Origin of the sequence: Janthinobacterium sp. LS2A, from assembly GCF_036543145.1 — a bacterium.
GTDB classification, from domain to species: Bacteria; Pseudomonadota; Gammaproteobacteria; order Burkholderiales; family Burkholderiaceae_D; genus Janthinobacterium; species Janthinobacterium aestuarii.
In genome coordinates this window covers 228,994-284,372 of sequence record NZ_JAZHPB010000005.1, presented here as the reverse complement: position 1 = coordinate 284,372, position 55,379 = coordinate 228,994, and the positions used below count along the sequence as shown (strand labels likewise).

61 protein-coding genes and 1 tRNA gene (1 of these 62 running past the window's edge) are annotated in these 55,379 nt (G+C 60.9%); 55 read left to right on the top strand and 7 right to left on the bottom strand.

Features of this window, described 5'->3' with window-relative positions:
* The 3 genes in view from V3C40_RS16650 to maiA are tightly spaced (at most 57 nt apart) and all read left to right on the top strand, a layout consistent with a single transcriptional unit that may run on beyond the window.
* Positions 1-288 carry the 3' portion of a VOC family protein gene (locus tag V3C40_RS16650; protein WP_092710160.1) on the top strand. 246 nt of this gene lie to the left of the window's left edge, so only the last 288 of its 534 coding nucleotides appear in the window; its start codon lies beyond the left edge, outside the window; it ends in the stop codon at positions 286-288.
* 57 nt (positions 289-345) lie between these two features.
* A complete protein-coding gene (locus tag V3C40_RS16645; RefSeq protein ID WP_331778003.1) occupies positions 346-1,368 on the top strand; it encodes a fumarylacetoacetate hydrolase family protein in 1,023 nt (340 codons plus the stop codon).
* Positions 1,369-1,378: 10 nt separating this feature from the next.
* Complete coding sequence (gene maiA, locus V3C40_RS16640) at positions 1,379-2,029, top strand: maleylacetoacetate isomerase (protein ID WP_034750094.1); 651 nt, start codon at positions 1,379-1,381, stop codon at positions 2,027-2,029.
* A gap of 26 nt (positions 2,030-2,055) precedes the next feature.
* On the opposite strand, the gene V3C40_RS16635 is transcribed toward maiA, so the two are convergent.
* Entirely contained in the window at positions 2,056-3,795 is a 1,740-nt protein-coding gene (locus V3C40_RS16635) for a diguanylate cyclase (RefSeq protein WP_331778002.1), read from the bottom strand.
* Between the two features lie 263 nt (positions 3,796-4,058).
* On the opposite strand from V3C40_RS16635, the gene V3C40_RS16630 reads away from it, so the two are divergent.
* The 12 genes from V3C40_RS16630 (at position 4,059) to V3C40_RS16575 (ending at position 13,329) form a co-directional block, all read left to right on the top strand.
* The gene (locus V3C40_RS16630) at positions 4,059-4,838 is read left to right on the top strand and encodes a uracil-DNA glycosylase (protein ID WP_034750091.1); all 780 of its coding nucleotides are present in this window, start codon (positions 4,059-4,061) and stop codon (positions 4,836-4,838) included.
* Between the two features lie 37 nt (positions 4,839-4,875).
* Positions 4,876-5,427 (top strand): NADAR family protein, encoded by a 552-nt coding sequence (locus V3C40_RS16625; RefSeq protein WP_034750088.1) that lies wholly within the window; start codon positions 4,876-4,878, stop codon positions 5,425-5,427.
* A 189-nt stretch (positions 5,428-5,616) separates the two neighbouring features.
* A complete protein-coding gene (iscR, locus tag V3C40_RS16620) occupies positions 5,617-6,093 on the top strand; it encodes a Fe-S cluster assembly transcriptional regulator IscR (RefSeq protein ID WP_034750086.1) in 477 nt (158 codons plus the stop codon).
* A gap of 40 nt (positions 6,094-6,133) precedes the next feature.
* Positions 6,134-7,390, top strand: coding sequence for an IscS subfamily cysteine desulfurase (locus V3C40_RS16615; protein ID WP_070302224.1), 1,257 nt, complete (start codon positions 6,134-6,136; stop codon positions 7,388-7,390).
* 55 nt (positions 7,391-7,445) lie between these two features.
* Positions 7,446-7,832: a Fe-S cluster assembly scaffold IscU gene (gene iscU, locus V3C40_RS16610; RefSeq protein WP_034750082.1), complete on the top strand. Its 387-nt coding sequence runs from the start codon at positions 7,446-7,448 to the stop codon at positions 7,830-7,832.
* A 158-nt stretch (positions 7,833-7,990) separates the two neighbouring features.
* Positions 7,991-8,311 carry an iron-sulfur cluster assembly protein IscA gene (gene iscA / locus V3C40_RS16605; protein WP_034750079.1) on the top strand — a complete coding sequence of 107 codons (321 nt, stop codon included), beginning with the start codon at positions 7,991-7,993 and terminating at the stop codon, positions 8,309-8,311.
* Positions 8,312-8,377: 66 nt separating this feature from the next.
* Complete coding sequence (hscB, locus tag V3C40_RS16600) at positions 8,378-8,893, top strand: Fe-S protein assembly co-chaperone HscB (RefSeq protein WP_035820574.1); 516 nt, start codon at positions 8,378-8,380, stop codon at positions 8,891-8,893.
* A 108-nt stretch (positions 8,894-9,001) separates the two neighbouring features.
* Positions 9,002-10,888 carry a Fe-S protein assembly chaperone HscA gene (gene hscA, locus V3C40_RS16595; protein WP_319992893.1) on the top strand — a complete coding sequence of 629 codons (1,887 nt, stop codon included), beginning with the start codon at positions 9,002-9,004 and terminating at the stop codon, positions 10,886-10,888.
* A 61-nt stretch (positions 10,889-10,949) separates the two neighbouring features.
* A complete protein-coding gene (gene fdx / locus V3C40_RS16590) occupies positions 10,950-11,291 on the top strand; it encodes an ISC system 2Fe-2S type ferredoxin (protein WP_034750070.1) in 342 nt (113 codons plus the stop codon).
* 1 nt (position 11,292) lies between these two features.
* Entirely contained in the window at positions 11,293-11,487 is a 195-nt protein-coding gene (iscX, locus tag V3C40_RS16585; protein ID WP_034750067.1) for a Fe-S cluster assembly protein IscX, read from the top strand.
* Positions 11,474-12,391 (top strand): class I SAM-dependent methyltransferase, encoded by a 918-nt coding sequence (locus V3C40_RS16580; protein WP_072452701.1) that lies wholly within the window; start codon positions 11,474-11,476, stop codon positions 12,389-12,391. Before iscX ends, V3C40_RS16580 begins: the two co-directional genes overlap by 14 nt.
* Positions 12,392-12,570: 179 nt before the next feature.
* Positions 12,571-13,329 (top strand): rRNA pseudouridine synthase, encoded by a 759-nt coding sequence (locus V3C40_RS16575; protein ID WP_331778001.1) that lies wholly within the window; start codon positions 12,571-12,573, stop codon positions 13,327-13,329.
* On the opposite strand, the gene V3C40_RS16570 is transcribed toward V3C40_RS16575, so the two are convergent.
* The 5 genes from V3C40_RS16570 to V3C40_RS16550 form a co-directional block, all read right to left on the bottom strand.
* Positions 13,326-13,754, bottom strand: coding sequence for a group III truncated hemoglobin (locus tag V3C40_RS16570; RefSeq protein ID WP_051991043.1), 429 nt, complete (start codon positions 13,752-13,754; stop codon positions 13,326-13,328). The genes V3C40_RS16575 and V3C40_RS16570 overlap by 4 nt on opposite strands.
* Before the next feature lie 64 nt (positions 13,755-13,818).
* A complete protein-coding gene (locus V3C40_RS16565; RefSeq protein ID WP_070302216.1) occupies positions 13,819-14,355 on the bottom strand; it encodes an RDD family protein in 537 nt (178 codons plus the stop codon).
* Positions 14,345-15,106 carry a DUF3106 domain-containing protein gene (locus V3C40_RS16560; RefSeq protein ID WP_219327406.1) on the bottom strand — a complete coding sequence of 254 codons (762 nt, stop codon included), beginning with the start codon at positions 15,104-15,106 and terminating at the stop codon, positions 14,345-14,347. The genes V3C40_RS16565 and V3C40_RS16560 overlap by 11 nt, the downstream gene beginning before the upstream one ends.
* Positions 15,107-15,511 (bottom strand): DUF3619 family protein, encoded by a 405-nt coding sequence (locus tag V3C40_RS16555; RefSeq protein WP_046683840.1) that lies wholly within the window; start codon positions 15,509-15,511, stop codon positions 15,107-15,109. It abuts the gene before it with no gap.
* The gene (locus V3C40_RS16550) at positions 15,508-16,077 is read right to left on the bottom strand and encodes an RNA polymerase sigma factor (protein WP_034750048.1); all 570 of its coding nucleotides are present in this window, start codon (positions 16,075-16,077) and stop codon (positions 15,508-15,510) included. The genes V3C40_RS16555 and V3C40_RS16550 overlap by 4 nt, the downstream gene beginning before the upstream one ends.
* Positions 16,078-16,574: 497 nt before the next feature.
* Between V3C40_RS16550 and V3C40_RS16545 the strand changes: the two genes are divergently transcribed.
* The 9 genes from V3C40_RS16545 (at position 16,575) to V3C40_RS16505 (ending at position 26,473) form a co-directional block, all read left to right on the top strand.
* Complete coding sequence (locus tag V3C40_RS16545; protein WP_051991041.1) at positions 16,575-18,305, top strand: acetolactate synthase 3 catalytic subunit; 1,731 nt, start codon at positions 16,575-16,577, stop codon at positions 18,303-18,305.
* 2 nt (positions 18,306-18,307) lie between these two features.
* Positions 18,308-18,799 (top strand): acetolactate synthase small subunit, encoded by a 492-nt coding sequence (gene ilvN / locus V3C40_RS16540; RefSeq protein ID WP_010399754.1) that lies wholly within the window; start codon positions 18,308-18,310, stop codon positions 18,797-18,799.
* A gap of 75 nt (positions 18,800-18,874) precedes the next feature.
* A complete protein-coding gene (gene ilvC / locus V3C40_RS16535; protein WP_034750044.1) occupies positions 18,875-19,891 on the top strand; it encodes a ketol-acid reductoisomerase in 1,017 nt (338 codons plus the stop codon).
* Positions 19,892-20,200: 309 nt separating this feature from the next.
* Positions 20,201-20,611, top strand: a complete 411-nt coding sequence (locus V3C40_RS16530) for a hypothetical protein (RefSeq protein ID WP_219327404.1) — start codon at positions 20,201-20,203, stop codon at positions 20,609-20,611.
* Positions 20,612-20,803: 192 nt separating this feature from the next.
* Entirely contained in the window at positions 20,804-22,042 is a 1,239-nt protein-coding gene (locus V3C40_RS16525; RefSeq protein ID WP_331778000.1) for an MFS transporter, read from the top strand.
* Positions 22,043-22,259: 217 nt separating this feature from the next.
* A complete protein-coding gene (locus tag V3C40_RS16520) occupies positions 22,260-23,015 on the top strand; it encodes an SIMPL domain-containing protein (protein ID WP_034750034.1) in 756 nt (251 codons plus the stop codon).
* 100 nt (positions 23,016-23,115) lie between these two features.
* Positions 23,116-23,871, top strand: coding sequence for an SIMPL domain-containing protein (locus V3C40_RS16515; RefSeq protein ID WP_331777999.1), 756 nt, complete (start codon positions 23,116-23,118; stop codon positions 23,869-23,871).
* A gap of 157 nt (positions 23,872-24,028) precedes the next feature.
* Positions 24,029-24,880, top strand: coding sequence for a CDP-diacylglycerol--serine O-phosphatidyltransferase (gene pssA / locus V3C40_RS16510; protein WP_034750030.1), 852 nt, complete (start codon positions 24,029-24,031; stop codon positions 24,878-24,880).
* A gap of 48 nt (positions 24,881-24,928) precedes the next feature.
* Entirely contained in the window at positions 24,929-26,473 is a 1,545-nt protein-coding gene (locus tag V3C40_RS16505) for a 2-isopropylmalate synthase (RefSeq protein WP_319992883.1), read from the top strand.
* Between the two features lie 11 nt (positions 26,474-26,484).
* Here the strand turns inward: V3C40_RS16505 and bamE are convergent, their stop codons facing one another.
* The gene (gene bamE / locus V3C40_RS16500) at positions 26,485-26,982 is read right to left on the bottom strand and encodes an outer membrane protein assembly factor BamE domain-containing protein (RefSeq protein ID WP_331777998.1); all 498 of its coding nucleotides are present in this window, start codon (positions 26,980-26,982) and stop codon (positions 26,485-26,487) included.
* 185 nt (positions 26,983-27,167) lie between these two features.
* Between bamE and rpsO the strand changes: the two genes are divergently transcribed.
* From rpsO to ispF, 31 genes are all read left to right on the top strand, one after another.
* Positions 27,168-27,437: a 30S ribosomal protein S15 gene (rpsO, locus tag V3C40_RS16495; RefSeq protein WP_010399743.1), complete on the top strand. Its 270-nt coding sequence runs from the start codon at positions 27,168-27,170 to the stop codon at positions 27,435-27,437.
* Between the two features lie 220 nt (positions 27,438-27,657).
* A complete protein-coding gene (pnp, locus tag V3C40_RS16490; RefSeq protein ID WP_072452715.1) occupies positions 27,658-29,775 on the top strand; it encodes a polyribonucleotide nucleotidyltransferase in 2,118 nt (705 codons plus the stop codon).
* Between the two features lie 216 nt (positions 29,776-29,991).
* Entirely contained in the window at positions 29,992-30,684 is a 693-nt protein-coding gene (locus V3C40_RS16485; protein ID WP_331777997.1) for a hypothetical protein, read from the top strand.
* An 8-nt stretch (positions 30,685-30,692) separates the two neighbouring features.
* Positions 30,693-30,989 carry a hypothetical protein gene (locus tag V3C40_RS16480; RefSeq protein WP_181878049.1) on the top strand — a complete coding sequence of 99 codons (297 nt, stop codon included), beginning with the start codon at positions 30,693-30,695 and terminating at the stop codon, positions 30,987-30,989.
* A gap of 120 nt (positions 30,990-31,109) precedes the next feature.
* Positions 31,110-33,056 carry a methyl-accepting chemotaxis protein gene (locus V3C40_RS16475; RefSeq protein WP_331777996.1) on the top strand — a complete coding sequence of 649 codons (1,947 nt, stop codon included), beginning with the start codon at positions 31,110-31,112 and terminating at the stop codon, positions 33,054-33,056.
* 153 nt (positions 33,057-33,209) lie between these two features.
* Positions 33,210-33,419 (top strand): hypothetical protein, encoded by a 210-nt coding sequence (locus V3C40_RS16470; protein ID WP_034750006.1) that lies wholly within the window; start codon positions 33,210-33,212, stop codon positions 33,417-33,419.
* Positions 33,420-33,527: 108 nt separating this feature from the next.
* Positions 33,528-34,289 (top strand): GIN domain-containing protein, encoded by a 762-nt coding sequence (locus V3C40_RS16465; RefSeq protein ID WP_072452723.1) that lies wholly within the window; start codon positions 33,528-33,530, stop codon positions 34,287-34,289.
* 64 nt (positions 34,290-34,353) lie between these two features.
* Complete coding sequence (locus tag V3C40_RS16460; RefSeq protein WP_034750002.1) at positions 34,354-34,962, top strand: tetratricopeptide repeat protein; 609 nt, start codon at positions 34,354-34,356, stop codon at positions 34,960-34,962.
* Positions 34,963-35,033: 71 nt separating this feature from the next.
* Positions 35,034-36,014 (top strand): NAD(P)H-quinone oxidoreductase, encoded by a 981-nt coding sequence (locus V3C40_RS16455; protein WP_331777995.1) that lies wholly within the window; start codon positions 35,034-35,036, stop codon positions 36,012-36,014.
* A gap of 72 nt (positions 36,015-36,086) precedes the next feature.
* Positions 36,087-36,836 carry a triose-phosphate isomerase gene (gene tpiA, locus V3C40_RS16450; protein WP_331777994.1) on the top strand — a complete coding sequence of 250 codons (750 nt, stop codon included), beginning with the start codon at positions 36,087-36,089 and terminating at the stop codon, positions 36,834-36,836.
* 28 nt (positions 36,837-36,864) lie between these two features.
* Positions 36,865-37,269: a preprotein translocase subunit SecG gene (secG, locus tag V3C40_RS16445; RefSeq protein WP_034749996.1), complete on the top strand. Its 405-nt coding sequence runs from the start codon at positions 36,865-36,867 to the stop codon at positions 37,267-37,269.
* Positions 37,270-37,461: 192 nt separating this feature from the next.
* Positions 37,462-37,546, top strand: a tRNA-Leu gene (locus V3C40_RS16440).
* 177 nt (positions 37,547-37,723) lie between these two features.
* Positions 37,724-38,083 carry an NADH-quinone oxidoreductase subunit A gene (locus tag V3C40_RS16435; RefSeq protein ID WP_010399734.1) on the top strand — a complete coding sequence of 120 codons (360 nt, stop codon included), beginning with the start codon at positions 37,724-37,726 and terminating at the stop codon, positions 38,081-38,083.
* A gap of 3 nt (positions 38,084-38,086) precedes the next feature.
* A complete protein-coding gene (locus tag V3C40_RS16430; RefSeq protein WP_010399733.1) occupies positions 38,087-38,563 on the top strand; it encodes a NuoB/complex I 20 kDa subunit family protein in 477 nt (158 codons plus the stop codon).
* Positions 38,564-38,580: 17 nt separating this feature from the next.
* Positions 38,581-39,174 (top strand): NADH-quinone oxidoreductase subunit C, encoded by a 594-nt coding sequence (locus tag V3C40_RS16425; RefSeq protein WP_034749994.1) that lies wholly within the window; start codon positions 38,581-38,583, stop codon positions 39,172-39,174.
* A complete protein-coding gene (locus tag V3C40_RS16420; protein WP_034749992.1) occupies positions 39,174-40,427 on the top strand; it encodes an NADH-quinone oxidoreductase subunit D in 1,254 nt (417 codons plus the stop codon). The genes V3C40_RS16425 and V3C40_RS16420 overlap by 1 nt, the downstream gene beginning before the upstream one ends.
* A gap of 12 nt (positions 40,428-40,439) precedes the next feature.
* Positions 40,440-40,919 (top strand): NADH-quinone oxidoreductase subunit NuoE, encoded by a 480-nt coding sequence (gene nuoE / locus V3C40_RS16415; RefSeq protein WP_331777993.1) that lies wholly within the window; start codon positions 40,440-40,442, stop codon positions 40,917-40,919.
* Entirely contained in the window at positions 40,916-42,211 is a 1,296-nt protein-coding gene (nuoF, locus tag V3C40_RS16410) for an NADH-quinone oxidoreductase subunit NuoF (RefSeq protein WP_010399729.1), read from the top strand. Before nuoE ends, nuoF begins: the two co-directional genes overlap by 4 nt.
* A 22-nt stretch (positions 42,212-42,233) precedes the next feature.
* On the top strand, positions 42,234-44,567 hold the full coding sequence (nuoG, locus tag V3C40_RS16405; RefSeq protein ID WP_331777992.1) for an NADH-quinone oxidoreductase subunit NuoG: 2,334 nt from the start codon (positions 42,234-42,236) through the stop codon (positions 44,565-44,567).
* Positions 44,567-45,649 carry an NADH-quinone oxidoreductase subunit NuoH gene (nuoH, locus tag V3C40_RS16400; RefSeq protein WP_034749983.1) on the top strand — a complete coding sequence of 361 codons (1,083 nt, stop codon included), beginning with the start codon at positions 44,567-44,569 and terminating at the stop codon, positions 45,647-45,649. Before nuoG ends, nuoH begins: the two co-directional genes overlap by 1 nt.
* 14 nt (positions 45,650-45,663) lie before the next feature.
* Positions 45,664-46,152: an NADH-quinone oxidoreductase subunit NuoI gene (nuoI, locus tag V3C40_RS16395; RefSeq protein ID WP_010399726.1), complete on the top strand. Its 489-nt coding sequence runs from the start codon at positions 45,664-45,666 to the stop codon at positions 46,150-46,152.
* Between the two features lie 65 nt (positions 46,153-46,217).
* Positions 46,218-46,850 carry an NADH-quinone oxidoreductase subunit J gene (locus V3C40_RS16390; RefSeq protein ID WP_034749981.1) on the top strand — a complete coding sequence of 211 codons (633 nt, stop codon included), beginning with the start codon at positions 46,218-46,220 and terminating at the stop codon, positions 46,848-46,850.
* Positions 46,847-47,155, top strand: coding sequence for an NADH-quinone oxidoreductase subunit NuoK (gene nuoK, locus V3C40_RS16385; RefSeq protein WP_010399724.1), 309 nt, complete (start codon positions 46,847-46,849; stop codon positions 47,153-47,155). Before V3C40_RS16390 ends, nuoK begins: the two co-directional genes overlap by 4 nt.
* A gap of 46 nt (positions 47,156-47,201) precedes the next feature.
* Positions 47,202-49,301, top strand: coding sequence for an NADH-quinone oxidoreductase subunit L (nuoL, locus tag V3C40_RS16380; protein WP_034749978.1), 2,100 nt, complete (start codon positions 47,202-47,204; stop codon positions 49,299-49,301).
* A gap of 29 nt (positions 49,302-49,330) precedes the next feature.
* Positions 49,331-50,830: an NADH-quinone oxidoreductase subunit M gene (locus V3C40_RS16375; RefSeq protein WP_034749975.1), complete on the top strand. Its 1,500-nt coding sequence runs from the start codon at positions 49,331-49,333 to the stop codon at positions 50,828-50,830.
* A gap of 16 nt (positions 50,831-50,846) precedes the next feature.
* Positions 50,847-52,349 carry an NADH-quinone oxidoreductase subunit NuoN gene (nuoN, locus tag V3C40_RS16370; protein WP_034749973.1) on the top strand — a complete coding sequence of 501 codons (1,503 nt, stop codon included), beginning with the start codon at positions 50,847-50,849 and terminating at the stop codon, positions 52,347-52,349.
* 3 nt (positions 52,350-52,352) lie between these two features.
* The gene (locus tag V3C40_RS16365; RefSeq protein ID WP_034749970.1) at positions 52,353-52,676 is read left to right on the top strand and encodes a DUF2818 family protein; all 324 of its coding nucleotides are present in this window, start codon (positions 52,353-52,355) and stop codon (positions 52,674-52,676) included.
* Between the two features lie 57 nt (positions 52,677-52,733).
* Complete coding sequence (locus tag V3C40_RS16360) at positions 52,734-53,306, top strand: NUDIX domain-containing protein (protein WP_034749968.1); 573 nt, start codon at positions 52,734-52,736, stop codon at positions 53,304-53,306.
* Between the two features lie 8 nt (positions 53,307-53,314).
* Positions 53,315-54,010, top strand: a complete 696-nt coding sequence (locus tag V3C40_RS16355; protein WP_034750291.1) for a membrane protein — start codon at positions 53,315-53,317, stop codon at positions 54,008-54,010.
* A 12-nt stretch (positions 54,011-54,022) separates the two neighbouring features.
* Positions 54,023-54,724 (top strand): 2-C-methyl-D-erythritol 4-phosphate cytidylyltransferase, encoded by a 702-nt coding sequence (gene ispD, locus V3C40_RS16350; protein WP_331777991.1) that lies wholly within the window; start codon positions 54,023-54,025, stop codon positions 54,722-54,724.
* A 17-nt stretch (positions 54,725-54,741) separates the two neighbouring features.
* Positions 54,742-55,242 (top strand): 2-C-methyl-D-erythritol 2,4-cyclodiphosphate synthase, encoded by a 501-nt coding sequence (ispF, locus tag V3C40_RS16345; RefSeq protein WP_331777990.1) that lies wholly within the window; start codon positions 54,742-54,744, stop codon positions 55,240-55,242.
* Positions 55,243-55,379: the final 137 nt, after the last annotated feature.

Here is a 55,379-nt window from a genome sequence, read left to right as displayed (position 1 = left end):
GTGCAGCACCTGGCGCTGGAAGTGGGCAGCATGGAGGAGCTGCTGGCCGCCAAGGAACGCCTGGTCGCCGGCGGCATCGAGGTGCTCGGTCCCGTCAATCACGCGATCTTCCAGTCGATCTATTTCTTCGACCCGAACGGCCACCGCCTGGAGCTGGCGGCCAACGTGGGCACACCGGAGATGATGGCCAAACTGGACGCCGTCAAATGGGAAATGCTGGAAGAATGGTCGCAGACGCGCCGCGCGCCCAAGCACGCCGCCTGGATGCACGCGCCAGCCGACGCCTGAGCGCACCGGACCGACACTCTCTGACTAATTACACCGAAACACCGAACAAGGAACATCATGAAATTCGCAACCCTGAAAAACGGCAGCCGCGACGGCGCCCTGATCCTCGTCAGCCGCGACCTGCGCCAGTACCAGCGCGTGGCCGCCATTGCGCCCACCTTGCAGGCCGCGCTCGATAACTGGGACGCCGTCGCACCGAAACTGGAGCAGGCCTACGCCGACCTGAACGCGGGCCAGGCGCCGGACGCCCAGCCGTTTGATGCGGCGCTGTGCCACTCGCCGTTGCCGCGCGCCTACCAGTGGGCCGACGGTTCCGCCTACATCAACCACGTGGAACTGGTGCGCAAGGCGCGCCACGCGGAAGTGCCGGCCTCGTTCTACACGGACCCGCTGATGTACCAGGGCGGCTCCGACAGCTTTATCGGCCCGCGCGACCCGATCTTCGCCCTGTCCGAAGAGTGGGGCATCGACCTAGAAGCGGAAGTGGCGGTGATTACGGGCGACGTCGCCATGGGCGCCAGCGTGGACGACGCGGCGAAAGCGATCCGCCTCGTCATGCTGGTCAACGACGTCTCCTTGCGCAATCTGATCCCGGGCGAATTGGCCAAGGGTTTCGGTTTCTTCCAGTCGAAGGCGGCCAGCGCGTTTTCGCCCGTCGCCGTCACGCCGGACGAACTGGGTGCCGACTGGGCGGACAGCAAGCTGCATTTGCCGTTGCTGGTGGACTTGAACGACAAACCGTTCGGCAAGCCGAATGCGGGCGAAGACATGACCTTCAATTTTGCCCAGCTGGTCGCCCATGCGGCGAAGACGCGCGAACTGGGCGCCGGCAGCATCGTCGGTTCCGGTACCGTGTCGAACAAGCAGGGCAACCTGTTTGGATCGAGCATCGAGAACGGCGGCGTCGGCTACTGCTGCCTGGCCGAGGTGCGCATGTATGAAACCATCGAGCACGGCGCGCCGAAAACGGCGTATCTGAAGTTCGGCGACACGGTGCGCATCGAGATGCGCGACGCGGCCGGTGCCAGCATCTTCGGCAGCATCGAGCAGACCGTGGCCCTGTACGCCGGCCGCGCCTGAGGGGAGGCCCATGAAGCTGTACACCTATTTCCGCAGTTCGGCCGCCTACCGGGTGCGCATTGCCTTGAATCTCAAAGGCATCGCCTACGACAGCATCCCCGTGCATTTGCTGCAGGATGGCGGCCAGCAGCTGCTGCCAGCCTACCGCGCCGTCAACCCGTCGGCCCTGGTGCCGGCGCTCGACGACGACGGCGCCATCCTGACGCAGTCGCTGGCGATGCTCGAGTATCTCGACGAGACTCGCCCAGCCGTGCCGCTGCTGCCGGCAGACGCGCTGGGACGCGCCAGGGTGCGCGCGCTGGCGCTGGCGATCGCCTGCGATGCCCATCCGCTGACGAATCTGCGCGTGCTGAAATACCTGAAAAACACCCTGGGGCTGTCGGACGAGGCCAAGCAGGAGTGGTACCGCCACTGGATGGCCGAGGGGCTGGCGGCCGTGGAGGCGCTGCTGGCGCAGGGCGACCCTGCCGGCACGGGCCTGTTCTGCCATGGCGACAGTCCGACGATGGCCGACTGCTGCCTGGTGCCGCAGGTATTCAATGCGCAGCGCTTCGCCATCGACCTGGCGCCATACCCGCGCGTGGCGCGCATCCATGCGCATTGCGCCGGCCTGCCCGCGTTTGCGGCCGCCCATCCGTCGCAGCAGCCTGACGCAGAATAGGGCATCAGGTCAATAAGGGAGCAGGTTCAGCTCCACTCAACCCTGTCCCGTCCGCCACGCTTGGCGCGGTACAGGGCCTGGTCGGCGCGGATCAGCAGATCGGTCAAGTGGTCCGCTTCCCGTCTGGCTGGTGCGGTCGGTTGCGGCATATTGGATGTCACGCCGATGCTGATGGTCAGGCTGACCAGTTGGCCATCATCGCATTCCACGCGCAAGCCGGCTGCCGCCAGGCGCAGGCGCTCTGCCGCTTCCAGCGCCACCGGCAGCGGCGTCTCCGGCATCAGCAGCACGAATTCCTCGCCCCCGAAGCGCACCGCCGTATCCATGCCCCGCGTGACGCTGCGCAGCACTTGCGCGATGGCAGCGATGGCGCGGTCGCCCGCGTCGTGGCCATGGCCATCATTGATGCGTTTGAAGTGGTCGATATCGATCATCAGCAGCGACAGCGTGTGGCCGAAGCGCTGGGCGCGCTCAAGCTCCTCCGTCAGCCGCAGGGTCATCATGCGGCGGTTCCCCAGGCCCGTCAGCGGGTCGGTCGTGGCTTGCTGCTCCAGCCGGGAGTTGGCCACCAGCAGTTCCAGGGTACGCTGCAAGACCCGTTCCTCGAGCATGTCGCGCTCCGCATGCAGGGCCGCCACGCTGGCGCGGCGGCTGCGCTGTGCCAGCAGCAGGGCCGTGATCAGCGCCGCTTGCAGCGCGATCAGCGACAGTCCGGCGATGATCTGCCAGTGATATTGCGCCCATACGCCCTGTGGCCGGTTCAGGATGCGCGCCTCGCCGGGCAGGTTGCGCAAGCCGAAGCGCTGTACCGCGGCATCGTCAAAGATATACGCCTGCATGCCATCCGGGTCGGGCGTTCTGCCCAGCAGGATGCGCGCAATGGTGCGTCCCACTTTCTCTCCGCTGATGACATAGCCGCCCACCACGCCGGGCAGTATCAGCGACTCCACGCTGGTGAAAATGGGCACGGCGCTGCGCGAGGCCAGGTCGCGCGCCATGACGGGCGGCGTCGTGTGCTGTCCCAGTTCGTCGCGGTAGACGGGCAGCAGGTAGATGGCGCTGCCCTCGCCCAGCGTGCCGGTGCGGCGCCACAACTCTTCCTGGCTCAGGTGATCCCAGAACTCGACCTTGAGCCTGTCCTGGTAGGGCGCGATGGCGGCGCGGATGGCGGCGATCCACGCCTGGCCGCGTGCGCTGCCGTCGCCGACGACGGCGATATGGCGCAGCCTTGGCGTCACTTGCAGCATGACGCCGATGGCCTTGCCAAAATCGTGGCGCACATCGAGATTGATGCCGTCGGCAGGTACCCAGTCCTGCCGTCCCTGATTCACATAGTAGCGGGGCACGCCGGGAAACAGCGTTGGATGCTGGCTCAGGAACTGGGCCGCCAGGTAGTTTTCCGTGATGATGGCGTCGAACCGCACCATCCTGTACTTGGTTTGCAGATAGGTTTCCAGCCCGGCTATGGCAGGTTGCTCGCCCACGCGCACGGAATCGAGCCGCTCCTCATAGATGCCGGGCGCGAGGCGCCAGTTCTCGTTGGCCAGTTCGGCGCTCATGCCCTTGTGGATCAGCGTTTGCCACTGCGAGGAGGCGTCGCTGCCCAGCGAATATAGTACCAGCACTTGCCTTGGCGCAAAACGCGGTGCGCTGACCTCCGCCAGGTCTTGCGCATGGACGGCGGCGTTGCAGCATAGCCATAGCAGAAAGCTCAGGCAGGGCAAGCGTATCGCGGCGCGCAATCGTGTGAGGTAGGGACAGGGCATGGACAGGGCAGTGTGTTGAGAACTTGCCCAGGCGCAATGAGCGTTAGTGGATGGAAGAATCCGGTAAGCACTATTTCTTGATGTGGCTCAAGTTCCAAGGAAACCAGTCTAGCATTGCCGGCCTCGATTGGCGCAGATGGAGTGCAATTTTTGATACTGTTGTTGCTATATTGGTATTGCTGTGAGATGTGGGGGGTGCGCATTCAACAATGCAGGCGTACCGGTGCGCTACAATTTGCGTTTGCCCAAATATTTCACGCGCCATGACTGCAACAACCGTTCCTGCCAGCATCACCGATGCCCTGTCCCTGGCGCATGCTTCCTGGCGTCCCATCCTGCTGCGCGGCTTGGACGCCGTGATGGCGGCCGATCCCGCCTACCTGCCGGCGCTGGCTGCCGACGATTACCTGCCCACGCAAGGCCGGCTGTTCGCCGCCTTTGCCCTGCCGCTGGCGCAGGTGCGCTACGTGCTGGTGGGCGAGGGGCCGTATCCGCGCGCCGACAGTGCCACGGGCGTGTGCTTCATGGATGGCGCCGTCGGCAGTCTGTGGTCGGCCACGGGGCTGTCGAAGCCCGTCAACCGCGCCACGTCCCTGCGCAACTTCATGAAGATGCTGCTGGTGGCCGATGGCCAGCTGCAGGGCGGCGACACGTCCGGCGTAGCCATGGCGCCCGTGGCGGCTGCCGCGCAATTGCCGGGCAGCGGCGTGATCCAGACCTTGCCCGACCTGCAGCGCAAGATGACGGAGCAGGGCTTTTTGCTGCTCAACGCGGCGCTGGTGTTCCGTTCCCACGTGCCGCCCGTGCAGGATGCGCGCGGCTGGCTGCCTTTCCTGCAGGTGGTGCTCGAAGCGCTGGCGCGGCAGGGCGGGGCGGCCTTGCCGCAACTGGTGTTGTGGGGCAAGATTGCCGAGCTCATCAAACGCCTGCCGGTGGCGGCATCGTTGCCGCAGGTGACGGCGGAACATCCGTATAATCTGTCGTTTATCGGCAATCGTGACATGCAGGCCTTGTTTGGCCCGATGCAACTATTGCGTGCTTGAGATTGAATTGACGCCATCTGGCGGAAGTGCGGGGAATATGCAAATCAGTAACGTGGAAGAATTGAAGGCGTGGATTGCGGCGGGCGGCGTGCCCGACTATCTGTATTTCTGGGGCCACACGCCGGCGCAGCCGCAGGTGCCCGACAAAAGCTGCTTCAGCCAGTGGTTCCCGTCGCCCTTCAGTCTGGCCGGCGTCACGTATGCGACGGCCGAGCACTACATGATGGCGCAAAAGGCAGCGCTGTTTGGCGACACGGCCGTGCAGGCGCGCATCGTGGCGGCCGCACGGCCGTCGGAAGTGAAGAAGCTGGGACGCGAAGTGGCGAACTTTGACGCCAAGGTGTGGGAAGCGGCGCGCGCCGGTATCGTCTTCGATGGCAACTTTGCCAAGTTCTCGCAAAAGGCCGCGCTGCGCAAGTTCTTGCTGGGCACGGGAGAGCGCGTCATCGTCGAGGCCAGTCCCGTCGACCGCATCTGGGGCGTAGGCCTGGCTTCGGACAATCCGCGCATCGACGATCCCGCCAGCTGGGACGGCTTGAACTTGCTCGGTTTCGAGTTGATGAAAGTGCGCAGCGCTTTACGTGCTTGAGCGGTACTGTTGTTTTCCTGATGCCGCCGCGCCCGGCGCGGCCGGCCATGCCCCTGCCAGCCCTGTGGTCATCGAGGGGCGCTCTGACAAACCCCGCCGAATTTGTTATACTTGACTAAATCATTCAACTACTCAGGGTTTGAGAAGTTGAAAAGCCGCAATATTTTAAACTAGTTGAACCGAGGATGTATGCGTCTGACTACAAAAGGCCGTTTTGCCGTGACTGCGATGATCGATCTTGCCCTGCGCCAGGGTAAAGGTCCGGTCACCTTGTCCGGTATCAGCCAGCGCCAGTCGATTTCCCTGTCCTACCTGGAACAGCTGTTCGGCAAGCTGCGCCGCCATGAGATCGTCGAATCGATCCGCGGTCCCGGCGGGGGCTACAGCCTGGCCCGTCGTGCGGACAAGGTGACGGTGGCCGACATCATCATCGCCGTCGATGAACCGCTGGACGCCACGCAGTGCGGCGGCAAGGAACATTGCCACGGCGCCGACGCGGCTACGGGTGCGCGCTGCATGACACATGAATTGTGGTCCACGCTCAACGAAAAAATGGTCGATTATCTGGATTCTGTGTCCTTGCAGGACCTGGTCGACCAGCAGAGACAAAAGATTGCCGAACAAAGCGTGATGGTGATGCATCGTAACCACGCCGCCATCGGTTGAATATTACAAAATACTAAGTTGCTGATTGCAGGAGTTATTGATGAACGCCCCAGAAAAAAACGTAGGCCAAGTGCACTTTGAAACCGCACCGCATTTCCCGATCTACATGGATTACTCGGCCACCACGCCGATCGATCCCCGCGTCGCCGACCAGATGATTCCCTACCTGCGCGAGCAGTTCGGCAATCCGGCATCGCGCAGCCACATGTATGGCTGGACGGCGGAAAAAGCCGTGGAAGAGGCACGCGGCCACGTGGCGGCCCTGGTGAACGCCGATCCGCGCGAAATCATCTGGACTTCCGGCGCGACGGAAAGCAACAACCTGGCCATCAAGGGCGCGGCACAGTTCTACAAGACCAAGGGCAAGCACATCATCACCGTCAAGACCGAGCACAAGTCGGTACTCGACACCGTGCGCGAACTGGAACGCATCGGCTTTGAAGCGACGTATCTGGAACCACAGGACAACGGCCTGATCACCGTCGAGCAGCTGGCCGCGGCCGTGCGCCCGGACACCATCCTCGTGTCGGTCATGCTGGTGAACAACGAAATCGGCGTGATCCAGCCGATCGACGAGATCGGCGTGTTCTGCCGCTCGAAAGGCATCATCTTCCATTGCGACGCCGCGCAAGCGACGGGCAAGGTCGTCATCGACCTGCAAAAGACCAAGGTCGACCTGATGACCTTCACAGCGCACAAAACCTACGGCCCGAAAGGCGTGGGCGCCCTGTACGTGTGCCGCAAGCCGCGCGTGCGCCTGGAAGCGCAGATGCACGGTGGCGGCCATGAGCGCGGCCTGCGTTCGGGCACCCTGCCGACGCACCAGATCGTCGGCATGGGCGAAGCGTTCCGCATCGCCAAGGAAGAAATGGACAGCGAAATCGGCCGCATCAAGGCCTTGCGCGACCGTCTGGCCAAGGGCCTGCAAGAGATCGAAGAAGTCTACATCAACGGCGACATGGATCACCGCGTGCCGCACAACCTGAACGTGAGCTTCAACTACGTCGAAGGCGAGTCGCTGATCATGGCGATCAAGGATATTGCCGTGTCGTCCGGTTCGGCCTGCACCTCGGCCAGCCTGGAACCATCGTACGTGCTGCGCGCCCTGGGCCGCAGCGACGAACTGGCGCACAGCTCGATCCGCTTCACCATCGGCCGTTTCTCGACCGAGGAAGACATCGACTTCGCCGTGAACCTGCTGAAATCGAAAGTACACAAGCTGCGCGAACTGTCGCCGCTGTGGGACATGTTCAAGGACGGAATCGACATCAATTCGATTCAATGGGCAGCCCACTAACCAACACCGTGGCCCCTGTTGACGGGGCCGGCAAGAATATTAAAGGAGCATCAAAATGGCTTACTCGGACAAAGTACTCGATCACTACGAAAACCCGCGCAACGTGGGCGCTTTCGACAAGGGTGATGAAACCATCGGCACCGGCATGGTAGGCGCGCCTGCTTGCGGCGACGTGATGAAACTGCAGATCAAGGTCGGCGCCGATGGCCTGATCGAAGATGCGAAATTCAAGACCTACGGCTGCGGTTCGGCCATCGCGTCGAGCTCGCTGGTAACGGAATGGGTCAAGGGCAAGACCCTGGACCAGGCACTGGCCATCAAGAACACGCAGATCGCCGAAGAACTGGCCCTGCCGCCAGTGAAGATCCACTGCTCCATCCTGGCGGAAGATGCCATCAAGGCGGCCGTACTGGACTACCAGACCCGTCATCCGGCAGCGTAAGAGCACCTGAGAAAACGCCCATGGCTGCGTTGCATTGCCTTGTCGTACTAGTCGTACTGCCTGCGGCAATGCGCCTTGCCCTGAACGTTTTTCAGGCACTCTAGAATTTGTTGGATTTTGATACCTGTTCCCATGAGGGAACAGGAGCGGAGAAATACATGATCACACTGACCGAAAAAGCGGCGAAACACATCAACCGTTATATCGAACGGCGCGGCAAGGGCATGGGTTTGCGCTTCGGCGTGCGGACCACGGGCTGCTCGGGCCTGGCTTACAAGCTCGAATATGTCGATGAAGCGGCGGCCGAAGACAGCGTCTTCGAATCGCACGGCGTGAAAGTCTTCGTCGATCCGAAAAGCTTGCCTTACATCGACGGCACGGAACTCGATTTCGCGCGCGAAGGCTTGAACGAAGGTTTCAAGTTCCACAATCCGAACGAAAAAGACGCCTGCGGCTGCGGCGAGTCCTTCAGGATTTAAACAGCTGGCAAGACCCCGGTCGGTGCGCTGTACCCATCGATTGAGGTACAGCGACCACTGACCATTATGCAAAACCACTTCGAATTATTCCAGTTGCCGGCGCAGTTCTCGCTCGACATGAGCGCGCTCGACGCAGCCTACCGCGACGTGCAGGGCAAGGTCCACCCGGACCGCTTCATCAACGCCAGCAGCGCTGAAAAGCGCGTGGCGATGCAATGGGCCACGCGCGCCAATGAAGCCTACCAAACCCTGAAAAGCCCGCAAAAACGCGCGCAATACCTGTGCGAACTCAATGGTGTCGATTTGCAGACGGAATCGAACACGGCCATGCCCGTCAGTTTCCTGATGCAGCAGATGGAATGGCGCGAAGAACTGGGCGATGCGCGCGCCGGCAAGGATGCCGACGCGCTCGACGCCCTGGACCGCCAGTTGCGCGGCGAACGCAAGGCTTTGCTGGCCCAGGTGGCGGCCCAGCTCGACGCGGCCGACTATGTGAATGCCGCGCAAAGCGTGCGCGCCCTGATGTTCCTCGATAAATTCGGCGAGGAAGTCCGTTTTGCCTATGAGGCGATTGAAGTCTGATCTCCGGATAGCTTGACCGGCGTGCCAAGCGCCAGTCTGGCGCGCGTCTTATAATGCGCGACAGGCATCAACCGCATCACGCAAAAAATTAATCGAGGCACGAATACAATGGCACTTCTGCAAATTTCCGAACCAGGCATGTCGACCGCGCCGCACCAGCACCGCCTGGCTGTCGGCATCGATCTGGGCACCACCAATTCCCTGGTCGCCACCGTCCGCAACAGCATTCCCGAGGTGCTCAACGACGAGGAAGGGCACTCCCTGCTGCCGTCCGTCGTGCGCTACCTGCCGAATGGCCACGCGAACATCGGCTACAAGGCCCTGTCCGCGCAAACGACCGACCCGAAGAACACCATCGTGTCCGTGAAACGCTTCATGGGCCGCGGCCTGGCCGATATCGCCTACGCGGAAAACCTGCCCTACGACTTCCAGGATACGCCTGGCATGGTGCAGCTGAAAACCGTGGCCGGCGTGAAAAGCCCCGTCGAAGTGTCGGCGCAAATCCTCGCCACCTTGCGCCAGCGCGCGGAAGATTCGCTGGGCGACGACCTGGTCGGCGCCGTGATCACCGTGCCCGCCTATTTTGACGACGCGCAGCGCCAGGCAACGAAAGATGCGGCGCAGCTGGCCGGTATCAACGTGCTGCGCCTGTTGAGCGAGCCGACGGCCGCCGCCATCGCGTATGGCCTCGACAACGCCTCCGAAGGCGTGTACGCCGTGTATGACCTCGGCGGCGGCACCTTCGACATCTCGATCCTGAAACTGAGCAAGGGCGTGTTTGAAGTGCTGTCCACGGGCGGCGATTCGGCCCTCGGCGGCGACGATTTCGACCGCCGCCTGTTCTGCTGGATCAGCGAGCAGGCCAAGCTGGCGCCGCTGTCGGACGAAGACACGGCCATCCTGATGGTGAAGGCGCGCGAGATCAAGGAACTGCTGTCGACCAAGCCGGAAACGACGATCGACGCCAAGCTGAACTCGGGCGAAGAGATCCACCTACGCGTTACGGCTGCCGACTTTGCCGCCATGACGCAGCACCTGGTCGCCAAGACCATGAACGCCATCAAGAAAGCCTTGCGCGATGCGAACGTGGACGCGGACGACGTCGACGGCGTGGTGATGGTGGGCGGCGCTACGCGCATGCCGCACGTGCAGCGTGCCGTCAGCGAATTCTTCCACACGACGCCGCACGCGAACATCGACCCCGATAAAGTGGTGGCGCTGGGCGCGGCCATTCAGGCGAACTTGCTGGCCGGTAACCGCGCCGCCGGCGACGACTGGCTGCTGCTGGACGTGATTCCGCTCTCCCTGGGTATCGAAACCATGGGCGGCCTGGTGGAAAAAATCATCCCCCGCAATTCGACGATCCCATGCGCGCGTGCGCAGGAATTCACGACATTCAAGGACGGCCAGACGGCCCTGGCCGTGCACGTGCTGCAGGGCGAGCGCGAACTGGTCAGTGATTGCCGCTCGCTGGCGCGTTTTGAATTGCGTGGCATTCCGCCGATGGTGGCGGGCGCCGCGCGCATCCGCATCACGTATCAGGTCGATGCGGACGGCTTGCTGTCCGTCTCGGCGCGCGAGCTGCGCTCGGGCGTGGAAGCATCGATCAGCGTCAAGCCGGCCTACGGCCTGGGCGACGACGACATCGCCCGCATGCTGCAGGACTCATACACGTCGGCCGACGTCGACATGGTGGCGCGCGCGCTGCGCGAAGAGCAGGTGGAAGCGGAACGCATCCTGCTGGCCACGCAGTCGGCGCTCGATGAAGACGGCGGCTTGCTCGATGACGCCGAGCGCGTCACCGTCGACGGCTTGATGAACAAGGTGCGCGATGCCATCGTGCAATCGCAAAGCGGCGCCATCGACCATCAGGCCTTGAAGCTGGCGATCGAGCTGCTCGCCGACGGCACCGAGGATTTTGCCTCGCGCCGCATGGACCGCAGCGTGCGCACGGCCTTGACGGGCAAATCGCTGGACCAGGTCGTACAAGACTAATTGAACAGCGCGCCGCCGAAGCGGCGGCCGCGCTCCGAATGACAGACTGAAAGAAGAAACCATGCCACAAATCGTTATCCTGCCGCACGCCAAGCTTTGCCCGGACGGCGCCGTCATCGAAGCACCTGCCGGCAAGTCCATCTGCGACATCCTGCTGGAAAACGACATCGACATCGAGCACGCCTGCGAAAAATCGTGCGCCTGTACCACCTGCCACGTGCTGGTGCGTGAAGGCATCGAATCCTTGAACGAAGCGACGGAACTGGAAGAAGACATGCTGGACAAGGCCTGGGGCCTGGAAGCCGTGTCGCGCCTGTCTTGCCAGTCCATCGTGGCCGAGGCCGATCTCGTCGTTGAAATCCCGAAATACACGATCAACCAGGTCAGCGAAGGCAGCCACTAAGATGAAATGGTCCGACATCACCGCGATCGCCGAAGCGCTGTTCGATACGCATCCGGACATCGATCCCCTGACCGTGCGTTTCACCGACCTGCATAACTGGGTGGTGGAACTGGACGGTTTCGACGATGACCACACGCGCGGCGGCGAAAAAGTGCTCGAAGCGATACAGATGGCGTGGATCGATGAAGCGCGCTAAGGGCGCGGCAGCCGCCGCCACCGCAGTCGCTGCGCCGAAAGACGTCATCACGGCCGCCAGCAATATGCCCGAGATCAAGGATGGCCAGTCGGTCGCCTTGCTGCAGGAACTGCACATCCTGACGCGCGACGGCAAGATGAATCAGGACAGCCGCCGCAAGCTCAAGCAGGTGTACCACCTGACGCAGTTCATCGAGCCGCTGCTGCGCGAAGTGCAGCTCGACCATCCCGGCGTCTCGCTGGTGGACCACGGCGCTGGCAAGTCCTACCTGGGCTTCATCCTGTACGACCTGTTCTTCAAGAACGGCAACGACGGTTCGCACATCTACGGCATCGAGACGCGCGAAGAGCTGGTGCAGCGCTCGCAGGAGCTGGCCAAGAAATTCAAGTTCCCCGGGATGTCGTTCCTGCCGCTGTCCGTGGCCGAATCGACGGAATCGAATTTGCTGCCCCAGCAGATCGACATCGTCACGGCCTTGCACGCGTGCAACACGGCCACCGATGACGCGATCCACTTCGCCCTGAAGAAAAAGGCGAAATTCATGGTGCTGGTGCCATGCTGCCAGGCGGAAGTGGCTTCCGTGCTGAAGAAGAACAAGGGCAAGAGCCTGGGCAAGAGTGTCTTGACGGAACTGTGGCGCCACCCGCTGCACACGCGCGAGTTCGGCAGCCAGATCACCAACGTGCTGCGCTGTCTGCAGCTGGAAGCGCACGGCTACCAGGTCAGCGTGACGGAACTGGTGGGCTGGGAGCATTCGATGAAGAATGAACTGATCATCGCCAGCTACAAGAACCTGCCGCGCCAGCGCCCGACGGAACGCCTGCAGGAAGTGCTGCAGACTCTGGGCCTGGAAGAGATGGGCCACCGTTTCTTTGCCGAGGAATTGGCCAAGGCGACGGCCTGATTGTTGGATTACGCGGCAAGCCGCTAATCCAACCTACAAAATCTGTCACGGCCACGTAGGTCGGATTAGCGCAGCGTAATCCGACAATCACCGGACAATCAGCAACAACGGCAACAAGAGGGGAGGAGCCGGTCGGTTACAATACCGGCTTTCTCCTCCCTTGCTTTTTGCGCCTCCCCATGACCACACCAATCGAAATGCCCACCGTCCGCCTGGCCAAGCGTCTGTCTGAAGACGTGCCCTGTTCGCGCCGCGAGGCTGAGCTGTATATCGAGGGCGGCTGGGTAACGGTCGATGGCGTGCTGGTGGAAGAATCGGGCGCGCGCGTGGCCGACAATCAAACGGTGGTGCTGCTGCCGAACGCGACCCTGGATGAAATGCCGCCCGTGACGATCCTGCTGCACAAGCCGGCCGGCATCAATGGCGGCGTGGGCAGCGAAGGCAAGCCGGCCCTGAGCTGTTTGCGTCCCGAAGAGATTTTCACGCCGGACAATGTGGCGCCCAGCTCCGTCACGCGCTTCCTCAAGCGCCACCTGATCGGTCTGACCGTCACCAATCCGCTCGAGACCATGGCCTCCGGTTTGCTGGTGTTCACGCAGGATTTCCGCGTGGCCCGCAAGCTGGTCGACGAAGCGAAAACGGTGGAGCAGGAATTCATCGTGGAAGTGTCGGGCGCCATCGCCGAGAATGGCCTGGCGCTGCTCAATCACGGCTTGCCCTTCAATGGCAAGCCTTTGCCGCCGATCAAGGTCAGCTGGCAGAATGAAACGCGCTTGCGCTTTGCCCTGAAAAACGTGCAGCCAGGCCAGATCGCCCACATGTGCAAGATGGTGGGACTGGACGTGGTCGCCATGAAACGCTTGCGCATTGGCCGTATTTCGATGGGCGCCATGCCGTCAGGCCAGTGGCGCTATCTGCAAGGCTACGAACGCTTCTAAAGCTGCGGCGCCACGATGGAATGGCTTTCCGCAAAGCTTTTCCATAGCCGTTCGGCGATATTCAGCGCAATGGTATCGGCCTTCTCCTGCAGGGCCGGGTTGCCCATGCTTTCCGTCGTGGCAAAGAACAGGGTCAGCCAGCGGCGGAACATGCAGGGCGTGAGGTTTTCCATTTGCGCGTGCTGGGCCAGCGGCTTACCGTGGTAGCGCATGGTGCCGCGCAGCAAGCCTGACCAGAAATCGATCAATGTTGCCAGATGAGCATCCCAATCCTTGACCTCGGCGGCAAAGATGGGGCCCAGCATGGCGTCGTCGCGCGCGGCCGCATAAAAAGTGTGGACGAGATGCTTGACTTCGTCTTCGCTGCAGACTTCCTCGCGGTAGGGAGCGAAGCGTGTGTGGGGGAGGGGGGCGGTATTCTTCATGGCATGCCATGATCGCAGAGCCCCCGTGGCGCTTCAATGACCCAGGTCAAGCCGCATAACAAACTCAGGCGGCGACTTTCTTTGACTTCTTCGCAGGGGCCGGCAATTGCACGATCTGCGTGCCCGCCAGCTTGTCGTGCAGGAATTGACCATTGCCCGTGAACAGGGCCGTGCTGGACCAGGCCAGGATGCCCACGCCGATGGCGCCCAGGGCAGTCCAGTGCTGCAGGTCGAAGGCATACGCCGCCACGAGCGCGGGCAGCAGCCACATCCATGACAGGACGTAGCGGTAGGCGGCCACGCGCAGCGGCACGTGGGCGTGGCCCGGCAGCACGACTTTCAGGCGCCACGTCTTCATGGCCAGGGTTTGCCCTTCGCGGCTCCACTGATGGATGAAATACGCGCCCATGACGAGGAAGGCCAGGCATTGGCGCATGTGTTCCGTCAACGGCGTATGCGCGCCTTGCACGGCCAGCTCAAACAGCAGAAACGGCAAAAACAGCACGGCCAGGGCCAGCAGCGACTCGTACACCATGGAAATCAGGCGGCGCTTGATCGTGGGATGGGAGGTGATGCTGGCGGCAGGCGTGCTATTTGACATTGGTCGGCAGTGGGGCAGGCGTAACAGGTGGTATGACGGGCACGGCGGCGGGTGGCGTGGTGGCGGCAGGATCGCCTGCCGGCACGGCCGTCGCTGCGGGAGCGGGCGGCTGGACAGGTGGGGCGGCAGGCGCTGCCGGCGTGGCAGGCGCCTTAAGTACGGGCGGCTTGGTCGTCGTCGAGTTGATAGCAGGCACCTTGCCCAGCGGTTTTTTCGGCACGAGCTCCGTCGCCAGCTTTTTCTTTTGATCTTCCGGCAATTGCTGGTATTGCTCCCATTGCGCGGTTTTTTGGCCCGGATCAATCTTCTTCGTGCGGGTATAGTTCTCGCGCACGAGGCGGCGCTGTTCCGGCGTCAGCTTGACCCATTCGCGCATGCGGTCATGTACGCGGATTTGCTCGTCGGCCGTCATCGAGGCAAAACGGCTGGCGATATCGAGCCATTTCTGCTTGCGCAGCGGTTCCAGCTTGTTCCACTCGCCCGCCAGCGGCTGCAGGGCTTCCTGTTGCGCGCGCGACAGCTTGTTCCATAATGGATTCTCGCCAGCCTTCGGCGTGCCGCCCTTGCCGCCCGTGCGGGGTGAGCCGGGCTTGACGGCCGGTGCGGGCGCCACGACGGGCGCGGCTGCTGCAGGAGGGGCGGCGGGAGCGGCATGTTGCTGCGCGCCTACCCAGGCGGCGCCCGCCAAGGCGCAAGCACCCAGGCCGATGCCGCCAGCCAGCCAGCCTTTGCGTACGCTCGTGCGTGCCATTTATTGCTCGCGTTTCGTCAGGTAGGCGTTGAAGCCATGGTCCATGTAGGCGGAGAGCGGCAATTCGTCCGACAGGACGGCGGCGTCGATTTCTGCCAGTTCGGCAATATGTTGTTCCTGCTCAAACTGATAGATGCCCACCAGGCCGCCAACGAGCAGCAGCAGGGGGATGACAACGCTCATGCGGCCCAGCCACGACAGCGGTTCGACGAACAGGCTGCTGGCGATGCCGGCGAAGACATCCTTGCGCACGGCGACTGCAGCGGGCGCGTCCGCCTTCTTGCGCGACAGGGCCAGCTTGCGTGCCGCTGCCAGGCGATCGGTGGCCGATGCGGGCAGGTCGTCGAGTTTTTCGTTCAGTGCATGGCGCACTTTGTAAGCGAAATTGAGATCGTCGGTGTTCATAATTTAATTCCCTTGGCTTTCAGCGATTCGGCGAGCGTGTGGGTAGCTCTAGAGCAATGTGTTTTCACGCTACCTTCGGAGCAACCCATCGCTTCCGCTGTTTCAGCCACATCCATGTCCTGCCAGTAACGCATGAGGAAGGCTTCGCGTTGACGTGAGGGCAGTTTTTGTACCTCTGCATCAATCAAATCAAGCATTTGCGCGCGTTCGACCTGGTCGGCTGACGATTCGGCGGCACTCGAGCCCTGTTCCGATTCATAAGTATCAAGTATATCAAAATCTTCATGCTCGTCGCCCGAGGGCTTCATGCCGGAAAACAGGCTGACCCAGGTGTTGCGAACTTTTTCTCGGCGGAAATAATCAAGGATGGTGTTCTGCAAGATGCGCTGGAACAGCATCGGCAGCTCGGCGGCTGGCTTGTCGCCGTACTTCTCGGCCAGCTTGATCATGGCGTCCTGCACGATGTCGAGTGCCGATTCTTCCTTGCGGACCGCGTAGGCGGCCTGCTTGAAAGCGCGCCGCTCGACATTTTCTAGAAAGTCGGATAATTCTTTGTCTGTTGCCATGCGGTATTGGGGATCTTAGCGGCTGCGGGGTGCGGTGGGCGAAATGGGGGCGGGTATGCTTTTTGCAACCCCGTGCATGCTAGCAAAAAATGTGCGTTTCCGCAGGGTTTTTGCACGGCGTGCGGGCGAATTGGCCTTTCGGCTGACATTTTCCTTGACCATAATGGTGCAACGCGATAACGTATGGGACGCTTTGAACACCCCAAAGCCCTATGGTCAGGTCGCGACCGGCACACAAGGCCATCCGCGGCAAGACGCGCTTTCATTTGTAGGCAGTTTGTTCTAACCCGCGCCACAAGCGCGAGCGGTTCGTACAAGCGCCACAGAAACTCCGGCCAAACGAGTTGCGTTAAGCGTTGTTTTGTAAGGTATCTATGGGTGCCCAAAGAAATGTCGTGACCGCATGAAAAGGGAAGCAGGAGCACTGTCGCGCACGGCGAACTTCGTCAGGAAAGAACATCCGATCAATCTCCAATGGACCTTGAAAGGAATGTTTCATGAATACCGAAGCAGCAGCAGGACCCATTACCGGCGCAGAAATTGTCGTGCGCTGTCTGGCTGAAGAGGGCGTCGAGCACGTCTTTGGATACCCGGGCGGAGCCGTACTCTACATCTACGACGCCATCTTCCAGCAAAACAAATTCCAGCATATCCTGGTACGCCACGAGCAGGCCGCGATCCACGCCGCCGATGCCTATTCGCGCAGCTCGAACAAAGTCGGTGTCGCCATCGTCACGTCCGGTCCGGGCGTCACGAATGCCGTCACGGGCTTGTCCACCGCGTACATGGACTCGATTCCCATGGTCGTGATCTCCGGCCAGGTGCCGAGCCACGCCATCGGACAGGATGCGTTCCAGGAATGCGACACGGTCGGCATCACGCGCCCCGTGGTCAAGCACAACTTCCTCGTCAAGGACGTCAAGGACCTGGCAGCGACGATCAAGAAAGCCTTCTTCATCGCCCGTACCGGCCGTCCGGGACCCGTGCTGGTCGATATCCCCAAGGATATCAGCATGCACAAATGCCATTTCGACTATCCGAAGGAAGTCGAGATGCGTTCCTACCGTCCCGTCGACAAGGGCCACTCGGGCCAGATCCGCAAGGCCGTGCAGCTGTTGCTGCAGGCCGAACGCCCGATGATCTACACGGGCGGCGGCGTCATCCTGGCGCATGCGGCTCCCGAGCTGAACAAGCTGGTCGACCGCCTGGGTTTCCCGTGCACCAACACCTTGATGGGCTTGGGCGGCTACCGCGCCTCGAGCGAGCAGTATGTCGGCATGCCCGGCATGCACGGCACCTATGAAGCGAACATGGCGATGCAGAACTGCGACGTCCTGATCGCCATCGGCGCCCGTTTCGATGACCGCGTGATCGGCAATCCGAAACATTTCGCTTCGCATCCGCGCAAGATCATCCACGTGGACATCGATCCATCGTCGATTTCCAAGCGCGTCAAGGTCGATATCCCCATCGTCGGCAACGTCAAGGACGTGCTGATCGAGTTCCTCGCGCAACTGGACGCGGCCGAAGCCAAGCCGAACGTCAATGCCTTGAGCAACTGGTGGAAGCAGATCGCCGAATGGCGTGGCCGCGAATGCCTGAAATACCCGACCTCCGACCTGGTGATCAAGCCGCAATCGGTGGTGGAAAAGGTGTTCCAGATCACCAAGGGCGACGCCTTCATCACGTCCGACGTGGGCCAGCACCAGATGTGGGCGGCGCAATATTATGGCTTCGACAAGCCGCGCCGCTGGATCAATTCCGGCGGCCTGGGCACCATGGGTGTCGGCTTGCCGTACGCCATGGGCGTGCAGATGGCCAATCCGGACGCCACCGTTGCCTGCATCACGGGCGAAGGTTCGATCCAGATGTGCATCCAGGAACTCGCCACGTGCAAGCAGTATCACCTGACGCCGAAGATCATCATGCTCAACAACCGTTTCCTCGGCATGGTGCGCCAGTGGCAGGAAATCGATTACGGTTCGCGCTATTCCGAGTCGTACATGGATTCGCTGCCCGACTTCGAGAAGCTGGCCGAAGCGTACGGCCACGTGGGCATGAAAATTGAAAAACCGGGCGACGTCGACGGCGCCCTGAAAGAGGCGTTTGGCATGAAAGACAGGCTGGTATTCATGAACTTCATTACCGACCAGTCCGAAAACGTGTGGCCAATGGTGAAAGCCGGCAAGGGCCTGTCCGAAATGATGCTCGGTTCGGAGGATCTCTAATCATGCGCCATATTATTTCTGTCTTGCTGGAAAACGAAGCGGGCGCCCTGTCGCGCGTGGTGGGCCTGTTCTCGGCACGCGGCTACAACATCGAAACATTGACGGTGGCGCCGACGGAAGACTCGACCCTGTCGCGCATGACCATCGTCACCAGCGGCTCGGACGACATCATCGAGCAGATCACCAAGCACTTGAACCGCCTCATCGAGGTGGTCAAGGTGGTGGACCTGACCGAAGGCCAGCATATTGAACGCGAGTTGATGCTGATCAAGGTTCGTGCCGTGGGCAAGGAGCGCGAGGAAATGAAGCGCACCGCCGATATCTTCCGTGGCCGCATCATCGATGTCACCGAAAAGACGTACACGATCGAACTGACCGGCAACAAGGTCAAGCTCGACGCGTTCATCGATTCGATCGACCGCGCCGCCATCCTGGAAACCGTCCGTACGGGCGGTTCCGGCATCGGCCGCGGCGAACGCATCCTCAAAGTATAAAAATACAAGCAGCACTACGCGGCCCTGGCGCCGCATTTAAAACAACAACGCATCATCAAATATATAGGAAATACCATGAAAGTTTTTTACGACAAAGACGCTGACCTCTCCTTGATCAAAGGTAAAAACGTTGCCATCATCGGCTACGGTTCGCAAGGCCATGCACACGCGCAAAACCTGAACGATTCGGGCGTCAACGTCACCGTCGGCCTGCGCAAGGGCGGCGCTTCCTGGACCAAGGTCGAGCAAGCGGGCCTGAAAGTGGCGGAAGTCAACGACGCCGTGAAAGCGGCCGACGTCATCATGATCTTGCTGCCAGATGAAAACATCGCTCAGGTCTACAACGAAAACATCGCCCCGTTCGCCAAGCAAGGCGCCGTGCTGGCCTTCGCCCACGGCTTCAACGTGCATTACGGCCAAGTCGTGCCACGCGCCGATCTGGACGTGATCATGGTCGCGCCGAAAGCGCCAGGCCACACCGTGCGCGCCACCTACACCCAAGGCGGCGGCGTGCCCCACCTGATCGCCGTGTACCAAGATAAATCGGGCATCGCCCGCGATATCGCCCTGTCGTACGCCTCGGCCAACGGCGGCGGCCGTGCCGGCATCATCGAAACGAACTTCCGTGAAGAAACCGAAACGGACTTGTTCGGCGAACAAGCCGTGCTGTGCGGCGGCGCCGTGGAACTGATCAAGGCCGGCTTCGAAACCCTGACGGAAGCTGGTTACGCGCCTGAAATGGCGTACTTCGAGTGCTTGCACGAATTGAAACTGATCGTCGACCTGATCTATGAAGGCGGCATCGCCAACATGAACTACTCGATCTCGAACAACGCCGAATACGGCGAATACGTGACCGGTCCTAAGGTTGTGACGTCGGCCACCAAGGATGCGATGCGTCAATGCCTGAAAGACATTCAAACGGGCGAATACGCGAAGAGCTTCATCCTGGAAAACAAGGCAGGCGCACCGACCCTCATCTCGCGCCGCCGTTTGACGTCCGAGCACCAGATCGAAGAAGTGGGTGCGAAACTGCGCGCCATGATGCCTTGGATCGCCAAGAACAAGATGGTTGACCAGTCGAAAAACTAAGTAATCCTCAGGAAATTATTGTGAAATTATGACGAACAGAACCGGATGCTATGCAAGGCGCCCGCTGCGACGCAGTGCGAGCACTGCTAGCAGCGGGCAACGCCGCAGAGCGCCGGTTATGGAAGTCAGAAATCACAATAATTTATTGGGGGTTACTTAGGCAGTTGTAGTGCATCACAAGAAGCCGGCGCAAGCCGGCTTTTTTTATGCGCATCGTTTGGCAGGCAACATCCGTTACAATCAGGCCCATTCAACCATACCGTCCGCACCATGCTTGTTTTTTCTAAAGTTTTTGTCGGGAATCTTCATGTGGTCAAGCGCCCCGTCTCGCTTGCCATCAGTTGCTGGTTTCTGGTCATCGGTTCTCTGTCATCGCTCGTGTCGGCTTACCTCGGCCGCAACGATCCCGCCATGCAGGCGTGGATGGCGCACAGCGCGATTCCCGCCGAGGTGCAATACGCGATCTTGCTCGCCAGCCTGGGCATTACCCTGGTGGCCGCGCTGGCCATGCTGCAAAGGCAGCGTGGCGCGCGCACTGTGTATCTGGTGTGGGGCGTGATCGACATTGCGCTCAGCCTGGCGACCGTGCCGCTCAAGATGAATGTCTTGCCTGGCGCGCTGACGTTCGCCGTCATCTGCGCCTTCCTGTACAGTCCGAAATCGAATGCCTGGTTTTCGCCACGCAAGGCGGCCAACGATGCCTGCATGACGCCAGCTTGAGCGCGGCTGTTTTGGCGCGCACGCTTTTCGCCCGCCTCCTGTCTTTTTATATTCCTATATAATTCCGCCCTTCCTTTGCAGTTCCCTGTGGGCTGCATCTGTTTCGGTATCTGCCGACCGCAACGCGCATCACCGCTTTCGTAGCACGCCAGGCGCTAGTTGATCAGCCGCTTGGCAACCTGAAGGACCCCTATGACCGACCGCACTACCGCCACAGTACCCATGCCGGGCACTGCCGAATCTTCCATTTCCGAACGGCTTCCCGTCCTGGCCTTGCTGGCCCTGGCCATGACGGCGTTTCTCGCCCTCCTGTCGGAAACCTTGCCGGCCGGCTTGCTGCCGCAGATTGCCCGCGATCTCAATATTTCCGAAGTCATGACGGGCCAGTTGGTGACCGTCTACGCCATCGGTTCCATCCTGACGGCCATTCCCCTGACGGCGCTGACGAGCGGCTGGCGCCGGCGCAATGTCTTGCTGCTGGCCATCATCGGCTTTTTGATCTTCAATACGGCGACGGCGCTGTCGCCCAACTATATGGTCGCCCTGGTCTCGCGCTTCGTCACGGGCATGGCCGCCGGGCTGGCCTGGGGCTTGATGGCCGGTTATGCGCGCCGCATGGTCAGCGTGGAGCAGCAGGGCAGGGCGATGGCGATTGCCATGATCGGCACGCCGCTGGCCCTGTCCCTGGGCGTGCCGCTGGGCACCCTGATGGGCGGCGTGCTGGGCTGGCGCAGCATCTTCGGCATCATGTCGGGGCTGGCCGTGGTGCTGGTCGCGTGGGTGCTGCTGGCCGTGCCCGATTATCCTGGGCAAAAGAATGGCGAGCGCCTGTCGATCCGCCAGGTATTCATGACGCCGGGCGTGCGGCCGATTCTGGCGGTGATCGTCGCCTGGATGCTGGCGCATAACATTCTGTATACCTACATCGCGCCGTTCCTGGCGCCGTCCGGCTTGCGCCCGCGTGTCGACCTGGTGCTGCTTGTGTATGGCGTGGGTTCCTTGGCCGGCATCTGGCTGGTCAGCCAGCTGATCGACCGCTGGTTGCGTCCGCTCGTGCTGGGCTGCATCGCCGCCTTGGCTCTCGTGATGGTGGCGCTGGGCCTGGCGATGGACTCCCCCATCGTCATCTATGTCAGCATGGCCATCTGGGGCGTCACCTTTGGCGGCGCCGGCACCTTGCTGCAGACGGCATCGGCGGACGCGGCCGGCGACGGCATGGATGTGGCGCAAGCCATGGTGGCGACCATCTGGAACGTGGCCATCGCGGGCGGCGGCCTGGCGGGCGGCTTGCTGCTCGACGGCTATGGTGCGGCTTCGTTCCCGTGGGCCATGCTGGCCTTGCTGATGGTGGCATTGACCATTGCCTGGCGCGCGCACCGTCACAGTTTCAAGCCGGGCCGGCGCAGCGGCGGCGCGGTGGTCGGCCACTGATAAGTCATTAATAACATTGTTTTTTTCAATGGCAGTGTATTGAAATGTGAGCAGATGTGACTGGCTGGCGCATTTTGTGACGATTTGTTAATTTGCGCCACGGGAATGAATGAGGCGTTAGAATCTACACAGTTTGACAAGTTTCTCAAGCGAAAGGGGTGCCAAAAGCGCCCCGTTCGCTGGCTGTCAGCCACATTAACTACCTAGGAGTACCCTCATGACCGTGATGAAATCCGTCCTTGTTGCCGCCGCAGCCACCGTTGCCCTGAGCGCGCAAGCGCAATCCCTGCCGACTTCCGGCACTCTGGTGGTCGTCCCCGCGTTTGGCGAAGTCAAGCATGTCAATGACCAGGTGGTCGCTACCCTGGCCGTCGAAGAACAGGACAAGGATAAAGCCGCGGCCGCGTCGCGTGTCAACCAGAAGATGAACAAGGGTATCGCCATCGTCAAGCAGGCTGACCCGTCGGCGGCATTGAAATCGTATGGCTACTACACCTATCCTGTGTATCCGGAGGAGCGCCCATTGCCGGCTGGCGCCGTTGCCAAGCCGCGCCTGCCAACGGCCTGGCGTGTTGGCCAGTACCTGGAAGTGACGACGGCCAATCTGGCGTCGCTGCCAAAGACCGTGTCGGCGGCGCAAGGCGTGCTGACCCTGAACGGCTTGAATTTCGGCCTGAAGCCGGAAACCATCCGCCTGCTGGACGACCAGCGCATCGCCGCCACCTATAAAAACCTGAATGAGCGCGTGGCCGCCATCGCCAAGGCCATGGGCCGCAACGTTTCCGACGCCGTGCTCGATACGGTGGACTTCGAAGGTTCGGGCAATTACGTCACGGAAAACCGCTCTGCCGCCGCGCCGATGATGATGCGCAGCGCCAAGATGAGCGAAGACAGTGCCGTCGCCGAACCGAGCTTCGAGCCGGGCGAAACGACGCTCGACATGCGTGTCGTCGGCAAGGTCAAGTTCAAGTAAGCTTATCAACGGGAAATATTTCCGCGTTAGACTGTTTTAAAAATCATGGGGCTGTTGGCCCCATGGTCGTTTTTGCCCCCATATTTTCCAGGAGAACCCCATGACCGTCATGAAATCACTGCTGGCTGCCGCCGCCGCTACCGTTGCCCTGAGCGCACAAGCCCAGACCCTGCCCACCTCCGGCACCCTCGTCGTGGTGCCCGCCAACGGCGAAGTGGTGCATGCGAACGACCAGGTGACCGTTACCCTGGCCGTCGAAGAGCAGGACAAGGACAAGGCGGCCGCCGCCTCGCGCGTGAACCAGAAGATGAACCAGGGCGCGGCCATCGTCAAGAAAGCCGATCCGCAAGCCGTGCTGAAAACCCAGGGCTATTACACGTATGCCGTGTATCCTGAAACGGCGCCATTGCCGCCTGGTGTCGCCGCCAAACCCAGAGTGCCGACCGGCTGGCGAGTGGGCCAGTATCTGCAGGTAACGACGACGAATCTGGCCGCCTTGCCGAAAACCGTGTCGGCTGCGCAAGGCGTGCTGACCCTGAACCGTCTGAACTTCGGCCTGGCGCCCGCCACCATCCGCAAGCTCGACGACCAGCGCATTGCCGCCGCCTACAAGAACCTCAACGAGCGCGTGGCCGCCATCGCTGGCGCCATGGGCCGCAATGTCAGTGACGCCGTGATCGATACCATCGATTTCGAAGGTTCGGGCAACTATGCGCAGCGCGTCAACGTGGCTGGCGCGCGCGCCATGAGCGCCGATGCCATGGGCCATGGCGGCAACCAGGTGGCCGAACCGAGCTTCGAGCCGGGCGAAACGACCCTGAACATGGGCCTGGTGGCCAAGGTCAAGTTCAAATAAGGCTTGAACAGGGATCAATATTGTCAGCTTGACGCCGCCGCGCTTTTCTTTGGCGGTGGCTCCTCTATAATGACAACATCGGCAGGCGCGTGCCGTGACAATCATGCGCCTGCCATCTGGCACCGATTCCCCCGTAGTACACAAGATATGGAACAACATGGCAAACTTCCCCCGTCGTAGAGGCAAGAACGGCACTCCCGCAGTATCCAAAGCGTCCCGCTTCAGCAAATTCGCGCGCCAGCCGGTGAGCGATGGCACTGGCAAGAAAACCTTGCGCCGCCGCGGCATCTATCTGTTGCCGAATGCCTTTACGACGGCAGCCCTGTTTTGCGGTTTCTACGCCATCGTCATGGCCATGAACCAGAAATTCGAACACGCGGCCTGGGCCATCTTCATCGCCATGATCCTCGACGGCCTCGATGGCCGCATCGCCCGCCTGACGAATACGCAGAGCGAATTCGGCGCCCAGTACGACAGCCTGTCCGACATGGTGTCGTTCGGCGCCGCGCCGGCGCTGGTGATCTACGAATGGTCGCTGCGCGGCATGGGCAAACTGGGCTGGCTGGCCGCCTTCGTGTATTGCGCCGGCGCCGCCTTGCGCCTGGCCCGCTTCAACACGAATATCGCCGTGGTCGACAAGCGCTTCTTCCAGGGCTTGCCCAGCCCGGCGGCGGCGGCCATGGTGGCCGGCTTCATCCTGCTGATGAACGACCTGGAATTTGCCGGCAACCAGCTGGCCTGGGTATCGTGGACGATCGCCCTGTTTTCCGGCCTGACCATGGTCACCAACGTGCCGTTCTACAGCTTCAAGGATGTGAATTTCCGCAAGTCCGTGCCTTTTATCGTGGTATTCCTGCTGGCATTGTTCTTCGCGCTCATTTCCATCGATCCGCCGAAGGTGCTGTTCCCGATTTTCGTCGTGTATGGACTGTCCGGCTACGCCGTGTTTTTCTGGCGCATGGCGAAGGGCAAGCCCGTCAGCATCATCCAGACCGACCCCGAGCATTAATGCGGCGAGTCGGTAGCGTCGCCAGTCTTCAGCCAGCCAGGAGCAGCCATGACCACCAGCAACCGACTCATCATTTTTGACACCACCCTGCGCGACGGCGAGCAATCGCCGGGCGCCTCCATGACGCGCGAGGAAAAGCTGCGCATCGCCAAGCAGCTCGAGCGCATGAAGGTCGACGTGATCGAGGCGGGCTTCGCCGCCGCCTCGCAGGGCGACTTCGAATCGATACGGGCGATTGCCGGCGCCGTGCGCGAGTCCACCATCTGCTCGCTGTCGCGTGCCAACGACCGCGACATCGCCCGCGCCGCCGAGGCGCTGGCGCCAGCCGAGCGCAAGCGCATCCATACCTTTATCGCCACGTCGCCCCTGCACATGCAGATGAAGCTGCGCATGACGCCAGAGCAAGTGCTGACGCAGGCGCAAAATGCCGTGCGCTTTGCGCGCCAGTTCACTGACGACATCGAATTCAGCCCCGAAGACGGCAGCCGCTCCGACGAAGATTTCCTTTGCCGTGTGCTCGAGGGCGTGATCGCCGAGGGCGCCACCACCATCAATTTTCCCGACACGGTCGGCTACGCTGTGCCCGAAATCTTCGGCGCGACCATCAAGCGCTTGCGCGAACGCATACCGAACTCCGATAAGGCCATCTGGTCCGTCCATTGCCATAATGACCTGGGCCTGGCTGTCGCCAATTCGCTGGCGGGCGTCATGATAGGCGGCGCGCGGCAGATCGAGTGCACGGTCAATGGCCTTGGCGAGCGGGCCGGCAATACGGCGCTGGAAGAAGTGGTGATGGCGCTGCGCACGCGCGCCGCCTATTACAACCTGACGGTGGGCATCGATACGACACAAATCGTGGCGGCGTCCAAAATGGTGTCGCAGATCACGGGCTTTGCCGTGCAGCCGAACAAGGCCGTCGTCGGCGCGAACGCTTTTGCGCACGCGTCCGGCATCCACCAGGACGGCATTTTAAAGGCGCGCGAGACGTATGAAATCATGCGCGCCGAAGACGTGGGCTGGACGGCCAACAAGATCGTGCTCGGCAAACTGTCGGGGCGCAATGCCTTCAAGCAGCGGCTGCAGGAGCTGGGCATTTCTCTGGAATCGGAAGCGGAAGTCAACGCGGCCTTCCTGCGCTTCAAGGAACTGGCCGACCGGAAATCCGAGATTTTCGACGAAGACATCATGGCCCTCGTCAGCGAGGAGCAGCAGGCGCAGGAGAGTGAGCACTACCGTTTTGTTGCGCTGACGCAGCAGTCGACGACGGGCGCCGTGCCCCATGCGCGCGTGGAGTTTCTCGTCGGCGGTGAGCAGCGCAGCTGCGAAGGGCAGGGCGACGGCCCCGTCGACGCCACCGTCAACGCCATCGAAAGCGCGGCCGCCAGCGGCGCCGAGCTGGTCCTGTTCTCCGTCAATGCCATCAGCACGGGCACGCAGTCGCAGGGTGAGGTTACCATGCGCTTGTCGCGCGACGGACGCATCGTCAACGGCGTGGGCGCCGATCCGGACATCATCGTCGCGTCGGCCAAGGCGTATTTGTCGGCCTTAAACAAACTGCATGCGAAAGACGAGCGCATCGACCCGCAACCGTGAGGGGGCGCTAACTACCAGAAAAACCGCCGCTCTTCCTTGGCTGGATCGGGCCCGTTCATCATCATGCGCACGATGCCGTCGTGGTCGAAGTGCACGTGCATCATGGAATCCCACACGCCCGATTCCTTGTAGCGGTAGGACCAGACGTGCAGTTTCGGCAGCGACAGATGCGAGGTTTCCGTCGGGCGGCCCAAGGTGTGCAGCACGTCTTGCTGAGTCGACACGCCCACCTTGATGCGGGCAAAGCCTGGCGTGTCGAGCACTTGCTCGTAGGAAATCAACCTGTCGTCGGGGCCGAAACGGGCCATATACGTGTACTGGCCGTACGGTCCCGTCGCGTATTCGAGTTCGGGACCCGTGGGTAGCTGGTAGATATTCGTGGGCCGGCCCAGGCGCGCTTCCACGGCGGCGCGCGGCTCGCCCGGCTGGGGCGGCGGGACGTTCCAGCTGGCGCAGCCGGCCAGCGCGGCAAACAGCAGCGGTGTTGCTGATTTGAGCAGTTTTTTCATGTTTGACCTCCTGAAATGCAGGAAAACCCTATCATGCACCGAGAAAAGCGCGCACGGCAGGATACAGGCGGGCATTTTTCCGATATACTTGCGCGTCTGGTTGGAAGCATAGGCCAGTATTTTAATAATCGTAGTTCACGGTGGATAGGGTTCAGACTCTGTGCACCGCATGTGAAAGGTTTATCATGACAGTAGAAAACATCAACAAAGCCGCTATCATCGCGGACAACGCACGTGGTCAAAACGACACCGGCTCCCCTGAAGTGCAAGTTGCACTGCTGACAGCTCGCATCAACGAACTGAACGGCCACTTCAAAGCCCACTCGAAAGATCACCACTCCCGCCGCGGCCTGATCATGATGGTCAACCGTCGTAAGAGCCTGTTGTCCTACCTGAAGGCTAAAGACGCTACCCGTTATCGCGACCTGATCGCTAAACTTGGTCTGCGCAAGTAATTTTTGCCGTACAAGGTTTATACAGAAATGCCTGCGCCAGTTCGCTGACGCGGGCATTTTGTCATTTGAATTCCGGATTTATGTCGAGAAGTACAGTATTCTCTACCGATATCATGTTTTAAAAGTAAAGTAGTAAAGGCGGCAACGAAGTTTTCGCCGCCTGTGGTGAGGTGAACGACAGCCCCTGAAAATCTGTCGGCAATTAGAAAAGGGATACCCCATGTTTAACAAAGTTACGAAAACCTTCCAGTACGGTCAACACCAAGTGACCCTGGAAACCGGCGAAATCGCACGTCAGGCATCCGGCGCAGTGCTGGTGTCGATCGAAGATACCGTCGTTCTGGCAACGGTAGTGGCACGCAAAGATGCCAAGCCAGGCCAGGATTTCTTCCCTTTGACGGTTGATTATGTCGAGAAAACCTATGCTGCCGGTAAAATCCCGGGCGGTTTTTTCAAGCGCGAAGGCCGTCCTTCCGAAAAAGAAACACTGACCTCTCGTCTGATCGACCGTCCTATCCGTCCGCTGTTCCCGGAAGGCTACCTGAATGAAGTGCAAGTCATCATTCACGTGTTGTCGGTCAACCCTGAAATCGATCCGGACATCGCCGCCATGATCGGCGCATCGGCTGCCCTGTGCGTATCGGGCGTGCCTTTCAATGGTCCTATCGGCGCCGCGCGCGTCGGTTACGCCAATGGCCAGTACATCCTGAACCCGACCGTCCAGCAACTGAAAACGTCGGAAATGGACCTGGTTGTCGCCGGTACCGAAACGGCCGTGCTGATGGTCGAATCGGAAGCGAAACAGCTGTCCGAAGAAATCATGCTGGGCGCCGTGGTCTTCGGCCACGACCAGATGAAAGTCGTCATCGACGCGATTCACGACCTGGTGCGTGACGGCGGCAAGCCGGAAGTCGAATGGGCGCCTGCACCGAAAAACGAAGCACTGATCGCCCGCGTCGCGCATTTCGCCAACGCCAAGATCAATGACGCGTATCAAACCAAGGACAAGCAGGAACGTACGGCCAAGCTGAAAGCAGCGACGTCGGAAGTGATCGCCGACCTGTCGGCTGAAGTGGCTGCCACCGGCGGCGCGGCTATCGACAGCGCTGAAGTGAACAACATCCTGTTCGACATCGAAGCGAAAATCGTGCGTACGCAAATCCTGGACGGCGAGCCACGCATCGACGGCCGCGACACGCGCACCGTGCGTCCGATCTCGATCCGCACCAGCGTGCTGCCACGCACCCACGGTTCGGCCCTGTTCACGCGCGGCGAAACGCAAGCGCTGGTCGTGGCAACTTTGGGCACCGCCCGCGACAGCCAGAAGATCGATGCGCTGATGGGCGAGTTCACCGATTCGTTCATGCTGCATTACAACATGCCTCCGTTCGCCACCGGCGAAACGGGCCGTGTCGGTACGCCGAAACGCCGCGAAATCGGCCACGGCCGCCTGGCCAAGCGCGCGCTGATCGCCGCCCTGCCAGCAGCTGAAGAGTTCAGCTACTCGGTGCGTCTGGTATCGGAAATCACGGAATCGAACGGTTCCTCGTCGATGGCTTCCGTCTGCGGCGGCTGCCTGGCACTGATGGACGCCGGCGTGCCGATGAAAGAACACGTGGCCGGTATCGCCATGGGCCTGATCAAGGAAGGCGGCAAGTTTGCCGTGCTGTCCGACATCCTGGGCGACGAAGATCACCTGGGCGACATGGACTTCAAGGTAGCCGGTACCCGCAACGGTATCACGGCGCTGCAGATGGACATCAAGATCATGGGCATCACCAAGGAAATCATGCAAGTGGCACTGGCGCAAGCCAAGGAAGGCCGCGAGCACATCCTGGGCGAAATGCAAAAAGCCATGCCGCACGTCAAAACCGAACTGTCCGATTTCGCACCGCGTCTGATCACCATCAAGATCAACCCGGAAAAAATCCGTGACGTGATCGGCAAGGGCGGCGCCGTGATCCGTGCGCTGACCGAAGAGACGGGCACCCAGATCGACATCAGCGACGAAGGCGTGGTTACCATCGCTTCCGTTGACGCTGCTGCCGGCCAGGAAGCCAAGCGCCGCATCGAAGAACTGACCGCTTCCGTCGAAGTGGGCAAGACCTACGAAGGCACCGTGCTGAAACTGCTGGACTTCGGCGCCATCGTCCAAGTCATGCCTGGCAAGGACGGCTTGCTGCACATCTCGCAGATCGCCAACGAGCGCGTCAACGCCGTGGCCGACTACCTGAAAGAAGGCCAGCTGGTTCGCGTCAAAGTGCTGGAAACGGATGACCGCGGCCGTCTGAAGCTGTCGATGAAAGCTGCTGAAGGCAACGAAGCGCCAGCCGTTTAATTTCCTTCAGATTCGCCTGACTGCGGCCTCGGCCGCATGTTCAAAAACCGCCAGCGCGCAAGCCCTGGCGGTTTTTTTTGCGCCGCGTTTGCGCTGTATCGAAGGTGGGCGCCAATTTGCGCATCGGCCTTGATGCAGCGCGCATCGAACGCTGCCGCTCTCTGTAGATTCGGGAGGGGATATTCCCCCTGACCGAGTCTTCCAAGGAGATGCAGCATGCGCACATTCCGCGGGCTGGCCGCCGCCTTTCTGCTTGCCGTTTCGCCCGGTACCTGGGCACAGGCTGACGATGCACCGACACCGGTGCCGCTGCCCATTCCCATCGTTGCCGCGTCCGCGGCCATGCCGGCGCAAGACATCGACGCCTTGCGCGCCGTGCATGCGCGCGAAATCAATGACCTCAGCACCTTCAAGACCATCGGCCTGCAGCGCCCGGTGATCGACGGCTGGCTGGAGGGTGAGGACGGGCAGCAATTCCTGGCCCAGCTGCGCGCGGCCGATCCGGGCGCGCCGGCGGAGATGATTTATGCGCGGGCCGTTGAGCAGCTGGCGTCCGGCAATAAGTTGCCGACCGTCTGGCTGATCGATATTCCGCTCTACAAGGTAGTGCCGCACGGACAGAGCGTCTTGCGCTATTCGCCATACTTCACCACTATCGGGCAGTTGCAAGGCAGCGACGAGTGTGACTCGCTGGCAGACTGCTTCGGCTTGCCGCTCAGGAGCGAAGCGCCGCTGTATGATGTGTATGAGGTCACGCCTAACGGGACCGTGACGGTGTTTGTCAGCTCGGTGGCGCCGACCGAAGAGCTGGGCGGCCTGGTGCGGCGCAAGGGTGGCGCCTTGCAATACCTGTTGCTCAATCGCAAGCTGTGGTCGGCGCCCGTGCTGGTGGGCACCATCAAGAATTAGGAGTGAACATGGATCAGTCGCGCCTGCAAGCCTGTACTACCGAACTGGAACAGTTGCTGGCCCGCCTGGCGGGCGCCGATACGGAAGTGGCCGACCTGCGCAGCGCGCTCGAGCCGCTGCTGGCCCTGGCGGGCAGCGGGGGCTTGAGCGCACCCCTGCCATGGGGCGATATCCCCGGCGGGCGCTACTTTAACGAAGGCAGTCTGCGCTGCTACCCTGAGCTGGAGCAGGCATTTGCCCGCTTCCGCATCGAGGCGACGGGCGGCGACTCGCCCGCCTTGCGCAAGCTGCGCGGCGAGACATGAACTATATGGTATCAATTGTTGTTTATGGGTAATTGACTGTCAGTATTGCTTGACGACAAAATCTTATTCCCCGACCATGGTGCATCCCTCCCGATTTTCTCTTTTTTTATTGGATGCACCATGTTGTCCTCCCTTAAGGCGCGGCTGATCGCCATCGCCGTTTCCATCGTCGTGCTGGCCATGCTGGCCGTCGCCATCGCCAATTTCTTTACTACGCGCTCCAGCACCCTGGCCGCGCTCGACACGCAGATGCTGCAGTTGTCGCACAGCCATGCGCAAGCCATCGCCGAATGGCTGCGCTCCAAGCAGGCCGTCGTGGGCTCGCTCAAACAGGGCGCCACGGCGGCCGATCCGCTGCCGGCCCTGAAGGCGGCCGAACAGGCGGGCACCTTCGACATGGCATATATCGGCTTTGCCGACAAGCACGCCGTGTTTTCGCAGGAGCGCAAGCGCGCCGCCGACTACGATCCTACGGCACGCCCCTGGTACAAGCTGGCGTCCGAAGTAGGCGGCCCCATCATCACGGCGCCCTACATCGGCGCCAGCACGGGCAAGCTGGTGGTGACGTTTGCCGAGCCGCTGGGCGGCAAGGGCAGCGTGACGGGCGTGATGGCGGCCGACGTGATGATGGATGCGGTGGTGCAAAACGTCGCCTCGATCAAGCCGACGGCGTCCAGCTATGCCTTCCTCGTCGATGGCGGCGGCAAGATCATCGCCCATCCGGATAGCAAACTGACTCTGAAACCGCTGGCCGAACTGGACCCGGGCCTGAGCGCGCAGGCGCTGGCCGATATCGAAAAGAGCGGCGATGGCGCCGCCATTCGTCTGGGCGACCGTAACGGCATCTTGCATGTAAGCAAAGTACCGGGCAGCGACTGGCTGCTGGCGACCGTGCTCGACCGCGCAGAAGCGACGCAGGCATTGAGCTCCATGCTGCGCGCCTCGGCCCTGACGGCCTTGCTGGTGCTGGCCCTGGCCGCCACGGTGCTGAGCGTGCTGGTGGCGCGCGCCCTGCGCCGCCTGGGCCTGGTGCGCGATGCGATGGAAGCGATCGCCACGGGCGATGGCGACCTGACCAGCCGCCTCGATGCGGAAGGCGCGGACGAGCTGGCGCAGATCGCCAAGGCATTCAACTTGTTCGTCGAAAAGATCGCCACCGTGCTGGTGCAGATCCGCAGCATCAGCACCCTGGTGCGCAGCGAGTCGGCCGATATTGCCGCCGGCAATGCCGACCTGTCCTCGCGTACGGAAGCGCAGGCGGGCGCGCTGGAAGAGACGGCCAGCTCGATGGATGAGCTGACGTCGACCGTCAAGCAGAATGCGGAAAACGCGCATGCAGCCAACGAGTTGGCCGTGTCCGCCTCGGAAGTGGCGGCCAAGGGTGGCCGCGTGGTGCAGCAGGTGGTGGGCACCATGGCAGGCATCCAGGAAAGCTCGCGCAAGATCGTCGACATCATCGGCGTGATCGACGGTATCGCTTTCCAGACGAACATCCTGGCGCTGAACGCGGCCGTCGAGGCGGCGCGCGCGGGCGAGCAGGGCAGGGGCTTTGCCGTGGTGGCGTCCGAAGTGCGCAACCTGGCGCAACGCTCCGCCGGCGCGGCGAAGGAAATCAAGGAATTGATCGGCGATTCGGTGGAGAAGGTCGATGCGGGCGGCCGCCTCGTCGATGAGGCGGGCCAGACCATGGACCAGGTGGTGGCGTCAGTGCAGCAGTTGACGACCATCATGAGCGAGATCACCGTGGCCAGCCGCGAACAGAGCGCCGGCATCGGCGAGATCAATACGGCCGTCACGCACATGGATACCATGACGCAGCAAAATGCGGCCCTCGTCGAGCAAGCGGCCGCTGCCGCGGAAAGCCTGCAGGAGCAAGCCGTGGACCTGGCGCAAGCCGTCGGCATGTTCCGCCTGGGCGATGCCGGTCCTGCCGCGGCACACGCGCCCGTGACGCGCCTCAAGGCGAAGCCAGCCGCTGCTGCACCGCGCGCGCCGGCCCGCGCGCTGGCGCCGGTCAAACCGGTCAAGGCGGCCAAGTCCGGCGCCGACGAGTGGGAAGAGTTTTAAGAAGACGCTTAGCGATCTGCACGTTCATCCGCGTTTTTGTCAGGCCAGCCTGCCAAAAATGCAGTTCGTCGCAATCGGCGTGTCTGCCGGGGGCGGTATGGCTATAGTGACACCATACCGCAAGCCCACTGCCAGACACCCGAGGAGAACAACATGAACGTCGCTAAAAACATGGAAGTCATTGCCGTTGCCGCCGCCATCGTGCTTGGCGCTAGCTGCTACGCCATCGCCCCGGCCGCCCCGGCCCTGCAAGTGGCCAGTTCCACGGCCACCCTGGCCGCGCCAGCGAACAAGGCTGCCATGCAAGTGGTGGTCGTCAAGGCCAAGCGCCTGAGCGCTGCCGAAAAAGCCCGTTTTGCATAATTGATTGTCAGCCATTTTCGGCGCTGCTACAGTGGTGCTGCGCGAGCAATGCAGGCGCCCCACGCGGGTGCCGCGACATATAAAAACAAGATACCGAGGATGCATTACATGAAAAAGATTCTGCAATTGGCGCTGCTGTTCCTGGCGACATTGGGCCTGGTGCGCGGCGTGGCCGCCGAGACCCGCTTGCTGGAAATGCGCAACGTCGACGCCCGCGTCGTGCGCGTCAAGCTCGATGGCGTGATGGAAGTGCGCATTCGCCAGGGCAACGTGGCTTCGCTAAGCATCACGGCCGACAAGCGCTACATCGCCGATGTCAGCACGGCGCAAAGCGGCGATACCCTGCACATCGAAACGGAGGTGCGCGGCTTCAAGATCGGCCCCTCGTCGATCCGCGCCGACCTGGTCCTGCCGAACCTGCGCGAGCTGAGCTCGGAAGGATTTGGCAGCACCGACATCACGGGCTTCAAGGGCGAGGAGCTGACCCTGTCGCTGGAAGGGGCGGGCAGCATCAAGCTGGTGGGCGACTACCGCAAGCTCAATGCCAGCCTGGGCGGCGTGGGCAGCATGCAGATCTGGATAGGCAACAATGAGCGGGCGGAATTGGACTTGCAGGGCGCCGGTTCCGTGATGCTGGGTGGACGCGGACGTATCCTGAAAGCGAGCCTGGGCGGTTTGGGCAGCCTGAATGCGCAGCAGTTTGAAGTCGATGCCGTCAATCTGGAATTGAGCGGCCTGGGCAATGCCACGGTGAATGCCCATACGAATGCCAAGTTGAACCTGAGCGGACTCGGCTCGGTGGTGGTGTACGGCAAGCCGGCCAACCGCGATGTCAGCGTCGAGGGCCTGGGCAAAGTCAGCTGGAAGTAAACGCATCCTGCCGCAGGCTTTATTGGCAGAACAAGAATAAGTAGTCAGACCACATCCCATTCCGATGAAAAAACTGATCATTACATTACTCATGCTGTTGGCGATACAGCTACCTGCGCGGGCTGGCTTCGTCGAAGGCGCCAGTGCCTACAACAACAAGAATTACGCGCTGGCCTACAAGGAAATCCTGCCACTGGCCAAGACCGGCAATGCCGATGCCCAGCATTTGCTGGGCTTGATGTATTACATGGGCCGCGGCTTGCCGCAGGATTACAAGCAAGCCATGTTCTGGCACCGCAAGGCGGCCGACCAGGGCAAGGCCGACGCCCAGTATGTGGTGGGCGCCATGTATTACACGGGCAACGCCGTGCTGCAGGACCACAAGCAGGCCGTGAGCTGGTTCCGCAAGGCGGCCGAGCAGAACCACGCCGAGGCGCAGCAGGTGCTGGGCCTGATGTACCGCTACCACATGGGCGGCGTGCAGCAGGACAACGTCATCGCCTACATGCTGTGGAACCTGGCGGCGGCGAACGGCAACGCGAATGCGGCCGATCAGCGCGCCGCCGTGGTGCGCAAGATGACGCATGAGCAAGTCGAGGAAGGACAGGCCCTGTCGGCGAAATGGAAGCCGGGCACGCCGCTGCCGCGCCAGTCGAAGACGGGCGGCGCATAGGGAAGGGGGCATGCCTGCAAGGGTGAACGGCTTGGCGTACAATCGCCGTTTTCCCTTGAAAGAGTCCCGCCATGCGTGCAGTTGCCATCAGCCAGCCAGGTCCCGCCGACGTTTTGCAGATCGTCGAGTGTCCCGTCCCCGCCTTCAAAGCCGGCGAACTGCTGATCAAGGTGCACGCGGCCGGCATCAACCGTCCCGACGTGCTGCAGCGTCTGGGCAAGTACGCGCCGCCAGCCGGTGCGTCCGATTTGCCTGGCCTGGAAGTGGCCGGTGAAGTCGTCGATGGCGATTTCAGCAATACCGCATTCAAGAAGGGCGACCTCGTCTGCGCGCTGGTGCAGGGCGGCGGCTATGCCGAATATTGCGCCGCGCCCGCCGGCCAGTGCCTGCCCTTGCCGCAAGGTTTGACGGCGCTGGAAGGCGCATCCCTGCCGGAAAACTTCTTTACCGTCTGGAGCAATGTCTTCGACCGCTGCGCGCTGGCCGACGGCGAAACCTTGCTGGTGCAGGGCGGCACGTCCGGCATCGGCGTGACGGCCATTCAATTGGCGGCCGCCCTGGGTCACCGCGTGTTCGCCACGGCCGGCAGCGACGAGAAGGCGCGCGCCTGCGAAGCGCTGGGCGCCGAGCGGGGCATTAACTACCGGACGGAAGATTTCGCCGCCGTCGTCAAGGAGCTGACTGGTGGCAAGGGCGTCGACGTCATCCTCGACATGGTCGGCGGCGACTACCTGCCGCGCGAAATCGATTGCCTGGCCGACGATGGCCGCGTCGGCCTGATCGCCGTGCAGGGCGGCACCAGGGCGGAACTGGACCTGGGCGCCTTGCTGCGCCGTCGCCTGACGGTGACGGGCTCCACCTTGCGTCCCCGTTCCGTCGCCTTCAAGGCGGCCATCGCGAATCACCTGCGCACGACCGTCTGGCCGCTGATCGAGGCGGGCAAGATCAAGCCTGTGATCTATAAAACTTTCCCGTTGGAAAAAGCGAACGAGGCGCATGCTTTGATGGAAGCGAGCACGCACGTGGGCAAGATCATGTTGCAAGTTGTTTGAAACGGGGCACTGCCTGTTTGACCGGCATCGGTGCCGGAGTTAGAATGACGGGTTATTAGAATTTAGGCTACTATGCGTCGCAAACTCGTCGTCGGAAATTGGAAAATGAACGGCAGTCGCACCTCGAACGCGGTGTTATTGTCTGAAATAGTTGCTGGCCTGGCTGCCTCTGGCGCCGCCAGCGCCGTCTGTGTGCCTGCGCCGTATCTGGCGCAGTGCCAGGCGCAATTGGCAGGCACGGCTCTCGGCTGGGGTGCACAGGATGTGTCCGCGCATGCCAGTGGCGCCTACACGGGAGAAATCTCGACCGCCATGCTGCAGGATTTCGGATGCGGCTATGTGGTGATCGGGCATTCCGAGCGCCGCGCCTACCATGGCGAGAGCGATGCGCAGGTGGCGGCCAAGACGGTTGCGGCGCTGGCGGCGGGCATCACGCCTATCGTCTGCATCGGCGAAACCCTGGCGCAGCGCGAAGCGGGCCAGACCGATACGGTCGTGGCGCAGCAGCTGGGTGCCGTGCTGGCGGCGATTTCCGCCGACGACGTGGCGAAACTGGTGCTGGCCTATGAGCCGGTCTGGGCCATCGGCACGGGCAAGACAGCCACGCCGCAAATGGCGCAGGACGTGCATCAGGTATTGCGCGGCCAGCTGGCGGCAAAGAATGCGGTAGCAGCGACCGGCGTGCAGATCCTGTACGGCGGCAGCATGAAGCCGGAGAACGCAAAAGAATTGATGGCGATGCCGGATATCGATGGCGGTCTGATCGGTGGGGCAGCATTGAAGGCGGCGGATTTCCTGGCAATTATTCACGCCGCTGATTGAATTAATTTAAACTAAGAATGGAATTGCAATGAACATGATGTTCAATCTGGTAGTAGTAGTACAGGTTATTTCGGCATTGTCGATTATCGCGCTGGTGTTGTTGCAGCACGGTAAGGGCGCCGACATGGGCGCCGCCTTCGGTTCGGGCGCCTCGGGCAGCCTGTTCGGTGCGACGGGTTCGTCGAACTTCATGTCGAAATCGACGGGCGTCGCCGCCGCGATCTTCTTCGGCGCCACCCTGGCCCTGTCGCTGATGGCCAATCAGCGCGCCACGACGGTCGGCGGCGGGGTGATGGATAAAGTCGTCAAGCCAGTGCCGGTCACCGGCGCGGGCGCGATCCCGACGACGGTGCCTGCTGCAGCTCCGGCTGCCAGCGCTCCAGCGGCGGCGGCACCGGTTGCCAGCACCCCGGCAGGCGCGATTCCAAAGTAATTTTTGTATGAGCTCGATACCTCATCGAGAGTAATTCTCATTACGGGCAGATTATTGCTCAATGTTTCAGCAGCGCGGCAGGAAAAAATCGTGACGCGCTGGAAGATGTAAAAATTTATCGTTTTTATCTGTGTTTTGATGCATTTGTGCATTAACTTTAGCGCCAAAGCAGAGTAGAATACGGGCCTTACCGCCGACGTGGTGAAATTGGTAGACACGCTATCTTGAGGGGGTAGTGGCGAAAGCTGTACGAGTTCGAGTCTCGTCGTCGGCACCAGAAATCAGAAGCCAGCAACGGCGCACGAGCCATGGCTCGTACAAAGTTGCTGGCTTTTTTTACGAGGATGTGTCGTTCGATCCTGGTCTTAGCTTTGATTGGGGTCGTGCGTTAGATACGCTGCAAATGATCGCAGCGTCCTCATTTAACCGATCGTTCAATATAAGCTCATCAATCGTGAACCTCGAAAATTACTTCCCCGTCCTGCTGTTTATTATTATCGGCCTTGGTGTCGGTATCGCTCCCCAGCTCCTGGGGCGCCTGTTAGGTCCTAACAAGCCTGACGCAGCAAAACTCTCCCCGTACGAATGTGGCTTTGAAGCATTCGAAGACGCGCGCATGAAATTTGATGTGCGCTACTATCTGGTCGCAATCCTGTTTATTTTGTTCGATCTGGAAACGGCATTCTTTTTCCCATGGGGCGTTGCAATGCGCGACCTGGGCTGGGCCGGTTTCGTCACGATGATGGTGTTCATCGCTGAATTCGTGGTCGGATTTTGGTACATTTGGAAGAAAGGTGCCCTTGACTGGGAATAAGCCATGGCTATTGAAGGCGTATTAAGCGAAGGTTTCATCACCACCTCGGCCGACAAGCTGATCAACTGGGCGCGCACCGGGTCTATGTTCCCGATGACGTTCGGTCTGGCCTGCTGTGCGGTCGAAATGATGCATGTGGGCGCAGCCCGCTACGATATGGACCGTTTCGGCGTCGTGTTTCGTCCGTCGCCGCGTCAGTCCGACGTCATGATCGTTGCCGGCACCCTGTGCAACAAGATGGCGCCGGCCCTGCGCAAGGTCTACGACCAGATGGCAGAGCCACGCTGGGTCATCTCGATGGGTTCCTGCGCCAATGGTGGCGGGTACTACCATTACTCCTATTCCGTGGTGCGCGGTTGCGACCGCATCGTGCCCGTCGACGTGTATGTGCCTGGCTGTCCTCCGACCGCTGAAGCCTTGCTGTACGGCATCATGCAGTTGCAGAACAAGATCAAGCGTACCAGCACGATCGCACGCTAACGGGGCCGCTTCAGATTATGACAACACATTTAGAAGTATTGCAAAACGCCCTCGGCACTGCCCTGGGCGATCGCGTTAGCACGACGGTCGCGCTGGGCGAAGTCACCCTGGTCGTCAAGGCCGAGGATTACCTGGCCGTAATGCAGACCCTGCGCGACGATCCGGCCCTGCATTTCGAGCAGCTGCTCGACCTGTGCGGCGTCGACTACTCGACCTATGGCGACGGTAGCTGGGATGGCCTGCGTTTCGCGGCCGTCTCGCACTTGCTGTCGGTCAAGCACAACTGGCGCGTGCGCGTGCGCGTGTTCGCGCCGGACGACGACATGCCGCTGCTGCCCTCCGTGGTGAACATCTGGCGTGCCGTCAACTGGTACGAGCGCGAAGCGTTCGACCTGCTGGGCATCCTCTTCGAAGGCCACAACGACTTGCGCCGCCTGCTGACCGACTACGGTTTCATCGGTCATCCGTTCCGCAAGGATTTCCCCGTCTCCGGCTATGTCGAGATGCGTTACGATCCGGAACAAAAGCGCGTGATTTACCAGCCCGTGACGATCGAGCCGCGGGAAAACGTGCCGCGCGTGATCCGCGAAGAACATTACGGGATGAAATAATGGCTGAGATTAAGAACTACACCCTGAACTTTGGGCCACAGCATCCGGCCGCGCACGGTGTGCTGCGCCTGGTGCTGGAGATGGATGGCGAAGTCATCCAGCGCGCCGACCCGCATATCGGCCTGCTGCACCGCGCCACCGAAAAGCTGGCCGAACAGAAGACCTATCTGCAATCCGTGCCGTACATGGACCGTCTCGACTATGTGTCGATGATGTGCAATGAACACGCGTACGTGATGGCCATCGAAAAGATGCTGGGCCTGGAAGTGCCGCTGCGCGCGCAATACATCCGCGTCATGTTCGACGAGATGACGCGTATCCTGAATCACCTGATGTGGCTCGGTACCCACGCGCTGGACGTTGGCGCCATGGGCCCGTTCCTGTATTGCTTCCGCGACCGCGAAGACTTGTTCGACGCCTACGAGGCAGTGTCGGGCGCGCGCATGCACGCGGCCTACTACCGTCCGGGCGGCGTGTACCGCGACCTGCCGGACGCGATGCCGCAGCACAAGGCCTCGATCATCCGCAACGCCAAGGCGATCGGCAAGCTGAACGAAAACCGCCAGGGTTCCCTGCTGGACTTCATCGAAGACTTCGCGCGCCGCTTCCCGAACTCGGTGGACGAGTACGAAACCCTGCTGACCGACAACCGTATCTGGAAACAGCGTACCGTCGGCATCGGCGTGGTCTCGCCGGAAGATGCGCTGGCCATGGGCTTTACGGGCGCCATGCTGCGCGGCTCGGGCGTGCAATGGGACTTGCGCAAGAAACAGCCGTACGAAGTGTACGACCTGATGGATTTCGACATTCCTATCGGTACCAACGGCGATTGCTACGACCGCTACCTGGTCCGCGTGGAAGAGCTGCGCCAGTCGAACCGCATCATCAAGCAATGCGTGGAGTGGCTGCGCAACAATGAAGGTCCTGTCATGACCAGCAACCGCAAGGTGGCGCCTCCGGGCCGCGTCGACATGAAGACCAACATGGAATCCTTGATTCACCACTTCAAGCTGTTTACGGAAGGTTTCCACGTGCCGCCAGGCGAAGCCTACAGCGCCGTGGAACATCCGAAGGGCGAGTTCGGCGTATACCTGGTGTCCGATGGCGCCAACAAGCCGTACCGCATGAAACTGCGCGCGCCAGACTACGCTCACTTGCAGTCGCTCGACGAAATGGCGCGTGGGCACATGCTTGCCGACGCCGTGACCATCATCGGGACGCAAGACATCGTGTTCGGCAGTATTGACCGCTAAGAGGCAAAAAGTATGTTGTTATCAGAGCAATGCTATAAGAAAATTGACCGCGAGCTGGCCAAGTATCCGGCCGACCAGCGTCAGTCGGCCGTCATGGCCGCGCTGGCCCATGCCCAGGATGAAATGGGCTGGCTGGCGCCGGAAACCATGAAGGAACTGGCCGATTACATCGGCATGCCGGCGATTGCCGTGCAGGAAGTGGCCACGTTCTACAATATGTACAACGTGAAACCCGTGGGCAAGCACAAGATCACCGTGTGCACCAACCTGCCATGCGCCCTGTCGGGCGGCGTGCGCGCTGCAGAGTACCTGAAGCAGAAACTGGGTATCGATTTCCGCGAAACCACCGCAGACGGCCAGTTCACCCTGGTTGAAGGCGAGTGCATGGGTGCTTGCGGCGATGCGCCTGTCTTGCTGGTCAGTAATAAAACCATGTGCAGCTGGATGTCGAACGAGAAGATCGACGCCATGCTGGAGGAACTCAAGAAATGACGTCACTCCACAACCGCCATATCGATCCATTGATCCTGAAGGATCTGGATGGCAAGAACTGGCATTTGCAAGATTATGTGAACCGCGGCGGCTATTCGGCCCTGCGGCGTATCCTGGAAGAGAAAATCACGCCGGAACAGATCATCGCCGACCTCAAGGCGTCGTCCTTGCGCGGCCGTGGCGGCGCGGGTTTCCCTACCGGCTTGAAGTGGAGCTTCATGCCGCGCCAGTTCCCGGGCCAGAAATACCTCGTCTGTAATACAGATGAAGGCGAACCGGGCACTTTCAAGGACCGCGACATCATTCGTTACAATCCCCATGCGCTGATCGAAGGCATGGCCATTGGCGCTTATGCGATGGGCATCACCGTGGGCTACAACTATATCCACGGCGAGATCTTCCAGGAATACCTGCGTTTCGAAGAAGCGCTGGAAGAGGCGCGCGCCGCCGGCTTCCTGGGCGACAAGATTATGGGCAGCGAGTTCTCGTTCCAGTTGCATGCGCACCATGGTTATGGCGCCTACATCTGCGGCGAAGAAACGGCCCTGCTGGAGTCCTTGGAAGGCAAGAAAGGCCAGCCGCGCTTCAAGCCGCCTTTCCCTGCCTCGTTTGGCCTGTACGGCAAGCCGACGACGATCAACAACACGGAAACCTTCGCGGCCGTGCCATTCGTGCTGAATATCGGTCCAGAGAAATACCTGGCGATGGGCAAGCCGAACAACGGCGGTTCGAAGATCTTCTCGATCTCGGGCGACGTGGAAAAACCGGGCAACTATGAAGTGCCGCTCGGCACCCCGTTTGCGACCCTGCTGGAACTGGCAGGCGGCATGCGCGGTGGCAAAAAGATCAAGGCCGTAATCCCTGGCGGTTCGTCCGCTCCGGTGATCCGCGGCGACATCATGATGCAGACCGACCTGGACTACGACTCGATCGCGAAAGCCGGTTCGATGCTCGGTTCGGGCGCCGTCATCGTGATGGACGAAACACGCTGCATGGTAAAGGCGCTGGAACGCCTGTCCTACTTCTACTTTGAAGAATCGTGCGGCCAGTGTACGCCTTGCCGTGAAGGCACAGGCTGGATGTACCGCATGGTGCACCGCATCGAGCAGGGGCAGGGTCGTCCAGACGACCTGGACATGCTCAACTCGATCGCCGACAACATCCAGGGCCGCACGATTTGCGCGCTGGGCGATGCGGCTGCCATGCCGGTACGGGCCTTCATTAAGAATTTCCGTGAAGAATTTGAATATCATATCGAGCACAAGCATTGCTTAGTGCCCGCATATATCTAAGCTGCGTCAGGTAACGATCACCATGGTTGAAATCGAAATAGACGGCAAAAAAGTCGAAGTCCCTGCTGGTAGCATGGTGATGGACGCCGCCAACAAATTGGGAACCTACATTCCGCACTTCTGCTATCACAAGAAATTGTCGATCGCAGCGAACTGCCGCATGTGCCTGGTCGAAGTGGAAAAGGCCCCCAAGCCTTTGCCCGCTTGTGCGACCCCGGTCAGTGCCGGCATGATCGTGCGCTCCGCCAGCGATAAAGCTGTGCAGGCGCAAAAGTCGGTCATGGAATTCTTGCTGATTAACCACCCGCTCGATTGCCCTATCTGCGATCAGGGCGGCGAATGCCAGTTGCAAGACTTGGCAGTGGGCTACGGCAAGAGCGAATCGCGCTACAAGGAAGACAAGCGCGTCGTCACGCCGAAGGAAGCCGGTCCGCTGGTTTCCATGCAAGAGATGTCGCGCTGCATCCAGTGCACCCGTTGCGTACGCTTTGGCCAGGAAGTGGCCGGCGTGATGGAGCTGGGCATGATCGGCCGCGGCGAACACTCGGAAATCGTGTCGTTTGTCGGCCAGTCGGTCGACTCCGAACTGTCGGGCAACATGATCGACCTGTGCCCGGTTGGCGCACTGACCTCGAAGCCGTTCCGCTACAGCGCCCGTACGTGGGAACTGTCGCGCCGCAAATCGGTCAGCCCGCATGACGGCCTCGGTTCGAACCTGATCGTGCAAGTGAAAGCTGGCAAGGTCAAGCGTGTACTGCCGCTGGAAAACGAAGCCGTCAACGAGTGCTGGATCTCGGACAAGGACCGTTTCTCGTACGAAGCGCTGGACAGCGCCGAACGCCTGACGACCCCGATGCTGAAACAAGGCAACGAGTGGAAAGAAGTCGATTGGCAAACCGCGCTGGAATACGTGGCGCACGGTTTGAAAAACATCAAGCACGAACATGGCGCCGACGCCATCGCCGCGCTGGCAACGCCGCATTCGACCGTCGAAGAGCTGGTCCTGCTGCAAAAAGTGGCCAACGGTCTCGGTTCCGAGAACGTCGACTTCCGCCTGCGCCAGACCGACTTCGCGCTGGACGCCGGCGTCAAGCCATGGCTGGGCATGCCGATCAACGAATTTGGCCAGATCAAGCGTGCCTTCGTCATCGGCTCGTTCCTGCGCAAGGATCACCCATTGCTGGCCACGCGTTTGCGCGCGTCCGTCAAGGGCGGCGCCAAGCTGTCGATTCTGCACGCCTCCGACGATGATCAACTGATCACCATCGCCAATAAGATGATCGTCGCACCAAGCGATTGGCTGGCGGCCTTGTCGGAAGTGGTTGTCGCTGTTGCCAAAGCCAAAGAGATCGCCGCGCCAGCCGGTTTCGAAGCGGTCGCCGCTTCGGACGTGGCAACGGCCATCGCCGCCAGCCTGATGGCTGGCGACCATGGCGCCGTGCTGCTGGGTAACGCGGCAACGCAACACCCGCAAGCGTCGCAACTGCATGCTGCCGCGCAATGGATCGCCGAACAGACGGGCGCCAAGCTCGGTTACCTGACGGAAGCGGCCAACACGGTTGGCGCGCACCTGGTCGCCAAGCCGCGCGCCAATGTGCAAGCTGCGTTTGCCGTACCGAAGAAAGCCTACGTGCTGTTGCACGCCGAGCCGGAACTCGATGCCGCCAATCCACAAGCGGCCCGCGCCGCCCTGGATGGCGCCGACATGGTCGTGGCCATGTCCGCCTTCAAGCACGGCATGGATTACGCCGACGTTTTGCTGCCGATCGCTCCGTTCGCTGAAACCTCGGGCACCTTCGTCAATTGCGAAGGCCGCGCGCAAAGCTTCAACGGTACCGTGAAACCGCTGGCGGAAACCCGTCCAGCCTGGAAAGTGCTGCGCGTCCTGGGCAACATCCTGGGCCTGGCCGGTTTCGACTACGACACTTCCGAAGCGATCCGCGACGAAGCGTTTGGTGCCGGCGTGACCGATCTGTCGGCACAGCTGAACAATATCGCCAAGAACGCACCGGAAGCGGCAACGTACGCACCGGCTTCGCCAGCGCTGCAACGCATCGCCGACGTGCCGATCTACTTCGCCGACGCGCTGGTACGCCGCTCCGAACCGTTGCAACGCACGGTCGATGGCGCCACGCCGCAAGCACACCTGTCCGCCGAACTGGCTGGCAAGCTGGGCATCAAGGCGGGCGACAAGGTCAAAGTGGCGCAAGGCTCCGGCAGCGCCATCCTGGTGGCGGCAATTCACGCCGGCCTGCCAGCCAATGTGGTCAAGGTGTCGGCGGCGCATGCCTCGACGGCTGGCCTGGGCGGCATGTTCGGTGACATCACAGTTGAAACAGCAGAGGGGAAAATCTGATGGCTCTGCCTGAATTTGTAAACGTCATCAACAGCAGTGGCCAGGATTTGCTGGGCGGCTCTTGGCCGTTCTTCTGGACCCTGATCAAGATCCTATGCGTGCTGTTGCCGCTGATGGGCCTGGTTGCCTACCTGACCTTGTGGGAACGCAAGCTGATCGGCTGGATCCAGATCCGCGTCGGCCCGAACCGCGTGGGTCCGCTGGGCTTGCTGCAGCCGATCGCCGATGCGCTGAAACTCTTGTTCAAAGAGATCATCATCCCGTCCAAGGCCGCCAAGGGCCTGTTCGTGATCGGTCCGATCATGACCATCATGCCGGCCCTGGCCGCATGGTCGGTCGTGCCGTTCGGTCCGCAAGCCGTGCTGGCCAACGTCAACGCGGGTTTGCTGATGCTGCTGGCGATTACCTCGATGGAAGTCTACGGCATCATCATCGCCGGCTGGGCCTCGAACTCGAAGTACTCGTTCATGGGCGCCATGCGTGCTTCGGCTCAGATGATTTCGTATGAAATCCCGATGGGCTTCGTGATGGTCATCGTGCTGATGGTCTCGGGCAGCCTGAACTTCATCGACATCGTTGGCGGCCAGCAAATCGGCTACTTCGCCGACAAGGGCGTGAACTTCCTGTCGTGGAACTGGCTGCCGCTGCTGCCGATGTTCGTCATCTACATGGTATCGGGCTTGGCTGAAGCCAACCGTCACCCGTTCGACGTCGTCGAAGGCGAGTCGGAAATCGTTGCCGGCCACATGGTCGAGTACTCGGGCATGGCCTACGCCATGTTCATGCTGGCCGAATACGCCAACATGATCCTGATCGGCGCGCTGACTTCGCTCATGTTCCTCGGTGGCTGGTCCGCACCATTTGCCTTCCTCGAGTTCTGGGGTGGTTTCGGCGGCTTCTTCTGGCTGTTCGCCAAGACCTTCTTCATCGTGTCGGTGTTCATCTGGGTGCGCGGTACTTTCCCACGCTACCGTTATGACCAGATCATGCGCCTCGGCTGGAAAGTGTTTATCCCGTTGACGCTGGTCTACCTGGTCTTCGTCGCTGCCTGGATGCAGACATCCTGGAATATTTGGAAGTAAGAGAGTGCATACGAATGGATAAGGTAAAAGATTTCTTCAGCAGCCTCTTGTTAGGCGAGCTGATCAAGGGCATGGCGCTGACAGGCAAGTACATGTTTTCGCGCAAGATCACGGTGCAATTCCCGGAAGAGAAGACACCGATCTCGCCGCGTTTCCGTGGCTTGCACGCGCTGCGCCGCTACCCGAACGGCGAGGAACGTTGCATCGCCTGCAAACTGTGCGAAGCGGTTTGCCCGGCGATGGCCATCACGATCGAATCGGAACAGCGTGACGACGGTTCGCGCCGCACCACGCGTTACGATATTGATTTGACCAAGTGCATCTTCTGCGGTTTCTGCGAAGAGTCCTGCCCGGTCGATTCGATCGTCGAGACGCAAATCCTGGAATACCACGGCGAGAAACGCGGGGATTTGTATTACACGAAAGAGATGTTGCTGGCCGTGGGTGATCGTTATGAAAATGACATCGCCGCTGCGCGCGCCGCCGACGCACCTTATCGCTGATGGATGCGCCGTAGCCACTGGCTGCGGCGCGCCCCTCGTTCATCTGTACGTCTATTGGGTTTTTTATGGACTTTAAAACAATTTTGTTTTACGCCTTCGCGCTGATCTTGATTCTGGCAGCGACGCGCGTCATCACGGCCCGTAATCCGGTCCACGCAGTACTGTTCCTGGTACTGTCCTTCTTTTCCGCAGCGGGCATCTGGATGCTGCTGCAAGCTGAATTCCTGGCCATCGTGCTGGTATTGGTGTACGTCGGCGCCGTGATGGTGCTGTTCCTCTTCGTGGTCATGATGCTCGATATCAATATCGACCGCATGCGCGAAGGCTTCTGGGGCTACCTGCCTTTGTCGGTGACGGTGGGCGTGATCATCGTGCTGGAAATGGCCGCTGTCCTGTGGCACGGTTTCCGTAACTTTGCGCCTAGCATCGCGCCGGTCAACGTCAACCTGGGTGGCACCAAGGAACTGGGCCTGCTGATCTACACGGAATATGTGTTCGCCTTCGAGATCGCCGCCGTCGTGCTGCTGGTGGCCATCGTTGCCGCCGTCGCGCTGACCCTGCGCAAACGCAAGGACACCAAGCACTTTGCTCCGGGCGATGCCGTGCGCGTCAAGCGCAACGACCGCCTGAAGATCATCAAGATGGACGCGGTTGTCGAGCGTCCTGCGGCTGAGCCGGAAGTTAAGGAGGCACCATGACATTATCGCTCACACATTTTCTGGTCCTGGGCGCGATCCTGTTCGCAATCTCGATCGTCGGTATTTTCCTGAACCGCAAGAACATCATCGTATTGCTGATGGCAATCGAATTGATGCTGCTGGCGGTGAATATGAATTTCATCGCGTTCTCCCATTTCATGGGCGACGCGGCCGGTCAGATCTTCGTTTTCTTCATCCTGACGGTTGCCGCCGCTGAGTCGGCTATCGGTCTGGCTATTCTGGTGGTGATGTTCCGTAATCTGGATACCATCAACGTCGAAGACCTGGACAGCCTCAAAGGCTGATGTTTTTCAGACTCGATCTCTCGAATAATAACGATTAAGGTTCATCATGGCGGGGCAACTCCTCAACCCTAACCTCCTTCTTGCCGTACCGCTGGCGCCGCTGGCCGGTGCCGCGATTGCAGGCTTGCTTGGCACCCAGTTCCTGGGTAATTTGGTCGGACGCAAGACGTCGCATACCGCGACGATCCTGGGCGTACTGATTGCGTTCATCCTGTCCGTGCAGACACTGCTGGCAGTGATGGATGGCGCGACATTCAATGGCACGATCTATAACTGGATGACGATCGGCACCCTGAAGATGGAAGTGGGCTTCCAGATCGATTCGCTGTCGGCGATGATGATGTGCGTGGTCACCTTCGTCTCCCTGATGGTGCACATCTACACGATCGGCTACATGAAGGACGACGAAGGCTACAACCGCTTCTTCGCCTACATCTCGCTGTTCACGTTCTCGATGCTGATGCTGGTCATGGCCAACAACTTCCTGCAACTGTTCTTCGGTTGGGAAGCCGTGGGCCTGGTCTCTTACCTGCTGATCGGTTTCTGGTACCAGCGTCCGACGGCCATCGTGGCCAACATGAAGGCTTTCCTCGTCAACCGCGTGGGCGACTTCGGCTTCATCCTCGGTATCGGCCTGCTGCTGGCTTACGCCGGCACCATGAACTACCAGGAAGTGTTCGCCAAGAAAGACGAACTGGCGCTGTTGAGCTTGCCCGGTACCGACTGGGCCCTGCTGACCGTAGCCTGCATCTGCCTGTTCATCGGCGCGATGGGTAAATCGGCGCAGTTCCCGCTGCACGTGTGGCTGCCTGATTCGATGGAAGGTCCTACCCCGATCTCGGCACTGATCCACGCCGCGACGATGGTGACGGCCGGTATCTTCATGGTTTCGCGCATGTCGCCGCTGTTCGAACTGTCCGACACGGCACTGTCCTTCATCCTCGTGATCGGCTCCATCACGGCGCTGTTCATGGGCTTCCTGGGCATCATCCAGAACGACATCAAACGCGTCGTTGCTTACTCGACCCTGTCGCAGCTCGGCTACATGACCGTGGCGCTCGGTTCGTCCGCGTACTCGGTGGCCGTGTTCCACCTGATGACGCACGCATTCTTCAAGGCACTGCTGTTCCTGGGCGCCGGTTCCGTCATCATCGGCATGCACCACGATCAGGACATCCGCAACATGGGCGGCCTGCGCAAGTACATGCCGATCACGTGGATCACGTCATTGGTCGGTTCGCTGGCCCTGATCGGCACGCCGCTGTTCTCCGGTTTCTACTCGAAAGACAGCATCATCGAAGCCGTCGAAGCGACGCACATCTGGGGCGCTGGCTTTGCCCAGTTCGCCGTGCTGGCTGGCGTGTTCGTCACCGCCTTCTACTCGTTCCGCATGTATTTCCTCGTCTTCCACGGCAAGGAACGTTTTGGCCAGGCGCATGCGCACGGTCACGACGACCATCACGCACCGAAAGCGGCCCATGGCGCGCACGGCGATGCACATGACGATCATCACGAGGAAGAGGAAGACGACCACGCGCACCACGGTCTGGAACCTGGCCAGAAGCCGCACGAGTCCCCATTCGTCGTCTGGTTCCCTCTGGTGATGCTGGCGATCCCGTCGCTGATCATCGGTTACCTGACGATCGGCCCGATGCTGCATGGCGATTTCTTCAAGGGCGTGATCTTCGTCGGCGAAAACCATCCAGCAATGGAAGAGTTGTCGCATGAATTCCACGGCGCAATGGCGATGGCGATCCACGGCCTGTCGACGGCACCGTTCTGGCTGGCATTGTCCGGCGTGGTGGCAGCCTACTACTGCTACATGGTCAACCCGCGTGTACCGGCCTGGTTCTTTGCCAAGTTCCACGCGATCCACACTCTGCTGGACAACAAGTACTACATGGACAAGTTCAATGAAGTCGTGTTCGCCGGCGGTGCCCGCTTGCTGGGTAATGGCCTGTGGAACTTCGGTGACAAGAAGCTGATCGATGGCCTGCTGGTCAACGGTAGCGCCAAGGTCGTCGCCTGGCTGTCCTCGCTGTCGCGAGTGTTGCAGACCGGCTACATCTATCACTATGCATTCGTGATGATCCTGGGCGTGCTGGGCTTCCTGATCTATTTCCTGCCATTCTGGCCCGCTAAGTAAGCTGACCTGATAAAAGAATACTGAGAACCATGATGCAGTCTACGATTTCTACATTACCTCCTTACCTGAGTCTGTCGATCTGGGTGCCGATCATTTGCGGCGTCCTGATCCTGGCTCTCGGCCGTGACAGCAAAGCGGGCTTTACCCGCTGGCTGTCGCTGGCTGGCGCCGTGCTCAGCATGCTGTGCACCTTGCCGCTGATCCAGCATTTCGACAACGCCGCACACGGCATGCAATTCGTCGAAAAAGCACCGTGGATTGAAACTTTCAATATCTGGTACTCGCTGGGTATCGACGGCCTGTCGCTGTGGTTCGTGCCACTGACGGCCTTCATCACGGTCATCGTCGTCATTTCGGCCTGGCAAGTGATCGAGAAGCGCATCGCCCAGTACATGGGCTCCTTCCTGATCCTGTCGGGCCTGATGATCGGCGTGTTCTGCGCCCTGGACGGCTTGCTGTTCTATTTCTTCTTTGAAGCAACCCTGATCCCGATGTTCATCATCATCGGTATCTGGGGCGGTTCGAACCGCGTGTACGCGTCGTTCAAGTTCTTCCTGTACACCTTCTTCGGTTCGCTGCTGACCCTGGTTGCCATCATCTACCTGCGCAATGTGTCGGGCACCTTCGACATCCTGGCCTGGCACGCGTTCAAGCTGACGATGAACGAACAGATCTTCATCTTCCTGGCCTTCCTGATGGCGTTTGCCGTCAAGGTGCCGATGTTCCCCGTCCACACGTGGTTGCCGGACGTCCACGTGGAAGCGCCTACGGGTGGTTCCGCCGTGCTGGCCGCCATCATGCTGAAACTGGGCGCCTACGGTTTCCTGCGTTTCTCGCTGCCGATCACGCCGGACGCCAGCCACTACCTGTCGGGCTTCATGATCGCCTTGTCGCTGATCGCCGTCATCTACATCGGTCTGGTTGCCCTGGTGCAAACCGACATGAAAAAACTGGTCGCCTATTCGTCGATCGCGCACATGGGTTTCGTGACCCTGGGCTTCTTCATGTTCAACGACATCTCGGTGCAGGGCGGTATCGTGCAGATGGTCTCGCACGGCTTCATCTCCGGCGCGATGTTCCTGTGCATCGGCGTGCTGTATGACCGCATGCATACCCGCAACATCGCCGACTACGGCGGCGTCGTGAACCGCATGCCGAAATTTGCCGCCTTCTTCGTACTGTTCTCGATGGCCAACTGTGGTCTGCCAGCGACGTCCGGCTTCGTCGGCGAGTTCATGGTGATCCTGGGCGCGGTGAAATACAACTTCTGGATCGGTCTGCTGGCTGCAACGGCACTGATCTGGGGCGCGGCGTACTCGCTGTGGATGGCCAAGCGCGTGGTGTTCGGCAAGATCAAGAACAAGCATGTGGCCGAACTGACCGACATCAACAAGCGTGAATTCTTCATGCTTGCTGTGCTGGCCATCGCCGTGCTCGTGATGGGTCTGTACCCAGCCCCGTTCACCGACACGATGCAAACTTCGGTTGCTGACCTGCTGCAGCATGTCGCCACCAGCAAGTTGCCTTAAATAGAAGACCGATAACATGACTAATGCACCTAATCTGGTACCGCTGTACGCGGAAATCTTTCTGCTGATCGCCACGTCGGCGCTCTTGCTGATCGATATGTTCTTGCCTGCGGCGAAGCGTTCGATCACCTATGCGCTGTCCCTGCTGACCTTGGCAGGCTGCGCCTTGCTGACCGTGGGCGACTTCAACGCGGGCACCACCGTCTACACGTTCCATAACATGTTCGTGTCGGACCCGATGTCGCAGCTGTTGAAACTGTTCTCGTACGGCGCCGTGGCGTTGACCCTGATCTACTCGCGTACCTATGCCACCGACCGCAACATGCTGTCGGGCAACCTGGGCGGCGAGTTCTACGTGCTGGCCCTGTTTGCACTGCTGGGCCAGATGATCATGATCTCGGCCAACAACTTCCTGATCATCTACCTGGGTCTGGAACTGATGTCGCTGTCGCTGTACGCGCTGATCGCTTTGCGCCGTGACAATGCCAAGGCCACGGAAGCGGCCATGAAATACTTCATCCTGGGCGCACTGGCTTCCGGTTTCATGTTGTACGGTATCTCGATGCTGTACGGCGCCTCCGGCACGCTGGATCTGGGCGAACTGCGCGTGGCGCTGGAAAACGGCAAGACCAACGGCACCATCATGGTCTTCGGCCTGGTGTTCCTCGTAGCCGGCCTGGCCTTCAAACTGGGCGTCGTGCCATTCCACATGTGGGTGCCTGACGTGTATCAAGGTTCGCCGACGGCCGTGACCCTGCTGCTGGGCGGCGCGCCGAAACTGGCCGCGTTTGCCATTACCCTGCGCTTGCTGGGCGAGGGCTTGCTGCCGATGGCGCATGACTGGCAGCAAATGCTGCTCGTGCTGGCCGTGATGTCGCTGGCCATCGGTAACTTCACCGCCATCGCGCAAACGAATCTGAAGCGCATGTTGGCGTACTCGACCATCGCGCAAATGGGCTTCGTGCTGCTGGGTCTGCTGTCCGGTACCGTTGACGCACCGAACAACACCCTGAACGCGGCTGGCGCAGCCACCGCCTACGGCGCCTCGATGTACTACGTCATCACCTACGTGTTCACCACCCTGGGTACCTTCGGCGTGATCATGTTGCTGGCACGTAGTGGTTTCGAAGCGGAAGAACTGGCCGACTTCAAGGGCCTGGGCAAACGCAGCCCGATCTTCGCTCTGGTGATGACCCTGTTCATGTTCTCGCTGGCCGGCGTGCCGCCGCTGATGGGCTTCATGGCCAAGTACTCGGTGCTGGCCTCCGTGCTGGCCACGGGCCAGCTGTGGCTGACCATCGCCGCCGTGCTGTTCTCGCTGATCGGTGCCTTCTACTACCTGCGCGTCGTGAAAATGATGTGGTTCGACGAGCCGACCGATACCAATGCACTGGTCGTGCATGGCGACATGCGCGTCGTGCTGGCACTGAACGGCGTATTCGTCCTGGCGCTGGGCGTCATGCCTAACAGCATCCTGGCGGCCTGCGCTTCGGCCATCACCAAGACCCTGGCGTCCTGACCGATGGATGTCACCGTCTCGAGCTGGCTGGTGATTGCCCTGGGCATCCTGGGCGCCAACCTGCCTTTCTTGAACGAGAAACTGTTTGCCGCCGTGCCCCTGAAAAAGGCGGCGCAGGCGGAGCAGGGCTGGCGCAAGCCGCTGGCGCTGCGCCTGCTGGAGATGGTGATTCTGTACTTCATCGTCGGCGCCGTGGCGTTCGCGCTCGAAGCACGCATCGGCAACGGTTTCCCGCAGACGTGGGAGTTCTACGCCATCACCGGCTGTCTGTTCCTGGTGTTGGCTTTCCCAGGCTTTGTCGGGCGTTACCTGCGCAAACGCCGTTAGCAACAACGACCGAAAGCGGCGCCTCTGGCGCCGTTTTTTATTGAATAAAGGAATTCCATGGATACCCAAGCCACTGATACGCAATTGATTGAAACCAAGGTCGATGGCGAGCTCGTTTACCAAGGCGGCTTCCTGCGCGTGCAGCGCGACCGTGTTGCCCTGCCGGACGGCAAGATCACGGCGCGCGAATTCGTCTTGCATCCGGGCGCCGTCGTCATCCTGCCGCTGCTCGACGATGGCACGGTGCTGATGGAACGCCAGTACCGCTATCCGCTGGACCGGGTCTTTATTGAATTCCCGGCCGGTAAGATCGACGCGGGCGAATCGCACCTGGCGTGTGCCCAGCGCGAGTTGCTGGAAGAGACGGGCTACACGGCCAGCGACTGGCAATTCGTCTCCACCATCCACAACGCCATCGCGTATTCCGATGAACATCTGGAACTGTTTTTGGCGCGCGGCCTGGTGGCTGGCGAACGCCAGCTCGATGAGGGCGAATTCCTCGAGACATTTACGGCCACAGTGCCGCAGCTGCTCGACTGGGTCAAGGATGGCACGATCACGGACGTGAAAACCGTCATCGGTATCTTCTGGCTTGACAAGATCACCAGCGGCGTGTGGCAGCCGGCCTGATACAGCGCATGCGCACGGCAATCTTCCTGCTGCTGGCGACGGCCAGCCTGGACACGCTGGCGGCCGCGCGCACGCCGTTCCAGGTGCGCTGCGAAGACACGATCAGCAAGACGGTGTCCGTGCTGACGGCGCAGCAGAATGGCTACAGCATCGACACGCATCTGCCGTACAAGGCCCTGACGGTGATGAAGGGCATGGCGCGCGCCAATACCTGGGTACTGGGATTGACCAAGACGGATTCGCGCGTGGCCATCGCCCTGGCCGGCCCCATGCTGCAAGACCCGGCCAGCGGCTATGAATGCGTGGCGCCGCAGATTACCGTGAGCCTCACGTATGCGCCCGTGGTGATCTATATCGGCCGCGAGTTTGCCCCAGGCACTTGCGCGTATGATGAGATACTCGCGCACGAGCTGCGGCACATGAAGACCTATATGGAACACTTGCCGCGCGTGGAAAAGACCGTGCGCGCCGCGCTGGCCAAACGCTTCGAGGCGCGGCCCCTGTACGCGCCCAGCGGCACAGCCAAGGCGGCGCTGGCGCGCGAGATCGACACGGGCTGGTTGCCGTATATCAAGGCAGAAATGCGCAAGGTGGAAACCTTGCAGGCGGCCATCGATTCTCCACAAGAATATGCACGCCTGGGCAAGGCGTGCAAGGGCGAAATCCAGAACATCCTGGCGGGCAAGGCAGCGCCCGCCAACTAGACAAGGAATGGCATGACAGCAGCACCGAATACCGTCCGCTACTTTGCGCTGATCCCCGCCGCTGGCGTGGGCGCGCGCATGGAAGCGGGCAGTCCCAAGCAGTATTTACCCATCGCCGGCAAACCCATGCTGCGCCATGCGCTCGACGCCTTTCTCGCCAGCCCCCTGATCGCGCACACCTATGTCGTCGTCAGCGCCGACGATGGCGTGATCGACACGGTCGTGCCGGAACAGGGCGTCACTGTGCTGCGCTGCGGCGGCGCCACGCGCATGGAAAGCATCCTTAATGGCTTGCACGCCTTGCACGGCAGCCTCGTTGCCCACGACCAGGTGCTGGTGCACGACGCGGCCCGTCCCGGCCTGACGCCGGCGCTGATCGAAAAGCTCATCACCGAAGTCGGTGGGCATGCGGCCGGGGGCTTGCTGGCCTTGCCCGTGGTCGACACCGTCAAGCGGGCGGGGCAGGGCAGCCTGTCTGCGCAGACGGTGCCGCGCGACGGCCTGTGGCTGGCGCAGACGCCGCAAATGTTCAGCTATGCCTTGCTGCACAAGGCATTATCCGAAGCGCCCGATCCGCAAGCGATCACGGACGACGCCAGCGCCGTCGAAGCGCTGGGCCTGGCGCCCAAGCTCGTCGAAGGCCACCCGCGCAACCTGAAGGTGACCTTGCCGCGCGACATACACACGGCCGAGCTGTATTTGGCCCATCCTTGAATTCCTGAGAGACACGCATGAACACAACGACACCTGACCTCCCATTACGCATCGGCCAGGGCTATGACTGCCACGCGCTGGTGGAAAACCGCGACCTGATCATTGGCGGCGTGAAGATTCCCCATCACCTGGGCTTGCTCGGCCATTCCGACGCGGACGTGCTGCTGCACGCGATCACGGACGCCATCTTCGGCGCCGCCGCCCTGGGCGACATCGGCCGTCATTTTCCCGACACGGATGCGCAATTCAAGGGCGCCGATTCGCGCACCCTGCTGCGCGAAGCCGTGCGCCGCGTGCAAGCCACCGGCTATGTGATCGGCAACATCGACGCCACCATCATCGCCCAGCGCCCGAAAATGGCGCCGCATATTGCCGCCATGTGCGCCAACGTGGCCGAAGACCTGGGCGTGAGTGTGAGCCAGGTCAACATCAAGGCCAAGACGAATGAAAAGCTCGGTTACCTGGGCCGGGAAGAGGGCATCGCGGCGGAAGCCGTGGCCTTGCTGTTGCGGGCCTGAGCGTACCCGGCAGCGCTGTTTTAATGATTCCTGAAAATTAATATTTCTAAAGTGAAATTTGGTGAAAATTTAACGTTATTGTCATGATAATATTTGTCCGCTTTTTCGGACGCGACAAGACGTCACCTTATAACCAC

Bases quoted from the DNA above. Each gene is read 5' to 3' on its own strand.
- V3C40_RS16460 (WP_034750002.1), top strand. From the start codon at position 34,354: ATGAAAAAACTGATCATTACATTACTCATGCTGTTGGCGATACAGCTA.
- V3C40_RS16630 (WP_034750091.1), top strand. From the start codon at position 4,059: ATGACTGCAACAACCGTTCCTGCCAGCATCACCGATGCCCTGTCCCTG.
- V3C40_RS16485 (WP_331777997.1), top strand. From the start codon at position 29,992: ATGCGCACATTCCGCGGGCTGGCCGCCGCCTTTCTGCTTGCCGTTTCG.
- fdx (WP_034750070.1), top strand. From the start codon at position 10,950: ATGCCACAAATCGTTATCCTGCCGCACGCCAAGCTTTGCCCGGACGGC.
- V3C40_RS16465 (WP_072452723.1), top strand. From the start codon at position 33,528: ATGAAAAAGATTCTGCAATTGGCGCTGCTGTTCCTGGCGACATTGGGC.
- V3C40_RS16545 (WP_051991041.1), top strand. From the start codon at position 16,575: ATGAATACCGAAGCAGCAGCAGGACCCATTACCGGCGCAGAAATTGTC.
- ilvC (WP_034750044.1), top strand. From the start codon at position 18,875: ATGAAAGTTTTTTACGACAAAGACGCTGACCTCTCCTTGATCAAAGGT.
- iscR (WP_034750086.1), top strand. From the start codon at position 5,617: ATGCGTCTGACTACAAAAGGCCGTTTTGCCGTGACTGCGATGATCGAT.
- V3C40_RS16515 (WP_331777999.1), top strand. From the start codon at position 23,116: ATGACCGTCATGAAATCACTGCTGGCTGCCGCCGCCGCTACCGTTGCC.
- V3C40_RS16580 (WP_072452701.1), top strand. From the start codon at position 11,474: ATGAAGCGCGCTAAGGGCGCGGCAGCCGCCGCCACCGCAGTCGCTGCG.
- V3C40_RS16560 (WP_219327406.1), bottom strand. From the start codon at position 15,106: ATGGCACGCACGAGCGTACGCAAAGGCTGGCTGGCTGGCGGCATCGGC.
- nuoF (WP_010399729.1), top strand. From the start codon at position 40,916: ATGACGTCACTCCACAACCGCCATATCGATCCATTGATCCTGAAGGAT.
- secG (WP_034749996.1), top strand. From the start codon at position 36,865: ATGAACATGATGTTCAATCTGGTAGTAGTAGTACAGGTTATTTCGGCA.
- nuoE (WP_331777993.1), top strand. From the start codon at position 40,440: ATGTTGTTATCAGAGCAATGCTATAAGAAAATTGACCGCGAGCTGGCC.
- pnp (WP_072452715.1), top strand. From the start codon at position 27,658: ATGTTTAACAAAGTTACGAAAACCTTCCAGTACGGTCAACACCAAGTG.
- V3C40_RS16355 (WP_034750291.1), top strand. From the start codon at position 53,315: ATGCGCACGGCAATCTTCCTGCTGCTGGCGACGGCCAGCCTGGACACG.
- V3C40_RS16555 (WP_046683840.1), bottom strand. From the start codon at position 15,511: ATGAACACCGACGATCTCAATTTCGCTTACAAAGTGCGCCATGCACTG.
- rpsO (WP_010399743.1), top strand. From the start codon at position 27,168: ATGACAGTAGAAAACATCAACAAAGCCGCTATCATCGCGGACAACGCA.
- V3C40_RS16390 (WP_034749981.1), top strand. From the start codon at position 46,218: ATGGACTTTAAAACAATTTTGTTTTACGCCTTCGCGCTGATCTTGATT.
- V3C40_RS16480 (WP_181878049.1), top strand. From the start codon at position 30,693: ATGGATCAGTCGCGCCTGCAAGCCTGTACTACCGAACTGGAACAGTTG.
- ispD (WP_331777991.1), top strand. From the start codon at position 54,023: ATGACAGCAGCACCGAATACCGTCCGCTACTTTGCGCTGATCCCCGCC.
- V3C40_RS16470 (WP_034750006.1), top strand. From the start codon at position 33,210: ATGAACGTCGCTAAAAACATGGAAGTCATTGCCGTTGCCGCCGCCATC.
- nuoI (WP_010399726.1), top strand. From the start codon at position 45,664: ATGGATAAGGTAAAAGATTTCTTCAGCAGCCTCTTGTTAGGCGAGCTG.
- ilvN (WP_010399754.1), top strand. From the start codon at position 18,308: ATGCGCCATATTATTTCTGTCTTGCTGGAAAACGAAGCGGGCGCCCTG.
- iscX (WP_034750067.1), top strand. From the start codon at position 11,293: ATGAAATGGTCCGACATCACCGCGATCGCCGAAGCGCTGTTCGATACG.
- iscU (WP_034750082.1), top strand. From the start codon at position 7,446: ATGGCTTACTCGGACAAAGTACTCGATCACTACGAAAACCCGCGCAAC.
- V3C40_RS16360 (WP_034749968.1), top strand. From the start codon at position 52,734: ATGGATACCCAAGCCACTGATACGCAATTGATTGAAACCAAGGTCGAT.
- V3C40_RS16475 (WP_331777996.1), top strand. From the start codon at position 31,110: ATGTTGTCCTCCCTTAAGGCGCGGCTGATCGCCATCGCCGTTTCCATC.
- nuoK (WP_010399724.1), top strand. From the start codon at position 46,847: ATGACATTATCGCTCACACATTTTCTGGTCCTGGGCGCGATCCTGTTC.
- V3C40_RS16565 (WP_070302216.1), bottom strand. From the start codon at position 14,355: ATGTCAAATAGCACGCCTGCCGCCAGCATCACCTCCCATCCCACGATC.
- tpiA (WP_331777994.1), top strand. From the start codon at position 36,087: ATGCGTCGCAAACTCGTCGTCGGAAATTGGAAAATGAACGGCAGTCGC.
- V3C40_RS16550 (WP_034750048.1), bottom strand. From the start codon at position 16,077: ATGGCAACAGACAAAGAATTATCCGACTTTCTAGAAAATGTCGAGCGG.
- V3C40_RS16430 (WP_010399733.1), top strand. From the start codon at position 38,087: ATGGCTATTGAAGGCGTATTAAGCGAAGGTTTCATCACCACCTCGGCC.
- V3C40_RS16525 (WP_331778000.1), top strand. From the start codon at position 20,804: ATGACCGACCGCACTACCGCCACAGTACCCATGCCGGGCACTGCCGAA.
- maiA (WP_034750094.1), top strand. From the start codon at position 1,379: ATGAAGCTGTACACCTATTTCCGCAGTTCGGCCGCCTACCGGGTGCGC.
- V3C40_RS16365 (WP_034749970.1), top strand. From the start codon at position 52,353: ATGGATGTCACCGTCTCGAGCTGGCTGGTGATTGCCCTGGGCATCCTG.
- V3C40_RS16615 (WP_070302224.1), top strand. From the start codon at position 6,134: ATGAACGCCCCAGAAAAAAACGTAGGCCAAGTGCACTTTGAAACCGCA.
- pssA (WP_034750030.1), top strand. From the start codon at position 24,029: ATGGCAAACTTCCCCCGTCGTAGAGGCAAGAACGGCACTCCCGCAGTA.
- V3C40_RS16645 (WP_331778003.1), top strand. From the start codon at position 346: ATGAAATTCGCAACCCTGAAAAACGGCAGCCGCGACGGCGCCCTGATC.
- hscB (WP_035820574.1), top strand. From the start codon at position 8,378: ATGCAAAACCACTTCGAATTATTCCAGTTGCCGGCGCAGTTCTCGCTC.
- nuoN (WP_034749973.1), top strand. From the start codon at position 50,847: ATGACTAATGCACCTAATCTGGTACCGCTGTACGCGGAAATCTTTCTG.
- V3C40_RS16425 (WP_034749994.1), top strand. From the start codon at position 38,581: ATGACAACACATTTAGAAGTATTGCAAAACGCCCTCGGCACTGCCCTG.
- V3C40_RS16625 (WP_034750088.1), top strand. From the start codon at position 4,876: ATGCAAATCAGTAACGTGGAAGAATTGAAGGCGTGGATTGCGGCGGGC.
- nuoG (WP_331777992.1), top strand. From the start codon at position 42,234: ATGGTTGAAATCGAAATAGACGGCAAAAAAGTCGAAGTCCCTGCTGGT.
- hscA (WP_319992893.1), top strand. From the start codon at position 9,002: ATGGCACTTCTGCAAATTTCCGAACCAGGCATGTCGACCGCGCCGCAC.
- V3C40_RS16505 (WP_319992883.1), top strand. From the start codon at position 24,929: ATGACCACCAGCAACCGACTCATCATTTTTGACACCACCCTGCGCGAC.
- V3C40_RS16455 (WP_331777995.1), top strand. From the start codon at position 35,034: ATGCGTGCAGTTGCCATCAGCCAGCCAGGTCCCGCCGACGTTTTGCAG.
- V3C40_RS16575 (WP_331778001.1), top strand. From the start codon at position 12,571: ATGACCACACCAATCGAAATGCCCACCGTCCGCCTGGCCAAGCGTCTG.
- V3C40_RS16375 (WP_034749975.1), top strand. From the start codon at position 49,331: ATGATGCAGTCTACGATTTCTACATTACCTCCTTACCTGAGTCTGTCG.
- V3C40_RS16635 (WP_331778002.1), bottom strand. From the start codon at position 3,795: ATGCCCTGTCCCTACCTCACACGATTGCGCGCCGCGATACGCTTGCCC.
- V3C40_RS16570 (WP_051991043.1), bottom strand. From the start codon at position 13,754: ATGAAGAATACCGCCCCCCTCCCCCACACACGCTTCGCTCCCTACCGC.
- V3C40_RS16420 (WP_034749992.1), top strand. From the start codon at position 39,174: ATGGCTGAGATTAAGAACTACACCCTGAACTTTGGGCCACAGCATCCG.
- iscA (WP_034750079.1), top strand. From the start codon at position 7,991: ATGATCACACTGACCGAAAAAGCGGCGAAACACATCAACCGTTATATC.
- nuoH (WP_034749983.1), top strand. From the start codon at position 44,567: ATGGCTCTGCCTGAATTTGTAAACGTCATCAACAGCAGTGGCCAGGAT.
- ispF (WP_331777990.1), top strand. From the start codon at position 54,742: ATGAACACAACGACACCTGACCTCCCATTACGCATCGGCCAGGGCTAT.
- bamE (WP_331777998.1), bottom strand. From the start codon at position 26,982: ATGAAAAAACTGCTCAAATCAGCAACACCGCTGCTGTTTGCCGCGCTG.
- V3C40_RS16520 (WP_034750034.1), top strand. From the start codon at position 22,260: ATGACCGTGATGAAATCCGTCCTTGTTGCCGCCGCAGCCACCGTTGCC.
- nuoL (WP_034749978.1), top strand. From the start codon at position 47,202: ATGGCGGGGCAACTCCTCAACCCTAACCTCCTTCTTGCCGTACCGCTG.